Origin of the sequence: Vibrio hepatarius, from assembly GCF_043642085.1 — a bacterium.
In the GTDB taxonomy this organism is placed as follows: domain Bacteria; phylum Pseudomonadota; class Gammaproteobacteria; order Enterobacterales; family Vibrionaceae; genus Vibrio; species Vibrio hepatarius_C.
In genome coordinates this window covers 1-57671 of sequence record NZ_JBHZSA010000005.1, presented here as the reverse complement: position 1 = coordinate 57671, position 57671 = coordinate 1, and the positions used below count along the sequence as shown (strand labels likewise).

General features: G+C 46.9%; 53 protein-coding genes and 1 riboswitch (1 of these 54 running past the window's edge). Of the genes, 25 read left to right on the top strand and 28 right to left on the bottom strand.

Features of this window, described 5'->3' with window-relative positions:
• Window positions 1-561 carry the 3' portion of a nucleoid occlusion factor SlmA gene (gene slmA / locus ACHUFZ_RS12105; protein ID WP_004410873.1) on the top strand. 30 nt of this gene lie to the left of the window's left edge, so 561 of the gene's 591 nt are visible here — the last part of the coding sequence; its start codon lies beyond the left edge, outside the window; its stop codon occupies window positions 559-561.
• A 5-nt stretch (window positions 562-566) separates the two neighbouring features.
• Window positions 567-1520 carry a Kdo(2)-lipid IV(A) acyltransferase gene (locus tag ACHUFZ_RS12100; RefSeq protein ID WP_394127376.1) on the top strand — a complete coding sequence of 318 codons (954 nt, stop codon included), beginning with the start codon at window positions 567-569 and terminating at the stop codon, window positions 1518-1520.
• Window positions 1521-1632: 112 nt separating this feature from the next.
• Here ACHUFZ_RS12100 and pyrE read toward each other — a convergent pair whose 3' ends face one another.
• Both pyrE and rph read right to left on the bottom strand, forming a co-directional pair.
• Window positions 1633-2274, bottom strand: a complete 642-nt coding sequence (pyrE, locus tag ACHUFZ_RS12095) for an orotate phosphoribosyltransferase (protein ID WP_005472617.1) — start codon at window positions 2272-2274, stop codon at window positions 1633-1635.
• Window positions 2275-2390: 116 nt separating this feature from the next.
• A complete protein-coding gene (gene rph, locus ACHUFZ_RS12090) occupies window positions 2391-3107 on the bottom strand; it encodes a ribonuclease PH (protein WP_004410877.1) in 717 nt (238 codons plus the stop codon).
• Window positions 3108-3249: 142 nt separating this feature from the next.
• Here rph and ACHUFZ_RS12085 point away from each other — a divergent pair, with 142 nt between their 5' ends.
• Window positions 3250-4116, top strand: coding sequence for a YicC/YloC family endoribonuclease (locus ACHUFZ_RS12085; RefSeq protein WP_126575171.1), 867 nt, complete (start codon window positions 3250-3252; stop codon window positions 4114-4116).
• A gap of 63 nt (window positions 4117-4179) precedes the next feature.
• On the opposite strand, the gene ACHUFZ_RS12080 is transcribed toward ACHUFZ_RS12085, so the two are convergent.
• The 4 genes from ACHUFZ_RS12080 to ACHUFZ_RS12065 all read right to left on the bottom strand — a co-directional run bounded on the left by ACHUFZ_RS12080 (window position 4180) and on the right by ACHUFZ_RS12065 (window position 7750).
• Window positions 4180-5133 carry a DMT family transporter gene (locus ACHUFZ_RS12080; protein WP_394127375.1) on the bottom strand — a complete coding sequence of 318 codons (954 nt, stop codon included), beginning with the start codon at window positions 5131-5133 and terminating at the stop codon, window positions 4180-4182.
• Window positions 5134-5343: 210 nt separating this feature from the next.
• The gene (locus ACHUFZ_RS12075) at window positions 5344-5727 is read right to left on the bottom strand and encodes a hypothetical protein (RefSeq protein WP_394127374.1); all 384 of its coding nucleotides are present in this window, start codon (window positions 5725-5727) and stop codon (window positions 5344-5346) included.
• A gap of 115 nt (window positions 5728-5842) precedes the next feature.
• Window positions 5843-6268: a phosphate-starvation-inducible protein PsiE gene (locus tag ACHUFZ_RS12070; protein WP_134834190.1), complete on the bottom strand. Its 426-nt coding sequence runs from the start codon at window positions 6266-6268 to the stop codon at window positions 5843-5845.
• 111 nt (window positions 6269-6379) lie between these two features.
• Window positions 6380-7750, bottom strand: coding sequence for an NCS2 family permease (locus ACHUFZ_RS12065; RefSeq protein ID WP_394127373.1), 1371 nt, complete (start codon window positions 7748-7750; stop codon window positions 6380-6382).
• Between the two features lie 66 nt (window positions 7751-7816).
• Window positions 7817-7916: riboswitch (purine riboswitch) on the bottom strand.
• Window positions 7917-8203: 287 nt separating this feature from the next.
• On the opposite strand from ACHUFZ_RS12065, the gene gmk reads away from it, so the two are divergent.
• The 5 genes from gmk to recG all read left to right on the top strand — a co-directional run bounded on the left by gmk (window position 8204) and on the right by recG (window position 14450).
• A complete protein-coding gene (gmk, locus tag ACHUFZ_RS12060) occupies window positions 8204-8827 on the top strand; it encodes a guanylate kinase (protein ID WP_053438716.1) in 624 nt (207 codons plus the stop codon).
• Window positions 8828-8923: 96 nt separating this feature from the next.
• On the top strand, window positions 8924-9196 hold the full coding sequence (rpoZ, locus tag ACHUFZ_RS12055) for a DNA-directed RNA polymerase subunit omega (protein WP_004410883.1): 273 nt from the start codon (window positions 8924-8926) through the stop codon (window positions 9194-9196).
• Between the two features lie 39 nt (window positions 9197-9235).
• A complete protein-coding gene (gene spoT, locus ACHUFZ_RS12050) occupies window positions 9236-11362 on the top strand; it encodes a bifunctional GTP diphosphokinase/guanosine-3',5'-bis pyrophosphate 3'-pyrophosphohydrolase (protein WP_394127372.1) in 2127 nt (708 codons plus the stop codon).
• Window positions 11363-11436: 74 nt separating this feature from the next.
• Window positions 11437-12120 (top strand): tRNA (guanosine(18)-2'-O)-methyltransferase TrmH, encoded by a 684-nt coding sequence (trmH, locus tag ACHUFZ_RS12045; protein WP_394127371.1) that lies wholly within the window; start codon window positions 11437-11439, stop codon window positions 12118-12120.
• Window positions 12121-12371: 251 nt separating this feature from the next.
• Window positions 12372-14450, top strand: coding sequence for an ATP-dependent DNA helicase RecG (recG, locus tag ACHUFZ_RS12040; protein WP_394127370.1), 2079 nt, complete (start codon window positions 12372-12374; stop codon window positions 14448-14450).
• Between the two features lie 113 nt (window positions 14451-14563).
• On the opposite strand, the gene cysQ is transcribed toward recG, so the two are convergent.
• From cysQ to ACHUFZ_RS12020, 4 genes are all read right to left on the bottom strand, one after another.
• On the bottom strand, window positions 14564-15391 hold the full coding sequence (gene cysQ, locus ACHUFZ_RS12035) for a 3'(2'),5'-bisphosphate nucleotidase CysQ (protein ID WP_394127369.1): 828 nt from the start codon (window positions 15389-15391) through the stop codon (window positions 14564-14566).
• 57 nt (window positions 15392-15448) lie between these two features.
• Window positions 15449-15994: an ADP compounds hydrolase NudE gene (nudE, locus tag ACHUFZ_RS12030; RefSeq protein ID WP_004410889.1), complete on the bottom strand. Its 546-nt coding sequence runs from the start codon at window positions 15992-15994 to the stop codon at window positions 15449-15451.
• Between the two features lie 121 nt (window positions 15995-16115).
• A complete protein-coding gene (gene nfuA / locus ACHUFZ_RS12025; protein WP_004410891.1) occupies window positions 16116-16703 on the bottom strand; it encodes a Fe-S biogenesis protein NfuA in 588 nt (195 codons plus the stop codon).
• Window positions 16704-16789: 86 nt separating this feature from the next.
• Entirely contained in the window at window positions 16790-17488 is a 699-nt protein-coding gene (locus ACHUFZ_RS12020; RefSeq protein ID WP_394127368.1) for a phosphoribosyltransferase family protein, read from the bottom strand.
• A 57-nt stretch (window positions 17489-17545) separates the two neighbouring features.
• Here ACHUFZ_RS12020 and bioH point away from each other — a divergent pair, with 57 nt between their 5' ends.
• Both bioH and ACHUFZ_RS12010 read left to right on the top strand, forming a co-directional pair.
• Window positions 17546-18337 (top strand): pimeloyl-ACP methyl ester esterase BioH, encoded by a 792-nt coding sequence (gene bioH, locus ACHUFZ_RS12015; protein WP_394127367.1) that lies wholly within the window; start codon window positions 17546-17548, stop codon window positions 18335-18337.
• 125 nt (window positions 18338-18462) lie between these two features.
• Window positions 18463-18933, top strand: a complete 471-nt coding sequence (locus ACHUFZ_RS12010; RefSeq protein WP_004410896.1) for a hypothetical protein — start codon at window positions 18463-18465, stop codon at window positions 18931-18933.
• Window positions 18934-19030: 97 nt separating this feature from the next.
• Here ACHUFZ_RS12010 and ACHUFZ_RS12005 read toward each other — a convergent pair whose 3' ends face one another.
• A complete protein-coding gene (locus ACHUFZ_RS12005) occupies window positions 19031-21352 on the bottom strand; it encodes a Tex family protein (RefSeq protein ID WP_394127366.1) in 2322 nt (773 codons plus the stop codon).
• A gap of 271 nt (window positions 21353-21623) precedes the next feature.
• Between ACHUFZ_RS12005 and ACHUFZ_RS12000 the strand changes: the two genes are divergently transcribed.
• Window positions 21624-23495 carry a putative ATP-dependent zinc protease gene (locus ACHUFZ_RS12000; RefSeq protein ID WP_394127365.1) on the top strand — a complete coding sequence of 624 codons (1872 nt, stop codon included), beginning with the start codon at window positions 21624-21626 and terminating at the stop codon, window positions 23493-23495.
• A 63-nt stretch (window positions 23496-23558) separates the two neighbouring features.
• Here the strand turns inward: ACHUFZ_RS12000 and greB are convergent, their stop codons facing one another.
• On the bottom strand, window positions 23559-24035 hold the full coding sequence (gene greB / locus ACHUFZ_RS11995; protein ID WP_004410900.1) for a transcription elongation factor GreB: 477 nt from the start codon (window positions 24033-24035) through the stop codon (window positions 23559-23561).
• Window positions 24036-24210: 175 nt separating this feature from the next.
• On the opposite strand from greB, the gene ompR reads away from it, so the two are divergent.
• Together ompR and envZ are read left to right on the top strand one after the other, a co-directional pair.
• Window positions 24211-24930 carry an osmolarity response regulator transcription factor OmpR gene (gene ompR / locus ACHUFZ_RS11990; protein WP_004410902.1) on the top strand — a complete coding sequence of 240 codons (720 nt, stop codon included), beginning with the start codon at window positions 24211-24213 and terminating at the stop codon, window positions 24928-24930.
• Between the two features lie 81 nt (window positions 24931-25011).
• Window positions 25012-26319 carry a two-component system sensor histidine kinase EnvZ gene (gene envZ, locus ACHUFZ_RS11985; RefSeq protein WP_394127364.1) on the top strand — a complete coding sequence of 436 codons (1308 nt, stop codon included), beginning with the start codon at window positions 25012-25014 and terminating at the stop codon, window positions 26317-26319.
• Window positions 26320-26380: 61 nt separating this feature from the next.
• Here the strand turns inward: envZ and ACHUFZ_RS11980 are convergent, their stop codons facing one another.
• The 12 genes from ACHUFZ_RS11980 to gspC are packed head-to-tail and all read right to left on the bottom strand — an operon-like array spanning window position 26381 to window position 37583.
• Window positions 26381-27145 carry a type II secretion system protein N gene (locus tag ACHUFZ_RS11980; RefSeq protein ID WP_394127363.1) on the bottom strand — a complete coding sequence of 255 codons (765 nt, stop codon included), beginning with the start codon at window positions 27143-27145 and terminating at the stop codon, window positions 26381-26383.
• A gap of 4 nt (window positions 27146-27149) precedes the next feature.
• Window positions 27150-27641 (bottom strand): type II secretion system protein M, encoded by a 492-nt coding sequence (locus ACHUFZ_RS11975; protein ID WP_394127362.1) that lies wholly within the window; start codon window positions 27639-27641, stop codon window positions 27150-27152.
• Between the two features lie 9 nt (window positions 27642-27650).
• The gene (gspL, locus tag ACHUFZ_RS11970; protein ID WP_394127361.1) at window positions 27651-28862 is read right to left on the bottom strand and encodes a type II secretion system protein GspL; all 1212 of its coding nucleotides are present in this window, start codon (window positions 28860-28862) and stop codon (window positions 27651-27653) included.
• Window positions 28828-29841, bottom strand: a complete 1014-nt coding sequence (gene gspK, locus ACHUFZ_RS11965) for a type II secretion system minor pseudopilin GspK (protein ID WP_394127500.1) — start codon at window positions 29839-29841, stop codon at window positions 28828-28830. Before gspK ends, gspL begins: the two co-directional genes overlap by 35 nt.
• Window positions 29834-30484 carry a type II secretion system minor pseudopilin GspJ gene (gene gspJ / locus ACHUFZ_RS11960; protein WP_394127360.1) on the bottom strand — a complete coding sequence of 217 codons (651 nt, stop codon included), beginning with the start codon at window positions 30482-30484 and terminating at the stop codon, window positions 29834-29836. Before gspJ ends, gspK begins: the two co-directional genes overlap by 8 nt.
• Window positions 30471-30827: a type II secretion system minor pseudopilin GspI gene (gene gspI / locus ACHUFZ_RS11955; protein WP_394127359.1), complete on the bottom strand. Its 357-nt coding sequence runs from the start codon at window positions 30825-30827 to the stop codon at window positions 30471-30473. Before gspI ends, gspJ begins: the two co-directional genes overlap by 14 nt.
• Complete coding sequence (gspH, locus tag ACHUFZ_RS11950) at window positions 30814-31398, bottom strand: type II secretion system minor pseudopilin GspH (RefSeq protein ID WP_394127358.1); 585 nt, start codon at window positions 31396-31398, stop codon at window positions 30814-30816. Before gspH ends, gspI begins: the two co-directional genes overlap by 14 nt.
• A gap of 24 nt (window positions 31399-31422) precedes the next feature.
• A complete protein-coding gene (gene gspG, locus ACHUFZ_RS11945) occupies window positions 31423-31866 on the bottom strand; it encodes a type II secretion system major pseudopilin GspG (protein ID WP_004416815.1) in 444 nt (147 codons plus the stop codon).
• Between the two features lie 37 nt (window positions 31867-31903).
• Entirely contained in the window at window positions 31904-33130 is a 1227-nt protein-coding gene (gspF, locus tag ACHUFZ_RS11940; RefSeq protein ID WP_134834172.1) for a type II secretion system inner membrane protein GspF, read from the bottom strand.
• Window positions 33130-34620 (bottom strand): type II secretion system ATPase GspE, encoded by a 1491-nt coding sequence (gene gspE, locus ACHUFZ_RS11935; RefSeq protein ID WP_394127357.1) that lies wholly within the window; start codon window positions 34618-34620, stop codon window positions 33130-33132. The genes gspF and gspE overlap by 1 nt, the downstream gene beginning before the upstream one ends.
• Window positions 34620-36647: a type II secretion system secretin GspD gene (gene gspD / locus ACHUFZ_RS11930; RefSeq protein WP_394127356.1), complete on the bottom strand. Its 2028-nt coding sequence runs from the start codon at window positions 36645-36647 to the stop codon at window positions 34620-34622. The genes gspE and gspD overlap by 1 nt, the downstream gene beginning before the upstream one ends.
• 39 nt (window positions 36648-36686) lie before the next feature.
• Entirely contained in the window at window positions 36687-37583 is an 897-nt protein-coding gene (gspC, locus tag ACHUFZ_RS11925; protein WP_394127355.1) for a type II secretion system protein GspC, read from the bottom strand.
• 270 nt (window positions 37584-37853) lie between these two features.
• On the opposite strand from gspC, the gene hslR reads away from it, so the two are divergent.
• The 4 genes from hslR to ACHUFZ_RS11905 all read left to right on the top strand — a co-directional run bounded on the left by hslR (window position 37854) and on the right by ACHUFZ_RS11905 (window position 43187).
• Window positions 37854-38240, top strand: coding sequence for a ribosome-associated heat shock protein Hsp15 (gene hslR / locus ACHUFZ_RS11920; RefSeq protein WP_134834168.1), 387 nt, complete (start codon window positions 37854-37856; stop codon window positions 38238-38240).
• Between the two features lie 29 nt (window positions 38241-38269).
• Window positions 38270-39145, top strand: coding sequence for an Hsp33 family molecular chaperone HslO (gene hslO, locus ACHUFZ_RS11915; protein ID WP_394127354.1), 876 nt, complete (start codon window positions 38270-38272; stop codon window positions 39143-39145).
• A gap of 337 nt (window positions 39146-39482) precedes the next feature.
• Window positions 39483-41114 (top strand): phosphoenolpyruvate carboxykinase (ATP), encoded by a 1632-nt coding sequence (pckA, locus tag ACHUFZ_RS11910; RefSeq protein WP_394127353.1) that lies wholly within the window; start codon window positions 39483-39485, stop codon window positions 41112-41114.
• A 114-nt stretch (window positions 41115-41228) separates the two neighbouring features.
• The gene (locus ACHUFZ_RS11905) at window positions 41229-43187 is read left to right on the top strand and encodes an AsmA family protein (protein ID WP_394127352.1); all 1959 of its coding nucleotides are present in this window, start codon (window positions 41229-41231) and stop codon (window positions 43185-43187) included.
• Here ACHUFZ_RS11905 and ACHUFZ_RS11900 read toward each other — a convergent pair.
• From ACHUFZ_RS11900 to ACHUFZ_RS11890, 3 genes are read right to left on the bottom strand one after another with little or no spacing between them, the layout of a single operon-like run.
• Window positions 43145-44080 (bottom strand): bifunctional GNAT family N-acetyltransferase/hotdog fold thioesterase, encoded by a 936-nt coding sequence (locus ACHUFZ_RS11900; RefSeq protein WP_134834164.1) that lies wholly within the window; start codon window positions 44078-44080, stop codon window positions 43145-43147. The genes ACHUFZ_RS11905 and ACHUFZ_RS11900 overlap by 43 nt on opposite strands.
• Before the next feature lie 46 nt (window positions 44081-44126).
• Complete coding sequence (dtd, locus tag ACHUFZ_RS11895; protein ID WP_394127351.1) at window positions 44127-44561, bottom strand: D-aminoacyl-tRNA deacylase; 435 nt, start codon at window positions 44559-44561, stop codon at window positions 44127-44129.
• Entirely contained in the window at window positions 44533-45450 is a 918-nt protein-coding gene (locus tag ACHUFZ_RS11890) for a virulence factor BrkB family protein (protein ID WP_394127350.1), read from the bottom strand. Before ACHUFZ_RS11890 ends, dtd begins: the two co-directional genes overlap by 29 nt.
• A 62-nt stretch (window positions 45451-45512) precedes the next feature.
• Here ACHUFZ_RS11890 and ACHUFZ_RS11885 point away from each other — a divergent pair, with 62 nt between their 5' ends.
• Together ACHUFZ_RS11885 and ACHUFZ_RS11880 are read left to right on the top strand one after the other, a co-directional pair.
• Window positions 45513-46154, top strand: a complete 642-nt coding sequence (locus tag ACHUFZ_RS11885) for a DUF2959 domain-containing protein (RefSeq protein ID WP_053438688.1) — start codon at window positions 45513-45515, stop codon at window positions 46152-46154.
• A gap of 9 nt (window positions 46155-46163) precedes the next feature.
• Window positions 46164-46697 (top strand): AAA family ATPase, encoded by a 534-nt coding sequence (locus tag ACHUFZ_RS11880; protein WP_394127349.1) that lies wholly within the window; start codon window positions 46164-46166, stop codon window positions 46695-46697.
• A 64-nt stretch (window positions 46698-46761) separates the two neighbouring features.
• Here ACHUFZ_RS11880 and typA read toward each other — a convergent pair whose 3' ends face one another.
• Entirely contained in the window at window positions 46762-48591 is a 1830-nt protein-coding gene (typA, locus tag ACHUFZ_RS11875; protein WP_134834160.1) for a translational GTPase TypA, read from the bottom strand.
• A gap of 475 nt (window positions 48592-49066) precedes the next feature.
• Here typA and glnA point away from each other — a divergent pair, with 475 nt between their 5' ends.
• From glnA to add, 6 genes are all read left to right on the top strand, one after another.
• Window positions 49067-50476 carry a glutamate--ammonia ligase gene (gene glnA, locus ACHUFZ_RS11870; RefSeq protein ID WP_394127348.1) on the top strand — a complete coding sequence of 470 codons (1410 nt, stop codon included), beginning with the start codon at window positions 49067-49069 and terminating at the stop codon, window positions 50474-50476.
• 129 nt (window positions 50477-50605) lie between these two features.
• Window positions 50606-51160: a DUF4124 domain-containing protein gene (locus tag ACHUFZ_RS11865; RefSeq protein ID WP_394127347.1), complete on the top strand. Its 555-nt coding sequence runs from the start codon at window positions 50606-50608 to the stop codon at window positions 51158-51160.
• Window positions 51161-51262: 102 nt separating this feature from the next.
• Window positions 51263-52309, top strand: coding sequence for a nitrogen regulation protein NR(II) (gene glnL / locus ACHUFZ_RS11860; protein WP_394127346.1), 1047 nt, complete (start codon window positions 51263-51265; stop codon window positions 52307-52309).
• 35 nt (window positions 52310-52344) lie between these two features.
• Window positions 52345-53748, top strand: a complete 1404-nt coding sequence (gene glnG, locus ACHUFZ_RS11855; protein ID WP_394127345.1) for a nitrogen regulation protein NR(I) — start codon at window positions 52345-52347, stop codon at window positions 53746-53748.
• A gap of 165 nt (window positions 53749-53913) precedes the next feature.
• Complete coding sequence (gene gepA, locus ACHUFZ_RS11850) at window positions 53914-56454, top strand: phosphodiesterase GepA (RefSeq protein WP_394127344.1); 2541 nt, start codon at window positions 53914-53916, stop codon at window positions 56452-56454.
• 98 nt (window positions 56455-56552) lie between these two features.
• Window positions 56553-57557 carry an adenosine deaminase gene (gene add / locus ACHUFZ_RS11845; protein WP_394127343.1) on the top strand — a complete coding sequence of 335 codons (1005 nt, stop codon included), beginning with the start codon at window positions 56553-56555 and terminating at the stop codon, window positions 57555-57557.
• Window positions 57558-57671 lie beyond the last annotated feature (114 nt).

Below are 57671 nucleotides of genomic sequence, written 5' to 3'. Positions count from 1 at the left end.
GAAGAAATTTTGCAAGCATTAGCGGAAATGCTGGAGTCGAATGAAGGCGCTTCTCGCATCACGACTGCAAAACTGGCGAAACAAGTTGGTGTTTCTGAAGCTGCTCTGTATCGCCATTTCCCGAGCAAAGCTCGAATGTTTGAAGGATTGATCGAGTTCATCGAAGAGTCATTAATGTCTCGCATTAACCGTATCTTAGATGAAGAGAAAGATACCCTGACTCGTATTCGATTGGTACTGCAGCTGATCTTAGCTTTTGCAGAGCGTAACCCAGGCCTTAGCCGAATCCTTTCCGGCCACGCTTTAATGTTTGAAAATGAGCGTTTACGCGAACGTATCAACCAACTGTTTGAGCGTATCGAAACCTCTATTCGTCAAATTTTACGTGAACGTAAACTACGCGAAGGTAAATCTTTCCCTGTTGATGAAAAAATCTTAGCTGCCCAGTTATTAGGACAGGTTGAAGGTAGCCTTAACCGCTTTGTTCGTTCCGACTTTAAATACCAGCCTACTGCTAATTTCGAAGAGTACTGGGCTCTACTAAGCGCACAAATTAAGTAATCGCTATGAAAAAAAAATCGACCGTTGAGAAACCTAAGTTCACGCTAACTTTGATCCATCCTAAATATTGGGGTGTATGGTTTGGTTTCGGCTTGTTGGCCCTTATCGTTAACCTGCTACCTTATGCGGTGCTTTACCGCCTCGGACGTGGCATTGGCAAACTAGGCATGAAGGCAGGTAAATCGCGGGTCAAAGTGGCTCGTCGCAACCTAGAACTCGCCTTTCCTGATATGGAACAGGCTAAACGCGAGCAAATGGTCGAAGAAAACTTCAAAAATACGGGTATGGCGCTGATCGAAACAGGTATTACATGGTTTTGGCCGACATGGCGCTTTAAGCGAATTTTAGTGGCTAAAGATGTTGAAGAGCTCAAGCGTCTCGATCAAGAAGGCAAAGGCGTATTGCTTTGCTGTGTCCACGCGCTAAACCTTGAGATTACTGCTCGAGCTTTTGGTGTTTTAGGCTTGCAAGGCTATGGTGTTTACCGTCCACATAGCAACCCTGCTTATGAATTTATCCAGTATCGTGGACGCTCTCAAAATGGCAATCAACTGGTTTATCGTCGTGATATTAAACAGATGATCCGAGTGATGCGTGATGGTGAACGCTTATTCTATCTCCCTGATCATGACTATGGCCGAAATAAGTCTGTGTTTGTGCCTTTCTTCGCTGTAGAAGACGCTTGTACTACCACAGGAACCAGCATTCTAGCCTACACCAGCAAATGTGCCATTGTCCCTGGTTCTGGATTTAGAAATGCGCAGGGTAAGTACGAAATCATTGCTGATAAATCTATTGAAGCCGATTACCCACATAAAGATGAAAAAGCCGCCGCAGCCTATATGAACAAGTATGTAGAAGAGATCATTCTTCGAGCACCTGAGCAGTGGATGTGGCTACATAAGCGCTATAAGACGATGGAAGATGAAAATGTCGAGAAAGGTATTCGATACAACTAGAGTTTCGAGTTTCGAGTTTCGAGTTTCGAAAGTAAAAGGGTTGACGTGAAAACGTCAACCCTTTTACTTTATCCTGCTTTTAGCAACTAGCGACTCGAAGCTCTCGGCTTAATTAAATGCCGTACTCAGCGCGGTACGCTTTTACTGCTTCTAGGTGCTCTGCGTCAGTGCCTTTCTCTTCAAGGAAAGTTACTAGGTCAGTCAGGCTTACAATTGAGATGATTGCACAGCCAAAGTCACGCTCAACTTCTTGGATAGCAGACAGCTCACCTTTACCTTTCTCTTGGCGATCAATCGCAACTAAAACACCTGCTAGGTCAGCGCCGTTTGCTTGGATGATTTCCATAGACTCACGAATTGCTGTACCTGCTGTGATTACATCATCCACCAGCATGATACGACCTTCCAGTGCGCTACCTACTAGGTTGCCACCTTCACCGTGATCTTTTGCTTCTTTACGATTGAAGCAGTAAGGCGTATCTACATCGTGGTGATCGGCTAGAGCAACCGCTGTAGTCGTCGCGATTGGGATACCTTTGTACGCAGGGCCAAATAATACGTCGAACTCAATGCCAGAATCTGCTAGAGCTGCTGCGTAGAAACGACCTAGACGCGCTAAGTCACGGCCAGTATTGAAAAGACCAGCGTTAAAGAAGTACGGGCTCTTACGGCCAGACTTTAAAGTAAACTCGCCAAATTTTAGGACTTCTTTCTCTAGTGCAAACTCAATAAATTCACGCTGGTATGCTTTCATTACTTTCTCTCTAAATAAAAGGTCTAGTTTTCTAGACGGTTTATAAACAGGTCAAAACTTAGCCTTGGCCAAATTTTGATAAAAAAATAGCCCCCGTAGTGGGAGCTATCTAAAAATTAATTTTCTAACGCCGCCTTCTGCGCCGCTACGATCTCGGTAATACCTTTGGTCGCCGACTCCAGCAACTTCATCAGCTCAGCGTGGGTAAACGGTTCGCCCTCTGCCGTGCCTTGAACTTCGATCATGCGACCATCTTCGGTCATTACCACGTTCATATCGGTATCTGCTGCTGAATCTTCTGTGTACTCAAGGTCACACAGAATATCTTCACCTAGAATGCCCACAGAAACAGCAGCTACGTGGCCTTTCATTGGGTTCGCTTTTAACTTGCCCTTTTCAACTAGGTGTTGGAATGCATCTGCCATCGCAACGCTCGCACCAGAGATAGACGCAGTACGCGTACCACCATCCGCTTGGATTACATCACAGTCTACCGTCACCATGATTTCGCCCATTGCTTCTAGGTCAACCACTGCGCGTAAGCTACGAGCAATCAAACGTTGGATTTCCATCGTACGACCACCTTGCTTACCGCTTGCCGCTTCACGACGCATACGTGAATGTGTTGAACGTGGCAGCATGCCGTATTCAGCCGTTACCCAGCCTTTACCCTGACCTTTTAGCCAGCGTGGAACGTTCTCTTCAACGGTCGCATTACAAAGTACTTTTGTATTGCCGAATTCAACCAATACAGAACCTTCTGCATAAGCTGTGTAGTTACGAGTAATTTTGATTGGGCGAACTTGGTCCGCCTTGCGATCGTTTGGACGCATGGGCATCTACCTTATATGAAGGGGGAGACGTTTTTGGTTGGAGCAGGATTATAGCGAAGTTTGCTCTACAAAGCTATCCATCCGAGATTTGTGCTACTATTGCCTCGCGTTATTTTCAAAGATGATTAAACAGGAAAATTCGATGATCTACAGTATGACAGCCTATGCACGTAAAGAAGTGAAAGGCGATTGGGGCAGTGCCGTATGGGAAATTCGTAGTGTTAACCAACGCTACCTTGAAACCTACTTCCGCCTGCCAGAGCAGTTCCGTGGCCTAGAACCAGTACTGCGTGAGCGTTTCCGTAAGCGCCTAGCGCGCGGTAAAGTTGAATGTGCACTGCGCTTTGAAGCTAACCCAGCCGCGAAAGGCGAGCTAAGCATCAACGAAAGCCTCGCACAGCAAGTGATCAATGCGGCAAACCAAGTAATGCAGATGACTGGCGAAGAAAGCCGCCTAAACCCATTCCAAGTAATGAACTGGCCGGGTGTAATGGAAACATCTGAGCAAGATATGGATGCAGTAAACAAAGACCTGCTAGGTGCATTCGATGAAGCAGTAAGCGAGTTTATTGAAGCACGTGGCCGTGAAGGTGAAAACATGAAAGCGCTGATTGTTCAGCGCTTAGATGCAATCACTGAAGAAGTGGTTAAAGTGCGTGCGCGTATGCCTGAAATTTTAGAGTGGCAACGTGAGCGTCTGTTCTCGAAATTTGAAGAAGCGAAAATTGAGCTAGATTCATCACGCGTAGAACAAGAGCTGATCCTACTCGCGCAAAAATCTGACGTAGCGGAAGAACTCGATCGCCTAGACTCGCACGTAAAAGAAGCGACTAACATCCTGAAGAAAGGGGGCGCTTGTGGCCGCCGTTTAGACTTTATGATGCAAGAGTTTAACCGTGAATCGAACACGCTAGCGTCTAAGTCAATCAGCACAGATATCACGGCGTCTGGCGTTGAGCTTAAAGTTCTGATTGAACAGATGCGTGAGCAGATCCAAAACATTGAATAATCAGTTCAATTGAAATAATAGCCCCGCCATAAAAGGCGGGGCTTTTTTATATCTACAGCCCAACTAGACGCTAAGTCGTTTCGCACATTGAGCGCAAAGCACCGGCTGTGGTTTTGCGCGCCAAAAACCAAGCTTACGCCAGAATGACGGTTCCGCTTTAGTCACCAAAATACCGAGCAGTAGTGGCACCATCAACAACAGAGATGTCATCGAAAAACTGTTTCCCGCCACCCAACTAGACAGACTTAAAGCAATCAGTGGGAAAAAGAGAAAACAGATAGAGGCGGTAAACGGCGTCGACACTTGGCCGAGCTTAAAATACGCCACAATACCGCCGACACTTGCGAACACTCCCAAGTAGACCACGGCCGCCATTGAGTCTACTGAAAATGAACCAATCTGTGGCTGCTCTAACCACAATGAAGCCAACAACAAGCACACTGAAGCAATCAAACTTGGAATGGCGTTATAGGTCAAAACAGGTGTGCTACGGCAGTACTTTTCCACAAACACATACATCACAGAATGAATAGCAACGGCGCCACCAAGAGCCAGTGAACCAAGTAAGTAGTCTTCACCACCTAATGTCATTTCTGTCGCTAAGATCAGTGCCAAGCTCAATACCGCAACCAATAGGCCGGCTATTTGTAACTTACTCAGACGTAAGCCCAAAAACAGACTTGACGTCACCATCACCGCAATCGGCATATTGGCAAAAATAATCGAAGCCAAACCTGATGATATGTACTGCTCACCAAAAATCATCAAGGTAAATGGAATCGCAAAATAGAAGATAGCGACAACAAACATCCAAAATTGCTTTCCTTTCGGGAACAACAACGGTTGTTTCAGCTTTATCGCCAGTAACACTAACAGCGGCGAAGCAATCAAGAACCTCAGACCCGTAGCAAAAATCGGCGGCACAGTCGCTACCGCAACCTCCATAGCTAACCAAGTCGTACCCCAAATAAGGCATACCGAGACAAACAAAAACGTCGTTAGATATTTATGCGGCATAACGACCTCCTTGCACCAAAGAGAACGCGGTTAATGCCGATAAGCAAACAGCAGAAGTTGCACGAATACTCATGCCATAAATCATTTCAAATTTCATATTCTTATTCCCATCACAGGATGGCGTAAATAGCCTAGCTACTTACACCGATATCAAAGGCACACAAGCAAGTTGTGTGCATAGTGGTGCGATAAATCGCAAAGAAATAAGAATTAGGCTATTGGAGGTCGGTATAGAGATTGGATCTCTACACTGGTGTAACTAATAGGAGCGCTTACTGCGAGCGCATAACGGAAAGGGAAACTATAGGAGCGAACATTCGTCTCAACGAGTGCAATGTTTGAGACGTTTATATGAGAGCAGCACTGTTTCTCGAAACAGGTACCACCGGGGTCGCAACAACCCACCTCAGTCGTTGGTGTTGCTGATTCTAAACCACATCCACCAAACTCTATCTTCTGCACGACAGAGTTAGAGGTGTGATGAGGAGAAACATGATGAGATGAGACTTCCGCCTGAGCTGCACTACTCAGCAGCACAACGGATAGCAATGCGCTTAGCAAAAAACAAATTGTGGATGTATAGCGAAGCTGCATCACACACTCTCATCACAAAAAGGGTTGCTGAAAAGATAATCGGCTAAACAGAAAATAACAATATGATTTGAGAAGACTTTACACTTCTTTACCTCATACTGCCCCACAGATAACCCTACTCATCTTTCTCAGCGGTACTGTTATCAATATACGGCCAATAATGATGACCAATTCGAATCACCATGGTCGCTACCGCCAAAATTAACGCCGCCACCGAAAGCCAAACGACCAGCACCGCATCCAACTCTTTCATCCCTAAGGTGATATAACGAGCGATCGCCATCATGGCAATATAGATAGGGTAGCGAACTGGAATTTTACCATTCATCACGAACTGCTTAACCATCGCCAGCACTTCGAGATAGATAAACATCAGCAGGATGTCGGTCAGCAGGACACGCTTTTCAGTAAATACATGAACAAACTCTTCGACCATCGCAAACAGGGTCGCAAGAGTTATCGCAACCAGCAGCACAGCCTCTAATGCGTGGAAGATTTTAAGAAACGGCTTGCTGAAAGATTTAGGCAGATTGGAAGGCATAATCCCTATCCGTGATAAAAACTAATGAGCACCCAGTTTACCACGAGATGTATGACAAGGAAGCGAGCGGTCATCACTCTTTAGTCGATAACCGCTCTCTAGTGTCAATTTCTATAGTAGTAACAGGTAAGCTAGGAATACCGCAGACAATGCATAGATAATTGGGTGAACTTGTTTGCCCTTACCTGCCACAACCATGCTGAATGCATAGCTGATAAAGCCCATCGCCATACCATTAGCTGGAGAGAAGCTAAGCACGGTAAACATGATGGTAAAGAAGGCTGCAATGCGAGACTCTTTCTTATCCCAGTTAATCTGACCTAGACGACCAATCATGTAGATACCCACCACGACCATCGCTGGCGCCACCATTGCCGCCGAGAAGATAGAAAACAGTGGATAAAGGAATAGCGATACAAGGAATAGGCCAGATACTACAACGGCAGCAAGGCCGGTTTTTGCACCTTGAGAAGAGGCAATACCTGATTCCGAGAATGCAGTAATTGAGGTAGTACCTAGCACCGAACCAATCACCGTACCACCCGCATCCGCAACCAGTGCAGAGCGTGCGTTTGGCACTTTACCGTCTTTATCGATGATGCCTGCGTCACGACCTACTCCGACAATGGTGCTCATGCCATCAAAGAAATCGACAATCAGGAAAATCACTACCACAAACAGCAAATCAAACATCTTATCTGCGGTTAAGCTTGAAAAATCAAAAATCGCACCGAAGGTACTTGCCATGCTTGGCGGCGCCGTTACGATTTGCTCAGGAATTGGCGCATGGGATGTACCCATCACCACATCGGCAATCAGCGTTAGGCCAATCGCACTAACAAATGAGATAAAGGTCGCCAGCTTGATATCACGCACCATACAACCAAGCGCGATAAAGATACTGATGTAAGCGATGATCACTTGTGGTTCAGTAATGTTACCCATACCGACAAGGACAAACTTGTTATCGACGATGATGCCAGCATTCTTAAGGCCTAAGAAAGCGATGAACAGACCAAGCGAAACGGTAATGGCATTCTTTAAGTCTTCAGGAATCGATTCAATCAACGATTTGCGGATGTTAGTTAACGAAAGCAACAAATAGACAACGCCGGAAAGGAAGATACCAAACAGCGCTTCATTCCAAAGCAAAGCCACTGAACCGCTCAATAGCATTCCTTTAAAGAAGCCATTCATGCTCATCCCAGGTGCAAGCATCACAGGGTAGTTACCCCACACACCCATAATAAAGGTTGCAATTGCAGCCGCCAGCGCCGTGGCAGTAAACACTGCGCCTTTATCCATTCCAGGGATACCACCCAAGATTGCTGGGTTAACCGCCAGAATGTAGCTCATAGCTAAAAAGGTGATAAAGCCAGCATATAGCTCAGTACCTAGGGTTGTTTTGCGTTCAGTAATTTTAAATACAGAATCTAAAAGACCTGCTTGATTTTGCGCCTTTAGCGTTGAATCGAGACTCACAGTGAAACCTATACAATTAAGATGGAAGGTAAATGAGATGAAATGCTGTAAGCGGTGATATTTGGAGTCTCAGCACTTAAAAACTGTAGTCACTAAGATAGGCTCAGTGGTAGAGACATCTAGACCATCACTCTAGAAATATACAGCATTTAATCGTTTGCGCGGATTGTAAGGAAGTAGAACAAAAACTCAACGATTATTTGATCAAATCCACAAAACAGTACTCGGACGAGGTCAAATTTGAATGCTTGTGTGAACGACACCAAGCGACAATTTGACTAATAATCAGAGTTAATCAATCTTATTGTCCTAAATAGGCGATTTATGCTACTCTTCGCCTCCATTTTTCTGGCCTAAATTTCACCACTTCGGTGAGCCAATCCGGTCAGTGCTATCTTTATATATGTCAGCCTTGCTGCTGGCCGTTATCAAACCAAATGTGAGATCGTCCCTATGGGTAAAGGCACTCTATATATCGTATCTGCACCAAGCGGTGCTGGAAAATCTAGTCTGATTTCTGCAATGCTAGAAACAAATCCAACCTACGCGATGAAAGTGTCGGTATCTCACACTACTCGTGGCATGCGCCCGGGCGAGCAAGATGGTGTCCACTACCACTTCGTACAGAAAGAGCACTTCGAAGAGCTGATTGAAAAAAATGAGTTCCTAGAGTACGCAGAAGTGTTCGGCAACTACTACGGTACCTCTCGCGTTTGGATTGAAAATAACCTAGATAAAGGGATTGATGTGTTCCTAGATATTGACTGGCAAGGCGCTCGTCAAATCCGTGAACAGATGCCGCAAGCACAAAGCCTATTTATCCTACCACCGTCAAACGGTGAGCTAGAGCGTCGCCTTAACGCTCGTGGTCAGGATAGCGACGCTGTTATCGCGAAACGCATGGCAGAAGCGAAGTCTGAAATCTCACACTACAGTGAGTACGACTACGTGATCGTCAATGATGATTTCGATACTGCATTAATGGACTTTAAGGCCATCATCCGCGCAGAAAGATTGAAGCAAGACAAGCAAGCTGCTAAATATAAAGGCATGCTCGACGCGCTTTTAGCTGAGTAAATTAGTCGAATGGCAAACAGATCCTAGACACTAGGAACTGTCAGCCTGTATAATTTCTCGTCATTCAAAATTTTAGTTAACTAATTTGGAGTTCTCATGGCACGCGTAACTGTTCAAGACGCTGTTGAAAAAGTAGGCAACCGTTTCGACCTAGTTCTAATTGCGGCACGCCGCGCTCGTCAAATGCAAACTGGTGGCAAAGATTCACTAGTGCCAGAGGAGAATGATAAGCAAACGGTTATCGCTCTACGCGAGATCGAAGAAGGTCTTATCACTAAAGAGATCCTTGATGCACGTGAGCGTCAAGAGCAGCAAGAGCAAGAAGCCGCTGAACTAGCAGCTGTAAGCAGCATCGCTCACAGCCGTTAATTAGCCCTCTCTTTTACAACTATCTTCCGGGCCTAAAGTTTGTATCTATTCGATAGCCTTAAAGACGTTGCCCAAGAATACCTAACAGAGCCTCAAATTGAGGCTCTGCGTCAATCTTATGTGGTAGCGAAAGACGCCCATGAAGGGCAAACCCGCTCTAGCGGCGAACCTTATATCATCCACCCTGTTGCTGTAGCTCGCATCTTGGCCGAAATGCGCCTAGATATTGAGACTCTACAAGCAGCCCTTCTGCATGATGTCATAGAAGACACTGAAGTGACCAAAGAAGAGCTCGAAGCTCAATTTGGTAATACGGTTGCAGAACTTGTGGATGGCGTTTCTAAGCTTGATAAGCTTAAGTTTCGTGATCGCAAGGAAGCTCAGGCAGAAAACTTCCGTAAGATGGTTCTTGCCATGGTGCAAGACATCCGCGTTATTCTAATCAAACTCGCAGACCGTACTCACAATATGCGCACGCTGGGTGCTTTACGCCCAGATAAAAAGCGCCGTATTGCCCGCGAGACGTTAGAAATCTACTCTCCACTGGCGCACCGCCTTGGTATCCACAACATCAAAACAGAGCTGGAAGAGCTTGGTTTTGAAGCGCTCTACCCGAACCGCTACCGCGTTCTTAAAGAGGTAGTTAGAGCAGCGCGTGGGAACCGTAAAGAGATGATTCAACGCATTCATGATGAGATTGAAGGCCGGCTTGAAGAAGTGGGTCTAAGAGCTCGCGTATTTGGTCGAGAAAAGAACCTGTTCTCCATCTACAACAAGATGAAGACCAAAGAGCAGCGTTTCCATACCATCATGGATATCTACGCTTTCCGCGTGGTGGTTGAAGATGCGGATACCTGTTACCGAGTGCTTGGTCAAGTGCATAGCTTGTACAAGCCGCGTCCAGGTCGCATGAAAGACTACATTGCGGTACCAAAAGCGAACGGCTATCAATCTATTCACACTTCAATGGTCGGCCCTCATGGTGTCCCTGTTGAAGTTCAGATCCGTACTGAAGATATGGATCAAATGGCGGACAAAGGTGTCGCTGCTCACTGGTCGTATAAAGGTACTGGCGAGCGCACTGGCACCACCGCTCAGGTGAAAGCACAGCGCTGGATGCAAAGCCTACTTGAGCTACAGCAAAGCGCAGGCAACTCATTTGAGTTTATCGAGAACGTTAAATCTGATCTGTTCCCAGATGAGATTTACGTCTTCACGCCAAAAGGCCGTATTGTTGAGCTACCAGTAGGGGCAACCGCTGTAGACTTTGCTTATGCAGTACATACCGATGTCGGTAATACCTGTGTCGGTGCGCGCGTTGATCGCAACCCTTACCCGCTAAGTAAATCACTCAAGAACGGCCAAACCATTGAGATCATCAGTGCGCCGGGTGCACGCCCGAATGCAGCATGGCTCAACTATGTCGTGACTTCACGTGCTCGTACTAAGATCCGTCAGGTTCTGAAAACCATGCGCCGCGAAGAGTCAATTACACTAGGTCGCCGCTTGCTCAATCATGCACTGGGTGAATTGTCACTTTCTGACATCAGTGAAGAAAACATCAATCATGTATTAAGCGATCTTAAGATCGACTCGATTGATGACCTGCTGGCTGATATCGGCCTAGGTGAACTGATGAGTATCGTCATTGCTCGCCGCCTATTAGGTGATGCTGATGAGCTAACCGAAGTGGAAGGCTCAAGCGAAACCGACAGCAACAAGAAGAAACTGCCTATCCGTGGTGCGGAAGGTATCTTGCTGACGTTTGCCAACTGTTGTCACCCGATTCCAGACGATCACATTATTGCTCACGTATCACCAGGCCGCGGCTTAGTGGTTCACCGCGAGATGTGTCCGAACGTACGTGGTTACCAAAAAGAACCAGATAAGTACATGGCAGTTGAGTGGTCAGAAGATTACGATAAAGAGTTCATTACTGAAGTGACCGTTGACGTACAAAACCGTCAAGGTGCGCTAGCAGAACTAACCAATGTAATCTCTAAGACAGGCTCAAACATTCACGGCCTTTCAACCGAAGAGCGTGATGGTCGCCTATACACAGTGACAGTACTGCTCACGACCAAAGATCGTGTTCACCTTGCGGGTATTATGCGCAAGATTAAGGCAATGCCACATACGCTCAAAGTACGCCGTCGCAAGAACTAATCGACTGAATCGTTGAATCTAAATGTCCTTGAAGCCTCAGGTTTCAGGGACATTTTTGTAAGTAAGAAAGAGTTATGAATTTAGAACGTTACAACCGAATCCAACAAGTGCTTAAAGCGCGTCAAGCAGACCTGACGCTGTGCCTTGAAGAAGTCCATAAGCCAAACAATGTGTCAGCTGTGATTCGTACCGCTGATGCAACTGGCATCCATAAGATTCATGCGGTATGGCCAAATGAGATGCGTACCCTAAGCCACACTTCGGCAGGCGCGCGTAACTGGGTCGATGTGGATACCCACGACAGCATTGAAGAGGCGATCACTGAGCTAAAAGCGCAAGGTATGCAGGTATTGGTGACTAACCTGTCTGATACTGCAGTCGACTTTCGTGAAATTGACTACACCAAGCCAACCGCAATCATTCTAGGCAGCGAAAAAGTCGGCGCTTCGGAAAAAGCTAAACAGCTAGCCGATCAAGACATAATCGTACCTATGGTTGGTATGGTTCAATCACTCAACGTATCGGTAGCCAGTGCGGTTATTCTGTATGAAGCGCAGCGTCAACGTGAAGCGGCAGGCATGTACGATAACGAAGTCAGCTCAGTACCAGAAGAAACGATTCACCGCCTACTGTTTGAACGTGGCCACCCGGTGCTCGCGAAAGTAGCTAAGCGTAAAGGACTGGCTTACCCACCACTTGATGACCAAGGCCAGATCGTTGCAGACGATGCTTGGTGGGCAGAAATGCAGAAGAAATAGTTTTTTTCTTTTCTATCGTCCGTCATCACTCAAGAGTGAGGGACGAACGAGTTGGGGATCTCTTCTTGTTAGTCAATGACTTGAGAGATTCCCTACTCCTTCCTTCGTCAGTCTATGGAATGACAGATTCTCCCTTCTCCCCATATGAAATATACCTCAACAGCCTAGCTCCCCCTCAATTTGTCCTGTACAAAAACACAGCCCGATGGTTAACTATTACTAACTTATAGAATGACTTATCGAGCTTTTTTATGTCCCAGCTACTCTCTGCTATTCCTTTAACGTCGTTGACCGGCGTCGGCGCCAAAGTGGCCGAGAAACTAGCGAAAGTCGGGCTTATTACCGCTCAAGATTTACTGTTTCACCTACCTCTTCGCTATGAAGACCGCACTCGCATCTATCCAATCGCCAAACTGCACGCCGGACTATGGGCCGCAGTGCAAGGCAAGGTGATGAGTGTTGATACTCTATTTGGCAAGCGCAAAATGCTGGCGGTGAAAATCAGCGATGGTAATGGCACCATCACACTGCGCTTTTTCAACTTCACCGCAGGGATGAAAAACAACTTTGCTGAAGGTAAAACCGTACATGCTTATGGTGAAATTAAACGTGGTGGCTACGGCTTAGAAATCGTCCATCCTGACTATAAATTCTATGCTCCGAACCAAAAAGCCGATGTCGAACAGACATTAACCCCAGTTTATCCAACCACGGATGGGCTGCGCCAAGTGACGCTGCGTAACCTAACCGACCAAGCACTAGAATTACTCGATAAAGCCGCTGTACAAGAGCTGCTGCCAAGTGGGCTTTACGATCAGCAAACGACGCTTGCTCAAGCGCTGCATACCATTCATCGCCCACCACCAAACATCGACTTAGAGCAGTTTGATGAAGGTAAGCACCCTGCGCAAATACGCCTGATTATGGAAGAGTTACTCGCACAAAACTTATCCATGCTCTCGGTTCGTAGTAAAGGCCAGCAAGATGCTGCGCTGCCTTTAGCAAGGCGCGATAACCTCAAACAGCAGCTACTGAGCCAACTGCCGTTTTCACCCACTAACGCGCAAGCGCGGGTGGTACAAGAAATCGAGCAAGACTTAGAGAAACCTCACCCGATGATGCGCTTAGTTCAAGGTGATGTTGGTTCAGGTAAAACCTTAGTTGCTGCACTGGCGGCCTTACGTGCGCTTGAGCATGGCTACCAAGTTGCTTTGATGGCACCAACAGAACTGCTGGCTGAGCAGCATGCTATCAACTTTGCTCACTGGCTAGAACCAATGGGCATCAAAGTCGGTTGGTTAGCGGGCAAGCTCAAAGGCAAAGCCAAAGAAACCGAATTAGCTAAGATCGCCAGTGGTGAAGCACAAATGGTGGTCGGTACCCACGCCCTGTTCCAAGAGCATGTAGAGTTCCACCACTTAGCATTAGTGATTATCGATGAGCAGCACCGCTTTGGTGTCCACCAGCGCTTAGAGCTGCGTGAGAAAGGTGAAAAGCAAGGTGCTTACCCACATCAGCTAATCATGACAGCAACACCGATTCCACGCACTCTAGCGATGACCGCCTATGCTGACCTTGAAACTTCGGTAATTGATGAGCTACCACCGGGAAGAACGCCGATTCAAACCGTGGCTATTCCTGATACTAAGCGCGAGGATATTGTCGAGCGAGTACGCAACGCTTGCCTTAACGAGGGCAAACAAGCTTACTGGGTGTGCACCTTAATTGATGAGTCTGAAGTACTCGAAGCGCAAGCTGCTGCCGATACTGCAGAAGAGCTACAGCGAAAACTACCCGATGTGAAAATTGGTTTAGTTCATGGCCGAATGAAGCCAGCCGAGAAACAAGCAGTCATGCAGGACTTCAAAGACAACAAGCTGCACCTGCTGGTTGCGACAACCGTGATTGAAGTCGGTGTAGATGTGCCAAACTCAAGCTTGATGATCATTGAAAACCCCGAGCGCCTAGGTTTGGCTCAACTGCACCAACTACGTGGCCGCGTTGGCCGAGGCAGTGTTGCTAGTCACTGTGTATTGCTCTATCACTCACCGCTATCTAAAACGGCGCAAAAACGCTTAGGTGTGCTGCGTGAGAGTAATGATGGCTTTGTGATTGCTCAGCGTGATTTAGAGATCCGTGGCCCAGGTGAACTACTGGGAACGAAACAAACGGGCATGGCCGATTTTAAGATTGCCGACTTAGTGCGAGATCAGCGCTTAATTCCGGAAGTTCAGCGCATCGCTCGCCATATTCATGATAATTACCCAGAGAATGCGGTCGCGATTATTGACCGTTGGTTGGGTGATAGGGATGTCTATTCGAAGGCTTAAGCGACGAGCGACGAGCGACGAGCGACGAGCGACGAGCGACGAGCGACGAAAAGTACCGTATCCCGTCACTATGTCAAGCTCTCATCTCGGAGCTCGCAGCTAGAAACTGAAAACTAGTCCTTCACCTGCAGGATCTCATCCCACGGCAAGCTCTCATCACCCAATACAATAAAGTTCGGGTTTTCCAACGTATCACGCTCGTTGTATGAAAGCGGCTCTAGTTGAGTACTCAAGATACGTCCGCCCGCTTCTTCAACAATACATTGCGTCGCAGCGGTATCCCATTCACCCGTCGGTCCTAGACGTAAGTAACAATCGACCGCCCCTTCGGCAACCAGACATGCTTTCAATGCAGCAGAGCCAAGCGGTACTAAGTCGTAGTTCCATGCGCTGCTCATGCGGCCGGTGATACGATTGATATCTTGGCGACGGCTGATGGCCATCGCTATCGGGCTCTTAGGGCCATCATGTTGATGGGTTTTGATACGAACACTTTCGCTTAGGTCTGGAATTTTCCAAGCGCCTTTGCCGTGATACGCATAGTAGGTCACTCCCGAAACAGGACCATAAACCACCCCCATCACCGGCTTGTTATTCTCAATCAGAGCAATGATAGTGGCGAAATCCCCACTGCGGGCAATAAACTCTTGGGTTCCATCAAGCGGATCAACTAACCAGTAGCGATCCCACTGCGAACGTTTGTCTAAACTAATGTCCGCAGCTTCTTCCGACAGTACAGGAATATCCGGCGTCAAATCCGATAGCTTCTCAGTAATCAGTTTATGTGCCGCAATATCAGCGCTGGTGACTGGGGTTTCATCACTTTTGGTAAATTCTTCGTACTCTTTTTTCTCGTAAATATCGAGAATAAGCTGCCCTGCACTGCGAGCAATTTCAATCACGGACGGTAAATGGTGAGACAAGTCTTCTGTTATTGGCATAAAAATTCCTTTGCGCTCTCGCGTAAACCCCTTTGCTCAAGGCAAGGTCGATAATTATTATTTTAAAATGCGTAGAGCGAGTAATAGCGCGGTAATACTGCGCGCTTCACTAAAATCGAGGTGCGTCAGCAGTTCTTCAGCTTGCGCCAACGGCCAACGAACCACATCTAATGGTTCAGGTTCATCACCTTCTAGTTTTTCTGAGTATAGATCTTCGGCGATGAATAGGGTCATTTTACTCGAGAAATAAGAAGGCGCTAAAACCACTTCTTTTAGCGGTGTCAGCTTATTCGAACCTTGACCTATTTCTTCTTTCAACTCTCGCACTGCAGCCTGCTCCGGCGTCTCCCCCGGGTCAATCAACCCTTTAGGAAAACCTAATTCATAGCGCTCCGTGCCCGCCGCATATTCACGGACTAACAGAATATCGCCTTGAGCTGTGATCGGTACCATCATCACCGCATTACGGCCGCTTGGCTTCATGCGCTCATAGGTTCGTTCCTCACCATTGCTAAAACGCAGATCCAGCGCTTCAATCGCGAACAGTCGCGATTGTGCAACTGTTTGTTTATCTAGAATTTCTGGTGGAGTACGTTTAGCCACGAGCCTGCTCCTCTACGAAGATTGAAGTTCCTAATATATGAGAAATTTTATAAGTTTGAAAACAAAAAAGGGCCGGCATCGCTGCCAACCCTCTCGATTTTATTCAATTTAGAGCAATGTCTTAGTAGTAAGAGTGCTCACCGCGATCGTGTTCAGTCGCGTCACGTACCGCAGATAGCTCACCTTCGAACTGTTGTAGAAGTTCTTTCTCGATGCCTTCTTTAAGAGTCACATCAACCATTGAACAACCGTTACAACCACCACCAAAGGCTACGATAGCGACGCCTTGCTCAGTGATTTCAACTAGGTTTACGTGGCCACCATGACCTGCAAGCTGAGGGTTCACCTGAGTTTGAATTACGTACTCTACGCGCTCAACCAAAGGTGCATCATCAGAGACTTTACGCATTTTCGCGTTTGGCGCTTTAAGGGTAAGTTGAGAGCCCATCTTATCCGTCACAAAGTCAATCTCTGCGTCTTCAAGGAAAGGTAAGCTTAGTTCATCAATAAATGCTGAAAAACCTTCAAACTTAAGTTCTGTATCCGTAGATTCTACCGCTTCAGTTGGGCAGTAAGATACACCACACTCTGCATTTTGAGTGCCTGGGTTTACCACGAATACGCGAATGTTAGTGCCTTCTGGTTGCTGACCCAATAGGTTAGCAAAATGAGATTGGGCGTTTTCTGTAATAGTAATAGAATTTGACACGACGAATACCTGAGTAATTTTGTAGGCTATTTGTTGTCCATTTTACTCCTGAAAATTTAGAGGTCTAGCGTTTTGATCAAATTCAGCTAAGTTACTACGTCAGGAGTACGGCAAACGCAGTAAATATCGACACTTTTGACGCCACTATCAAGCAGTAATTTGCATAAATGCTGCACCGTACTGCCTGTTGTCACAACATCATCAACAATTGCGACATGGCGATAAGAATTTTCCTCTTTGAGCAGCTTGAACGCCCCGTTCAAGTTGACCTGCCTTTCGCGTCGACTCAGTCCTTTTTGCTGTTTAGTCGCACGGGTACGGCGAAACAAAGGCCGATATTTACACCCCAACTGCTTCGCCAGCGAGGCGGCCAATAACTCACTCTGATTAAAGCCTCGACGCCACTGGCGACGCCAATGCAACGGCACAGACGTTATCACTTCAGCAGGGATATCTATATTTGGAATCAGCAAATCCACCAGTTTACGGGTGTGCCAGAACTGACCCTCATACTTCAAGTGATGTACATAGGTTGATAAGGGCTGTTGATAATCGCCAACGCAGTAAAGTCGACGCCAAGGTGGAGGCGAAACCAAGCACTCACCGCACACAGGCGTTTCAGTCACACAAGGCAAGCCGCAACGCTGGCAGCGCGGTGTCGGTAAAAAGGTATCGCGACAAGCAAAACAAAATCCATTGTGCTGCTGGTCTAACTCTAAGCCGCATAACTCACAATTGAGTGGCAACAGGTCGGCGATGTATTTGATCACTCTTTGCGGTAACATGAGCAAAATCTCAGCAATGGAAAAGCCCATTGTGACGATCAAAATTGACGCTTAAGGATGGAAAAAGTGGTACATAGCGAGAGCAACTCACAACCTTTATTTTGGCACACAGCAGGCAGCGGTGACGATATCGTCCTACTCCATGGTTGGGGAATGAATGGTGCAGTATGGCAACAGGCTGTCGATGTTCTTAGCCAATACTATTGCGTGCACGTGGTTGATCTCCCTGGTTTTGGTCATAGCCATCAATCTTGTTTCACCAATATGGAACAGTTAGCAAGTCAGGTTTTAGCAGATGCACCACAACAAGCAGTTTGGCTTGGTTGGTCATTGGGCGGCTTACTGGCAACTCATATCGCACTCCATCACCCCGAGCGAGTGCAAAAGCTGATTACGGTAGCGAGCTCACCAAAGTTTGCCGCCGAAAAGCGTTGGCGCGGAATCAAGCCAGAGGTACTCAGCAACTTTACCGAGCAATTGGTTGAAGATTTTCAACTGACGGTCGAGCGTTTTATGGCTCTGCAAGCGATGGGTAGCCCTTCAGCAAGGCAAGATGTTAAACAGCTCAAAAAAGCCGTGCTTTCTCGCCCCGCGCCTAACCCAGATTCATTGTTAGCTGGGCTTAAGCTTCTTGCCGATATCGACTATCGCGCGGAGTTGGAGCGCTTAACCACTCCAACACTGCGACTCTATGGCCGACTTGATGGTTTGGTGCCAGTTAAAGTTGCCAGTGATGTCGACACCCTGCTACCAACGAGTGAAAGTCATACCTTTAGTGCCTCTTCCCACGCGCCGTTTATGACCGAGTTTGACGAGTTTTGTCACAAGGTGCGCCAATTTGTAGCCTAAGCGTTTGTTTCTATTAGGCACATTCAAATAATTGTCGCTGACGCTAAATATTTGTCACTACTGGTCGATAAATATACTAACCGACGGAGTGTTCGCTCCAACGGTTGGGCGTGAGGAGACAAACAATGCTCGTATCACCTACGAACGTAAGCGTTCCACTGATCGCCCCATCGGTTAATGTGCAAACGGAACAAGCGGCACGCGATAATAAAGTCCGTGAGCCAATTGCTCCAACCATTGCATTAGCCAAGAGCAACGCCGAACGAAAAGTGACAGCAGACGATAAGCGGCGCAAACAATCTTCATGGGATCCCTCAGAGCACCCGAGCTATGAGACGGATGATGTGGAGGATGTCGTTGCCGCTTCTCACTATCAGGCCGAAGATACCATCGAACGGCTTTTTAAACTGCTTTCACTCGATAGTTACAGCGAACATCAAGGTAAAGGCTATGCTATGCGCTTTCGCTTGCCGAGGCGCATAATCGATGCGGCGATATCAGAAGGAATGATGGCCAAACGCAGGACGGTGATAAAGTTTCATTACGGACATGCCGTTGTGCCCAACACTCCATCTGATGTAATTGCGGTGTTGTAGTACCTTATCTTGCATTAGCTCGATAAGGTAATACCCAAAAAAATCCCCGCCAGTATCACTACTGCGGGGATTTGTCTTTTCATTGGGCTAAGAACGATTAACGCTTAGCTTTAGCAAATGCGGCGGCAAATGCTCCGCCCATTGCGCTGTTACCATTCGATTCTTCGCGGCGACGCTGATTGCTTTGCGGCTGACGCTGCTGGCCATGTGGTGCACTTGAGCGCTGAGAACGGTTATCTTGTCCCGGTTCATCGTTTAAGCGCATCGACAGGCCGATACGTTTACGCTGCACGTCCACTTCCATCACTTTCACTTTGACGATATCACCCGCTTTAACCACTTCACGCGGGTCAGAAACGTAGCGGTCGGTCAGAGCAGAAATATGCACTAGACCATCTTGGTGAACACCGATATCAACGAACGCACCAAAGTTCGCCACGTTCGATACCACACCTTCCAATACCATGCCCGGTTCAAGATCTGATACAGAATTCACCCCATCAGCAAAGGTTGCTGTCTTAAATTCAGGGCGAGGGTCACGGCCCGGCTTATCCAACTCTTTAATGATGTCGGTTACCGTAGGCACACCGAAACTCTCATCGGTGTAGTCCACAGCATGCAGGCCACGCAAGAATTGAGTATCACCAATCAAGGCTTTGACATCTTTATGGTTCTTCTCTGCGATAGCCTTCACGACTGGGTAAGCTTCCGGGTGAACCGATGACGCATCTAGCGGGTTTTTGCCATCCATAATGCGTAGGAAACCAGCACACTGTTCAAACGCTTTTGGCCCTAAGCGAGCCACTTTTTTCAGCGTGGTACGCGCTTCAAAGCGGCCGTTCTCATCACGATAATCAACAATGTTCTGCGCAATGGTACTTGAAAGACCAGCGACACGAGTCAACAGTGCAGGCGAAGCGGTATTCACATCCACGCCTACCGCGTTTACACAGTCTTCTACCACCGCATCAAGGCGTTTAGCGAGCATAGACTGGCTCACGTCATGCTGATACTGGCCAACACCGATTGATTTCGGGTCAATCTTCACTAGCTCTGCCAATGGGTCTTGTAGACGACGTGCTATCGACACCGCACCGCGCAGCGACACATCGAGATTAGGGAATTCTTTTGCAGCCAGCTCTGACGCCGAGTAAACCGAAGCGCCTGCTTCACTGACCATGATTTTCTGCACCTTAAGGTTGCCACGTTTAATCAGGTCAGCAACAAAACTATCCGTTTCACGTGAAGCCGTACCGTTACCAATCGCAATCAAATCGACATTGTACTTACGCACCAAGGCATCAACGATTTGCGCTGACTTGTCATATTGTTTCTGCGGTGGATGCGGGTAGATGGTTTCTGTCGCCAGCACCTTACCGGTTGAGTCCACCACTGCGATTTTTGAACCCGTACGTAGACCAGGATCGAGGCCAAGTGTGGCACGAGGGCCTGCAGGTGCTGCCATCAACAGGTCTTTTAGGTTAGTGGCAAAAACTTCAATCGCTTCGATTTCAGCGCGCTCTTTCATTGCACCCATTAGCTCGGTTTCCATGTGCATAGAAACCTTGATACGCCATGCCCAGCTAATAACCTGCTTGCGCCATCCATCAGCAGGGGCACTGCTGAGAGAAATGCCGTAGTGATCGCTGATAATCGTCTCACAGTAAGACTGACGTGCGCCCTCTTCCTGCTCAGGATCAGCATTCATCGCTAAGGTTAAGAAGCCTTCGTTACGGCCACGCAGCATTGCCAAAGCGCGGTGAGATGGCACTTTACTGATCGCTTCATTGTGTTCGAAGTAATCTTTAAATTTTTCGCCTTCTTGCTGCTTACCATCGACAACGCGAGCAACTAGCTCAGCGCTACGATTAAGGTGATGGCGAATCTTCTCCAGCAAGTTGGCGTCTTCTGCAATGCGCTCCATCACGATAGCACGTGCGCCATCTAACGCAGCTTTGGTATCCGCAATACCTTTATCAGCATCAAGATAGTTTGCAGCTTCGCTTTCTGGCTCGGTTTGTGGCTCGTTCCACAGCTTGTCAGCCAGCGGCTCTAAGCCCGCTTCAATCGCTATTTGGCCTTTAGTGCGACGCTTTGGTTTGTAAGGTAGGTATAAATCTTCTAGGCGAGTCTTACTGTCAGCCTGATTGATTTCCGCTTCTAGCTCAGAAGTCAGTTTGCCTTGTTCTTGAATGGATTTGAGAATGGTTTGACGACGCTCATTAAGTTCACGTAGGTACGCGAGGCGGCTATCAAGATTACGCAGTTGGGTATCGTCAAGACCACCAGTCACTTCTTTACGGTAACGAGCAATAAATGGCACCGTATTGCCATCATCAATTAGGTTTACAGCAGCAATGACTTGCTCTGAGCGTACATTTAACTCTTGAGCAATCAAATTACAGATAGCTTGGCTCATCCGTGTGTTCTCTTAATTCTATGTGTGGGTTTTCAGCTTTCGCTTCTGTGGGCTTCAAAGCTATTGGGTATGTTCAATATATTGGGGTAACCATCAGATATTGCAATGCTTTCGACGCAGCGCAGAAAATTAGCCTATAAATTACGGCGCTCAGTAGGACATTGGTCAAAATTGTGTCAAAACTAGAGGTAAATCCGAGACTTCTTGATTAGAAACTGCCTACTCTTTCTATACACCCAGATTCTCTCTTAGACTGATGCGGAAAATTTTAATGAATAAAATGTCATTGGCGGTAGCCTTAGCCAGCTCATTATTGGCGAGTTCAATTGCTTGGGCAGAACCTATTGCTGCCACCACCCAAAGCCCAATTTACCAACTCGACGATAAACTGGTCCTTGGCCGCGTTGAAAGTGTCTACCTCAGTGATATTCCCGCATTAGAGGGAATATCGTTCGCGGGAAAAATTGATACCGGCGCTGATACCACCTCAATGCACGCTGAGAATATCCATGTCAGCAGCTTGAATCCTGATTTCCAGAAATTAAAAGATGATGAGTTACTGTGGGCAATCATCGATGACCTAGGGGGCACAAAAGCGGTGTGGGATGCCAATACCTTTGTTCCCTATCAGGTAAAGGTCAGCTTCACTATTTTTCAGCCATATACAGGTGAAAAAATAGAGATTATTGATGATCTTGAAGATGTTAGCGCCATTCGCAGCCGAACCAGTGAGAAGCCAATTCTGCGTCCAACGGTAAAAATGCCCATCACCATTGCCGGAAGAACCGTTGATACTGTCGTCAACCTAACCAATCGTAACCAGTTTTCGGCGCCGATTTTGGTCGGTAAAACCTATCTCGATGATAATGCTTGGGTATTCGCCGGCTATGACTACCTTCAAGAGCAAAAAAATGCTCAGCTGATCGGCAAGAAAGAGAGTGTCGACATAGGTGGGCTAACGCAGAAGGTGAGTTATTCACTGCAAAATAACTACAGCTCATTGCATGCCACCAACATCAAGATCGATGATAAAAATCAGCGCGTTACTTTTACCCTCGAAGATGATAACGGCAAACAAAGCCAACTGACTCAGCCACTGGTAAGAATGCTCAATGTGAGCGGGGACGAAAAGCCGTTGGTCTTTGTCCCGGTTAATACCAACAGTGAGACACCCCAATATTGGATGGTTTACCTAACTGATAGAAGCAAGTTCAGCTCTCAGCTTCGCCTTGGTAAGGGCACTCTAAACAAACGCTTTATGATTGATACCAGTAAGAAGTCGCTACTGAGTAACTCTCCGAAAACATTCAACACTAAATCCAAAGCGATGCAGGTGTCAGGAGAAGAGAATCTCGTTCTCGACGGTATTCCACTCAAAGCTGAACCATCATTAGTAGTAAAAACCCCGCTGCTAAAAGTGGTCAGCTTCGAGATGTTTGAGAAAAAAGGCAAAGATTGGGTGACCTATTACCTCACCAATGCACAAGGTGATGTGCAGCAGTTCTCTAAGCCAATCAATAAGAAACTGCGTGTCGGTGATTCAGTAAGACCAGTGGTGTTTGGCACGTTCAACCTGTATGGCAAGAATATCGAGATGCCATATGCGATTGATGTGCTTGATGAGGACGAAGTGGAAGACTACTTTGTCATTGGCCAGAAAATGTCAAAAGATGGCGTGCTTATCAACACCCGCACCGATCACCTACTGGATGCCTACCCGCTGTTCACCGCCGGTCATATCGAAGTCGCGACCGTTGAAGGGCTCAACTTCCCGGTTAAGCTCGATACGGGCGCCGATGTCAGCTCAATCAATGCGCAAAACATCAAGATGTTCAAAAAAGATGGCCAACAGATGGTCAGCTTTACCTATCAAAACGATGTTGGGATGGAAGAGAAATTCACCCGCAAAGTAGTCGATACGATGACCATTACTGCTAAACAAGGTGAGAAAGCCAATGTGCGTCCAGTGGTTGAAATGCATGTCACGCTTGGCGATTTGGAAAAGAAAATCCGCGTCAATTTGCAAGACCGCAGCCGATTCCATTACAGCATGATCCTTGGCAAGAACTTCCTTAAATATGGTGCGGTAGTCGCCAGTGACACCAACTATATCGTCACTGACAAACCAGACTACGAAAAATAGCCAACAAAAAGTCCCGCTCAGTGCGGGACTTTTTGTTTGGCGATTAAATGAGTGACCTCGCCGCTACTCACTGTAGCGGATACTGTTTACAAACCACTCTTTAAAGCCTTCTGGCGTTTTAACGCTAAACTCATCATCGACTTCTTTTTTCAGTAACGCTCGCGCCATTGGTGAATCAATCGAGATGTAGCCTTTGGCATCGCCATATATTTCGTCCGGCCCAACAATGCGAAACGCTTTGGTATCACCATCTTCATTTTCAATCTCAACCCAAGCACCAAAGAAGACCTTACCCTCTTGTTGCGGAGAGTAATCGACCACTTTGACCTGCTCTAAGCGCTTGCGCAGGTAACGAACGCGGCGATCGATCTCACGCAGACGCTTCTTATTGTACTGATAGTCAGCATTTTCGCTGCGATCGCCAAGGCTCGCCGCCCAAGTCACTTTTTTGGTGACTTCGGGGCGGTCTTCTCTCCACAAAAAATCGAGCTCTTTCTTAAGTCGATCATAACCTTCGCGCGTAATTAGGTTTGTTTTCATATTTCTGACGCTATTAAATTGAAGTTCAGATATACATTAGCTAAAAAGGAAATAAACGTTAACAATTCTTTGCGCCAATAGAACTGGAACAGTGTTACATTTTAAGCTGCGCAATTGAGTTAACATTCCATTACTCAAAGTTTGCGTGAGCTTATTCAATAGGTGGAACCATTACATGCAAGAAAATCACAAAATCTTAGTTGTCGATGATGATGCACGACTTCGTGCACTACTAGAACGTTACTTGTCTGAACAAGGATTCCAAGTTCGCAGTGTCGCTAACAGTGAGCAGATGGACCGCCTGCTAACGCGTGAGACTTTCCACTTGATGGTATTAGACTTAATGCTACCAGGTGAAGATGGCCTATCAATTTGTCGCCGTCTACGTAACGCAAACAGCACTCTTCCTATCCTGATGCTAACCGCAAAAGGTGATGAGATTGACCGTATTGTCGGTCTTGAAGTGGGTGCTGACGACTACCTACCAAAACCGTTTAACCCGCGAGAGCTTTTGGCTCGTATTAAAGCGGTACTGCGCCGCCAGACAACTGAACTGCCTGGCGCACCAAGCAGTGAAGAGTCTGTAGTTGAGTTTGGTGACTTCCGCTTAAACCTAGGCACGCGTGAAATGTTCCGTGACGATGAAGCGATGCCACTGACATCGGGTGAATTTGCCGTTCTTAAAGCGCTCGTCACCAATGCTCGTGAACCTATGTCGCGTGATAAATTAATGAACATGGCTCGTGGCCGTGAATACTCTGCGATGGAGCGTTCCATTGACGTGCAAATCTCTCGCTTACGCCGCATGCTTGAGGTTGACCCAAGCAAACCTCGCTATATTCAAACAGTATGGGGCTTAGGTTACGTCTTTGTCCCAGACGGTAAAGAAGCCTAAAATAAACAACTATTGATAGAGTGCGAGACCTAGTCTCGCACTCTTTGTTTTTACCACCGTAACTCGCTCAAGGTTGGTGTTATGCGCATCCGCAGCTCATTTACTCAATCCATATTTATCTTCCTGACCCTACTGATTGCCAGTCAGGTTTACTCTTACTACGCTGTGTTCAACTATGCTCTGATGCCTAGCTTGCAGCAGTTCAATAAGATCCTTGGCCACGAAATCAACTTGATGCTGGATGACTCAGATATCATGGCTGATGAGCTAGAAATGGATGCGCCACTGCGCCGCCGCGTATTGGAGCAACTTGGGGTGACGATTCATGCCAAAGACAGCCCAATGGCGGATGAGTACTACCATGCTGTGACAATCGATCTCATGAGCGAAGAGATGACCCATGAGCTCGGTTCACCGACTGATGTGCGTATGATGCTTGGCAGTGACAGCTATGTTTTGTGGATGCAGATTGATTCGTTGCCAGATTCACTGCTGCGTATCCCACTATCTGAACTGCAAGAAGAGGACTTCACACCGTTATTTCGCAATAGCTTAATCATGGCGCTATTAATTGTCGCCGGTGGTTGGCTGTTTATCCGTTTGCAAAACCGTCCACTTATCGCGCTAGAAAAGGCAGCAAAAGGCGTTGGCCGAGGCGAGATTCCTCCACCACTGCCAGAAAAAGGGCCTTCGGAGATACGCTCAGTTACTCGCGCATTTAATCAGATGTCGAAAGGCATTCAGGCGCTTGAAGAAGACCGCGCTTTATTGATGGCGGGGATTAGTCATGACTTGCGCACGCCACTGACGCGTATTCGCTTAGCAACAGAGATGATGTCGCCGGAAGACAGTTATCTTGCCGAAGGCATCATTAGTGATACCGAAGAGTGTAATGAAATCATCAGTCAGTTTATGGACTACCTAAAGCCGGTAAACAAAGACTCTTTCATTCCCGTCGATCTGAATGATATTGCCAATGATGTGGCGTCATCTGAGGGCGGCTATGAAGTCCAGATTGAAACCGAACTCCACCAGCCGCTCAAAGAGACGATTGGTAGCCCAATTGCGATTAAGCGCGCAGTCAGCAACCTAGTCACCAATGCGATTCGCTATGGTAATGACTGGATTAAAGTCAGCACTGGCATCACCGCTGACAATAAACTGGTGTGGGTCTGCATCGAAGATAACGGCCCAGGTATTGAGCAGAGCCAGATTGGCAAACTGTTTGAACCCTTTACTCGCGGCGATACTGCTCGAGGCAGTGAAGGGACTGGATTAGGCCTGGCTATCGTTAAGCGTATCGTCAGCCAGCATAATGGCTCAGTGATCGTCAATAACCGCAGTGGCGGTGGATTAAAAGTCCAAATCAGCTTCCCAGCCAGTAAATAATAAAAGGGCAGCTATTCGTAGCTGCCCTTTTCTCTATCTTACAATGCCTAACAGCCGCGATTTATAAACGACCACGGTAAGTAAATGGGAACTTACCTTGCGAGTCCGCTTGATTCGGCAGCCACTTCAGTTGCTGCGTTAACTCACTAGGAAAATCACTTTGTGGCTTAAACCACGCCGTCGCGACATAGCTCCGGTTTGGCTCTAAAGTCACATTCGCGCTACTCACAACCTGATCACTACTCTGCCCGGCAGACACCTCAACCTTGCTGTCTTGGCAATTGAACTGCGCAACGATCGGCCCTGTCGCTAACTCGGCGAGTGGCGAACCAATCACATCGGTATTCCAAACCAGACTGCCTTCCGCGGCCTGACAGAACGGCGCTGCATAAGCGTAAGAACGCAAACTCAGCTCAACTTGACCATTAAGATCTAGCGGTACGGGTAAGCTCGGCGCCACTTCGAGCAATGAAGTCACTGGCATTGATGCAATGACATTCTCGGCATAAGGGCCGCTTGACGCATAGCCGACCACACCGCGCCCTTGGAGTTGAATATCACTGCCGCGCCCAAAGCGAACTTTAGCCTCAAGCTTAGCCGCCAATAACTGGCTAGGGCTCAGCTGCCAGTTCAATTGACCGTAGTTTTGGCCATTCCATGTCACTTGGTGAGCTGAGCCTTGCCATACCGTCCCTTCTACGCCGACTAAACTCAGCTGACTCGGTAACGGAGCGTATTGCACCACAAATTGAGCTGGCAGATGAACCAAGGCACTGGTCGACAAAACGCCACCAAGAAACAGGCCCGATAGAATGATTTTTTTCACGCTTCTACCCTCGGCCAAATTGCAGTCGATTGATTTCTACCATGCCTTCTTGAGCGCCTTTATCAAGGTCAAGGAAGACAACGCCGATACCGTAGTTTTCCTGTAAGAAGGTCACCCAATTCATAAACTGATTAAATGGCATAGGTGCAACCCAAACTTGAAATTCATCACCACGTGGCTGGACGCGAATCAATTCAACCTTAAAACGTTGCACACTTGATGACACCGCTTGGTTGATAGGCAAGCCAGAAGCACTCTTACCGCCTTGCCCTTTAAGCACAGCAATCTCATCGGCTTTATCTGTTACCCAAGCCAGCAACTGCTTTTCACTTTGAATACGCATCTGAGCGTTATCCGCTCGGGTTACAACCGGCTGAACAACACCCCAATACAGACCACCGATTAAAACTAATAGCGTGCAAGCAATCACAAGGCGCTGCTCGCGTTGAGAAATACTCTGCCACCACGTCTGTAGGGAGGCTAATAGATTTTTCATACTCACTCCTTACAGTGGTTTTAAAACAAACGAGCCATTGACGTTACCGCCGGAACGATTGAGCTGCCCTTGCTCAACAGTAAAACGACCACCGAGTAACTCGGCCGCTTTCTCAAAAGTCTGGAAGTCTTTACTTTGTGCTTGCAAACGCACTTCGTTGCGCCCTTCATCATACTTAAAGCTGGTCAAAGTTAGTCCAGGGACCTGTTTCAGTAGTGGAGGCAGCTTAACCATTAGACTCAGCAATGCACTACTATCTGCCCCGCCAGATAAACGCTCGGCTTCTCGGTTCATTTCTCGCTTGAGGTAACTCACCGTAGGGATTTTGCTTTTACCCGGTAGAGACTGGCGGAAAATGCGCTCACTTTCGGCCCGATAAGCTGCCGCTTTCGCTTCATAAGTCTGAATTTTAAGCACGTTATCGACCACCACAACCGCGAGCAGAAATACCGCTGCTATCGCGACTTTTTGCCATGTTTTCCAGTAACGACTAAATGAAGACTTCGGCTTAAATACACCGGTCAAAAGGTTGATTTTGCTAGTCAGCGCCTGCTCTGCGAGCAATTGCATTACCAGCTTAGGCTCGCCATTTTGCCACTGCTGATCTTCAGCCAATTCGAGATTAGGTAACGCCGAATAGGCGGTAAGCGGTAAAAAGGCCTCGTCGCTTTTAACCCACTCCGACTGAGCAATCAGCGTTAACCAATCACTTTCAATCGCCATACCTGAATAAGGTGACTTTTTAAGTAGCCATTGACCGCCAAGTTCTACCGCTGAAATACCCTCAACATCAGGCAGAGCCAACACATCAGGCATCACCTGATGGATCTGACAGCCTTGCTCGCGTAAGTCACTCAGCAATTGCTCAAGGAAAGCCCTGTCAATCGCACACACTTGCGCTCGCCCTTGAGCCTTGTTTAACACTGAGAAATGCAACTGATCGACATCTTGGGCTAAATCATCTTCCAATACATACGGCAACATAGATTCGAACTGACGACTCGCACCGGCAGGAATCTCGACATCCGTCAGCACTAAGCTTTGCGCCGAGATTAAAACCAGTGTGCGACGACCTTGGGCATAGTTAGCCAATTCAGGCAATACTGAGCGATCTGATAACTCACCGCTAGCAATCACCTCTTGTTGCGATTGTGACCAAACTATCCATTGAATAGCTTGCGCCGTATTATTGCTCAGTCGAACGATCAGAAACTCGTTCACCGATACCTCCGAAGCGACGGCGTATTACCGTCGCAGTTTCCTTATTCTCGCTAAACAGCAAGCTACGTACTCTCATGCGAGAGTCGCCGACTAGCAATTCAGCATCCAATTCAAAATAAACACTCGTTACCGCAAGGTAACCTTTTGCGTCTTTCTTTTGCTCTTCATTGACCGAAGAGAACTCTTTTTCAGCTAAGAAATCATCAATACTGCCCCATCCATCAAAGGGGCGATTCTCTAGCACCTGCTTAGCCTGATCTAAGCCGAGCGCAGGGTGAAATAGAGCTACCAATAGCGCCGCTTGATCCGGCTTTAAGGTGTTCACATTAAGACGAAAATCAGACGTTGGCAGCGCACAGATATAAGGGCGCACTTTTTCCATCACCTCGCCGGAGACTTGATTGATCGCTCTAAGCTCCGAACCATCTGCCAATAGGCTATTTGCCGTCATATACGCTGGCGACATCGATTCGTAAAAGCTGTCTTCGACACCACTGGTCGAGTTAACGGAGTTATCACTATCAACATACTCCCACAATGACTGGGCGATGGTTTCGGCTTGGTAGTTTTCAACCTCTAGCTCTTCGAGTAAATGTTGGAAAGCCTCGACCAAGTAAGGGGCCTTATCTGAACCTGCTACCACTTCAACATCCGCCAACGCATTGATATTAAAGCACGCTTGCTTATCAACTAAACGACCGGACAAAGTACCAAAATCAAGTGGATAGGTCTGCTCTTCAAGTGCCCATGGCTGAGACAAATTAATCGTATCTGAGTCTTTATAGCTTTGCTCAATTCCTACCTTGGCCAGCGTTTCAGCACCTAGGCTATACCAATAGGCTTGCTGATAATTAATCTGGTTGGTTGCGCGCTTAAATTGGCCAAATAGGCGGTCTGCCATGGTGGCGGTAATCGTAACCATCACCGCTAGCAGCAACAAAATGATGATCAGCGCAACGCCGCGCTGCTTTTTAACCATCATTATCTGACTCCTCACCACCTTCAAGCGTACCACCGGTAGTCAGATAAATACGTTCGATTTTGCCGTAATCTTGCAGTTCTAGACTCACCGTCACCGCTTGCGGCAGGCGAGAGTTCTTCTGCCAGTTATCACTCCACTGACTGCCATCGTAGAAACGCATCTCAAACGACTCGACACCATCCAGCAGTGGCATCACTACCCCTTCTTGCCCAGCAGGTGTATCGACATAGCGCCACCAGACTCGCTCCAGTTGTTCGTCTTTGATGCGGTAGCCAACCTTACTCACCTCACCACGAGGAAACTGCTGCTGAGGGTTATGCCAACCCAAACGAGTAAACATCACGCCTTTTGCATCCGAGTCGAGTAAGTAATCTTGCCATTGGATAAGTTGCCCAGAGCTCTCTTCGCCATTAGTGCGTGACTGGCGCAGCGCCATTTGACGAAAATCGTTATCCATAAATACCAATGCGCGCTGCAGTGTTTTTAATCGTTCACTACGCTCAAGAGACAACTCGTTACTACGCTGGATTTGATTTAGCACCTGATAAGCACCAACACTTAAACTGGCAAAAATAGCAATCGCTACCAGCACTTCAATCAAAGTGAAGCCTTGTTGGCCAGAGCGCTTATTTCGGTACATAACTTCTTACCGTGACTATCGGCGACGCTTTGGCACTGGTCGCCACCTTCACATCAAACGCTTGCAACATATCACCGCTGGTCGACACTGGCTCGACGCTCCAAAACCATTCTCTTTCCGCTAAGGTTTCTTTACCTTTTTCCTTGCGTAGCTTGCCATTAGATAGCATCACCTTGGCCATTTGATTGTCGGCCACCATAGCGGCGAAGGTTTTCTCTTCAAGAAAGTTGAGCGTATTAATATGCTGACTAACTGAACGAATCGTTGCAATCGCCGCAGTGGCGAAGATCGCCAACGCAACCAAGACTTCCAGCAAGGTAAAACCACGTTTATTGCTGCTCATCTGATTCTCCTGGGGCAAGTAGAAGAATCTGACCATTTTCTTTTGCCACTATCCGCCATGCATCTTTCTCGGCATCCAAATTCTGCGGGTAAATAGCAATAGAAAATGGCGTCACTTCGCCACTGGACATAATAAATACTTGTGGCGGAGGAAGGCGCTTTTCTTGCTCATATTCGGCAAACATCTCTTCATCAAATAGGCCACCAGGCTCAAACAGACGATCTTTATTAGCCCAAACATTACCGCCCAGCACTAGGCTCAGGGCTACGTTATCTTCTAACTCTGTCCGGCTGGTGATATTCGCGTTATCTAAGCGCTGCCAACCTTCTGATGTAAGCTGAAAAAACTCATACACAGACTTTTTATCGTCAACATGCAGGCCATAATCTCGACCACTGAGCATCGCCTCTTCATTCAGAAGCTGAACCCGATGATAGAGTGATTGAGCCTGCTGTTTGGCGCCATCTTCGGCACTAACCGGTAGTGTTGAGATAACGGCTACTGACGCTACCGATACCAGTACTAATACCAGTAAAATCTCAAGTAACGTAAAACCAGAGTGATGGCGCATTTTCAATCGAGGAAGCCCTATTGCTTACTGAAAGTCTTGAATGTTCCAGTTACCAATATCGGTATTGGCACCTTCACCACCTTCTTGGCCATCAGCACCTAAAGTAAAGATGTCCACACTGCCGTTATCACCTGGGCTTAGGTACTGGTAGTCATTGCCCCACGGGTCATTAGGTAGACGTTTGATATAACCGCCGTCACGGTAGTTACGCGGCTCTGGGCTTGAAGGCTTATTCACTAACGCATCTAGACCCTGATCCGTTGATGGGTAAACACTGTTGTCTAGCTTGTACATATCAAGCGCATTTTCTAACGCTACAATATCGGTAATCGCTTTTTGTTGATCAGCTTTCTCTTTGTTACCCAGCAAGTTAGGTACCACAAAGCTTGCTAAAATACCCAAGATAACCACTACGACCATGACTTCTAATAGGGTAAAGCCTGACTGTTTTTTCATTTTTTTGTTCATTTCTCTCTCCACTAAATCTCTAGCTAGGCTAAAACGGTTATGAACTCATTAAGTTATTCATTTCTAAAATTGGCATCAGTGTCGCCATTACAATAAACAGCACCAAACCGGCCATAAGCGCGATCAATGCTGGAGTAAATATCCCCAAGGCAATATTGACCGTTGATTCAAAGTTTGCATCTTGGTTATCTGCTGCGCGCGTCAGCATTCCCTCTAGTTCACCACTCTGCTCACCGCTGGCGATCATATGCAGCATCATAGGAGGAAACAGCTTGGTTTGTTCAAGTGCACGACGCAAGCTTGCCCCTTCACGAACATTGTCGGTCGCCACTAAGACCTGCTGTTTGACGTAATGGTTCGACATAACATCAACAGCAACGCGCATTCCTTCCAAAATTGGAATCGCGCTCGACGTACAAATCGACAAAGTACGGGCAAATCGCGAGGTATTGAGGCCACGGGCTATCTTGCCAATCAGAGGCAATGAGATAACTTTACGATCCCAACTCAGCCGGATATTAGGTTTACTGAGGGCAAATTTGACCAAGTAAATTAGGACAAAGATGGCGATTAACAGCTGTATACCCCAGTTTTGAATAAACTCGCTCGACGCTAACAAGAATTGAGTCGATTGCGGCAGTTCTTGACCCATTTGGACAAACTGACCAACGATTTTTGGTACCACCGCCGCCAATAAGAAGGCAACAATACACACCGCAAACACCACCAGCACGACCGGATAGATCATCGCTTGCTGTAATTTAGAGCGCAGTTTCTGACGATTCTCAGCGTAATCAGCCAAACGCTCTAACACTGAATCAAGGTGACCAGACTTTTCCCCCGCTGAAACCATTGAGCGGAATAGCTCGTCGAAAATATGAGGAAAGTCCGCCAAGCTGTCAGCTAAGGTGTAGCCTTCTGTGACTTTAGAGCGCACTGCTAACAGCATGGTACGAATACGCGGCTTTTCCGATTGCTCTGAGACCGCTTTTAAACACTCTTCCAGCGGCATACCTGATTGAACTAAGGTTGATAGCTGTCGGGTAATTAGCGCTAAATCAGGGGTGCTTAAACCACGTTTAAACTGAAACGTCGCCGGGCTACTGCTTTGCTTTTTCGCTTTCTGGCGAGTTTCGGTCACCTCAACAGGAATCAGTCCCTGTTCTTTAAGTCTGGCGCGAACCTGACGAGCATTATCGCCCTCAATCACGCCTTTCTTATTTTTGCCTTGTGCATCGAGTGCTTTGTATTCAAATGCTGCCATTAGCCTTCCTTGGTCACTCGCATCACTTCTTCAAGTGAAGTCACACCTTGGCGCACTTTATCTAAGCCATCTTGACGGATGCTTGGCGTACGCTCGCGAATGCTTTTCTCGACCGCCTGCTCGCCCGCCTCACTATGAATCAGCTCTTGCACTTCTTCATCGACCACCAGTAATTCATGAATGCCAGTACGACCGCGGTAACCTTTAAAGTTACACGCTTCACAGCCACAAGCACGATACAAAGTCAGCTCATCTTTCTTCTTCAGACCAAACAACTTCTTGGTCTCTTTGTCCGCTTCATGCGGCTCTTTACAGTCTGGACATAGAGTACGAACCAGTCGCTGCGCCAACACACCTAGCAGAGAAGAGGAAATTAGAAATGGCTCAATACCCATATCGCGCAGACGAGTAATCGCACCGACCGCAGTATTGGTATGCAGAGTCGACATCACTAAGTGGCCAGTCAAAGAGGCTTGAACACCGATTTGCGCTGTTTCTAAGTCTCGGATCTCACCCACCATCACCACATCAGGGTCTTGACGCAGTATTGCGCGCAAGCCACGGGCAAAGGTCATATCTACCTTAGGGTTAACCTGAGTTTGGCCGATACCATCAATATCGAATTCAATCGGGTCTTCAACTGTGAGGATATTGCGCTCGTTACTGTTAATTTCAGTTAGGCCAGCATATAGGGTGGTCGATTTACCCGAGCCGGTCGGGCCGGTCACCAAGATAATGCCGTGAGGACGCTGAATCATCTGACGGAACGCGTTATGGTTAACTTCCGTCATACCCAAGCTGTGCAGATCAAGACGAGTCGCGTTCTTGTCGAGAAGGCGCATTACCACACGCTCGCCATGAGAAGAGGGCATAGTCGAAACACGCACATCTACCGCACGGCCACCAATGCGCAATGAGATACGGCCATCCTGTGGTACGCGCTTTTCTGCAATGTCCATCTTAGCCATGACTTTTACGCGCGATACCAGCAGCGGCGCCAACTTGCGACTTGGCGACAGGACATCACGTAGCACACCGTCAACTCGGAAGCGAATCGACAGGCTCTTCTCAAAGGTCTCGATATGGATATCCGACGCACCCTCTTTGATGGCTTCACCAAGCATGGCGTTAATCAATTTGATGATCGGCGCATCATCTTCCGACTCAAGCAGATCCTCATCTTGTGGTAAGTCTTCTGCCAAAGAGAAGAAGTCATCACTATCTGCACCAATGTCTTCCATCAGTTGACGAGCCTCTGAAGAGTCGCGCTGATAGGCTTCGGTCAGTTTGCTATCAAATGCCTCTTTAGTGATATCTTGCAACGTAAAAGCCTGAGCGCAAACTCGGTTCACTTCACGCAAGGCATCGACGCAAATCGGTGCAACGTAGAACAACACTAAGCCATGTTCACCAAGTTCAAGTACTAGCTTGAAGCGATTGGCAAAGCTAAATGGTAAACGCTTAAAGTCTGGCGTAACTGCTACATCCATTACTGGCTATCCATCTGGTCAAGGAAAGCTTGAATCTCTACCGGGTGACGAATTTCCTCACCAAATTTTGGTAGCACCGGAATATGTGCATCATCCATCAACTTAAGACCTTGGTCTGCCTTGTAGAGTTGCTCAGCACGAATGAAGTTGTATTTGCGCTGAGTGATACCATCTGCCGTCATACCATCACGAATAATGGTTGGCTTGATAAATACCATCAGATTCTTTTTCTCTACTTGAGTGCTGGTCGACTTAAATAGATGACCTAAATATGGGATGTCACCCAAAATTGGCACTTTCGATTCACTCTCTAGCGCGCGCTCATCAATCAAACCACCCAAAACAATCATCTGACCATCTTCAACCATCACAGAGGTATTAAGTTGGCGCTTAGCAAAACGGACGTCGACGGCACCATTGGCACCCAGTACGTTAGACACTTCCTGCTCAATGTTAAGCTGAACTGAGTTGCCTTCGTTGATTTGCGGTACCACTTTCAGCTTGATGCCGACCTCTTTACGATCGACAGTCTGGAATGGATTTTCGTTGTTAGAGCCCGAGGTTGAACCCGTTAACACCGGCACTTCTTCACCAACAATGAACGAGGCTTCGCCATTGTCCATGACGGTAATACTTGGTGAAGATAGAATATTGGAGTTTGAATCAGTCGACACAGCACTGATCAATGCTGTCCAGTCGCCCATCGCAATGCTCAGCGCGGCGCCGTTCACACTACCCAATGCTGACGCGAGCGTCGAGTAATCGCCTTTTTCAGTAGTGTTCTCATTACGCAAGAAATTACCATCAGAATCATACACAGCTTTAGTAGTGGTAGTATCTTTGGCCTCTTCTAAACCTACCATGACCTGACCAATCGACGCTCCGGTATTGCTGTACTGAATCATCGCACCAGTTTCTAGGTTGCCCCACTGAACGCCAAGGTTAACGCCATCGCCTTCTGCCATTTCAACAATCAAGGCTTCAATCAACACTTGCGCGCGGCGAATATCTAGCTGAGCAATCACATCTTGCAGCGCATTCATAATATCTGGCGGCGCTGTTAGAACGAGTGCATTGGTACCCGGGTGAGCGGCAATCACAACATCGCCACGTTGAGCCGAGTTAGAGTTTTTGCCACCGGCTGATTTCTCAGCTTGCAGGTTATCCGAAACCCCTTTTAAAACTTCGACTAACTCTTCTGCTTTGGCATATTTAAGGTAAACCACGCGGTTGTTACCTTTCGTTGCCATTTCAACATCCAATTGTTGGATCAATCGACGTAGACGCTGACGAACTTGAGGGTCGCCCGAGATCAAAATTGAGTTAGTTCGATCGTCAGCCACCAATTTAGGCTGAAGAAAAGCCGGAGTATTTTTGGTATCAGTGGTTTTATTTAGCGCTTCTACAATACGCACCATTTCCGCCGCTGAGGCATTATTCAGATCGACCACTTCAATCTCTTTATCACCGGCTTGGTCGACACGTTTAATGATGTCAGCAAGACGGTTTACCACCGCGGCACGACCAGTAATCAAGATAATGTTAGCTGGGTCGTAGTGCACCACGTTACCCGCGCCGGCATTGTCGTTTAGCTGTCGCAGTAGCGGTGAAAGCTCTCGCACCGAGACGTTACGTACGGCCACAACGCGCGTGACAACTTCATCACCACTTATGGAGCCATCACCCACTACAGGTACCGCTGAAGTTTTAGCGTCTTTCGACTTAATAACTTTGAGAATGCCGTTGTCCATTTCAACCACAGCAAAACCATACACTTCTAATACATTGAGGAAGAAGCTGTAGTACTGCTCTTCCGTCAGCATATCGTAGCTACGTACGTCGACTTTACCGCGCACGGATGGGTCAACAATGATGGTCTTTTCTAGGTTACGACCAACGATATTAATGAACTCTTGAATGTCTGTGCCTTTAAAGCTGGCACTAAAGTCATTAGCCGCCACCATAGTCGGGGACGTCAATAAGCTTCCTGCTAAAAGCCATACGCTCTTTTTAAGCCAATGGTTCACACTTTACTCCTCGAACGACTGCCACTGTGTGCGACACTCTTATAATTCAATGTATATCTCATGCGGCTGACCATTACGTTCTACTGTCAGCGTTAATTCAGTTAGTTGAGACAAATTCTTAAAGATTTCACTCATTACCGAGGAATCTTTTAAATCTAAGCCGTTAATTGACACGGCAATATCACCTTGCTGCAAGCCAACTGACTCAAACAGCGCTTTATCTTTGCCCGGTGACAAGCGATATCCCACTACGTCGCCATCTTTCTTTATTTGCGACATACGCACGTACTGGAAAATCTTTGAACTGTCTTGACGAATCTCTTGGCGAATCTTCTCTAAAGCTTCGGCTGGCACTGGGCTGCGAGTCAAGCTTGTTTCTGCTTTACTCTGAGGCGTAGCTTCAGGCTTGCTATACTTCAAGCCTTCCAGCATCACTGTTTCATTGCGTCCAGAGTTATCAATGATCACGCGATCAGACTGAACTTGAACTAGTTTCGCCCGAGTTCCTTCGATCACCTCATTAATGCCATAAGTCGCCTGACGACCACGATTGGCGATCACCGCTAGGCTTTTTTCTGGAGCAGTACTGGTCACAGTACCAACCAAGACTACATTGAGACGGCTCTTAGGCGCATCTTGCAGCTTAGGTTGCTCCACGACAGGCGCGGTCTGATTTAGCTCACCAAACAAATGACTGTTCTGCAGTTCAGAGATATCGATACCTGCGGCGGACTCGCTGCTACTTTGGGTCACGTTGACCGGGCGCCATTGAGATACCGAAGGAGAGCTCCATGGTTGCCAAATCATTTGACCAATAATCCATGCGCTGATCGCCAGTAATGCAATCATAATGGTATAGCTAGCGCGCTGCTGAACGTGCGGTTCCTTTAACGATTCGCTGAGCTTATATAGTGCTTGGGCACTGTTTTGCTTCACTCACTATCCTTACTGTTAGTCTGATCCATTCGTTACACCATTAAGCTGGCCGGTGGCCACTCCAACACACTGGTCGGTATTGGTAACCTATTAATTAACTTAGCTGATCATTGTATCAGACTATGAAACAAGCTAAACGTCAAACACCACTTACTCAATTTCACTATGCCCTTTTTTTTTGATCTCGCTTGAAAAATGCTACATCCATCACCATTGTTACAGCATCTATTTGGAATCAAAGATTCATTACCTTAGAGGGTACAAGGCACAATGGGTTCCCAAACCGAAGCAGTAAGACTCGATAAGTGGCTATGGGCAGCGCGTTTTTACAAGACTCGTTCCATCGCTCGAAACATGGTCGATGGTGGTAAAGTCCATTATAATGGCCAGCGCAGTAAACCTAGCAAAGCGGTCGAACTTGGTGCAGTGATCACTCTAAGACAAGGCCACGAAGAAAAAATCGTGGTGATTGAAACAATCTCTGACCAGCGACGCGGGGCTCCGGAAGCGCAACTGCTCTACTCAGAAACCGCTGAGAGTGTAAGCAAACGCGAAGAAAACGCAGCGCAGCGTAAACTTCATGCACATAACCCGAGCCCAGATCGCCGCCCTGACAAGAAGCAGCGCCGCGACATCATTAAATTTAAACACCAATAAGCTCTACCAGATTTACGAGGAATCGCCACATGGCAAGCAATGTTTTGAATCGCTACTTATTTGAAGACCTTTCAGTACGTGGTGAGTTGGTACAGTTGGATGACGCTTACCAGCAAATTATTTCAAGCAAGGAATACCCTGCAGCACTACAGAAGCTGCTAGGTGAGCTATTGGTATCAACAACTCTACTAACCGCGACATTAAAATTCGAAGGTTCGATCACTATGCAGCTGCAAGGTGATGGCCCGGTATCTCTCGCGGTAATTAATGGCGATCACGATCAGAAGATTCGTGGTGTTGCTCGTTTTGAGGGTGACATCGCCGATGACGCGACAATCCACGACATGATGGGTAAAGGCTACTTAGTAATCACTATCGATCCTAAGAAAGGCGAACGTTACCAAGGTATCGTTGCACTGGAAGGCGATAACTTAGCTGAGGTTCTAGAGGGCTACTTCGCTAACTCTGAACAGCTTAAAACTCGCCTATGGCTACGTACTGGTGAGCACGAAGGCAAAGTTCACGCTGCTGGTATGCTGATTCAAGTGGTTCCTGATGGCACTGGTTCACCAGATGATTTTGAGCACCTAGAACAGCTGACCAATACGGTTAAAAATGAAGAGCTGTTTAGCTTAGAAGCAAGCAAACTACTTTACCGTCTCTACAACCAAGAAAAAGTACGCCTGTTTGATCCTCAACCTGTTGAGTTCTTCTGTGGCTGTTCTCGTGAGCGTAGTGGCGCAGCAATCGTGACTATCGATCGCGCGGAAGTAAATGACATTTTGGCAGAGATTGGTTCAATTTCTTTACATTGTGATTACTGCGGCACGAACTATTCGTTCAACTCGGCGGACGTAGAAGAGCTGTTTTCACACGCAACTTCAGGCGAAAATAAGCTGCATTAATTTTTATGGCATAGCAAGCCTGTAATTTACCTTTCAAAAGGCCAGCACACGCTGGCCTTTTTGTGATCAAAGCCCCGTATTACCTAGCCTCCCCCGTAATAAAACAACCGGTTAATTTTAGACAAATAATAATACTTTTGCCCTAGCGCAAAGCTTTGCGCACACGATAAACTAACCGTACCAATATGTGATGAGTCGCTTAAAACCCCAAGAAAATTACGGATAATTTTTGAGCTATATCCCTGTTTTCTAAGAGGCCCATTGCTAGCATGGTGAGCAGATAAAAATTAAAAAATTATTACAAAATCCCTACAAAATATTCCGATAAGGAGCACCTATGACCGTTATGGAACATACTAAGGCTGCAACAATTGATCTTACCAAACACGGGCTTCATAACGTAAAAGAGGTTATTCGTAACCCTAGCTACGAAATGTTGTTCGAAGAAGAGACTCGCGCTGATCTGGAAGGCTACGAAAAAGGCGTCGTAACTGAGCTAGGTGCTGTCGCAGTTGATACCGGTATTTTTACTGGTCGCTCACCAAAAGATAAATACATCGTTAAAGACGCAACCACTGAAGAACATATGTGGTGGACGTCGGATACAGTGAAAAACGATAACAAACCTATCGACCAAGCTGTATGGAATGATCTGAAGGCGCAAGTAACAGAGCAACTTTCAGGTAAACGTGTATTTGTTATCGACGGTTACTGTGGGGCAAACCCTGATACTCGTCTTAGCATTCGCGTGATCACTGAAGTGGCGTGGCAAGCGCACTTTGTGAAAAACATGTTCATTCGCCCAAGCGAAGAAGAGCTAACCACTTTCGAACCTGACTTCGTGGTAATGAACGGTGCTAAGTGTACTAACCAGAAATGGGAAGAGCACGGCCTAAACTCGGAAAACTTCACTGTATTTAACCTTACTGAACGCATGCAATTGATTGGCGGCACTTGGTACGGCGGTGAAATGAAGAAAGGCATGTTCGCAATGATGAACTACTTCCTTCCTCTAAAAGACATTGCTTCTATGCACTGTAGTGCCAACAAGTGTAAAGAAAACGGTGATGTGGCAATCTTCTTTGGCCTTTCTGGCACAGGTAAGACTACGCTATCGACCGATCCTAAACGCGAGCTTATCGGCGATGATGAGCACGGCTGGGATGACGACGGTGTGTTCAACTTTGAAGGCGGTTGTTACGCGAAAACCATCAAGCTGTCAAAAGAAGCTGAGCCAGACATCTACAACGCAATTCGTCGTGATGCACTACTAGAGAACGTAACGGTTCGCCCTGACGGTTCAATCGACTTCGATGACGGTTCAAAAACTGAAAACACCCGTGTTTCTTACCCAATCGAGCATATTGAAAACATCGTTAAGCCAGTATCAAAGGCTGGGCATGCCAACAAGGTGATCTTCCTTTCTGCTGATGCATTTGGCGTTCTACCACCGGTATCTAAGCTAACGCCTGAGCAAACTAAGTACCACTTCCTATCTGGCTTTACCGCTAAACTAGCAGGTACTGAGCGTGGTATTACAGAGCCAACGCCAACCTTCTCTGCTTGTTTTGGCGCAGCGTTCTTAACGCTACACCCAACGAAGTACGCAGAAGTACTGGTGAAACGTATGGAAGCCGCTGGTGCAGAAGCTTACCTAGTAAACACTGGCTGGAATGGCAGCGGTAAACGTATTTCAATCCAAGATACACGCGGCATCATCGATGCGATCCTAGATGGTTCAATCGAGCAAGCTGAAACCAAGCACATTCCTATCTTCAATCTTGAAGTACCAACGGCGCTGCATGATGTTGACTCTAGCATCTTAGATCCACGTGATACCTACACTGACCCGCTACAGTGGGAAAGCAAGGCGAAAGATCTCGCAAGCCGCTTTATCAACAACTTTGATAAGTACACTGACAATGACGAAGGTAAATCACTGGTTGCAGCAGGTCCTCAGCTAGATTAGTGATATCGACGGTAAATGTTTAGCTAAGCCCCTCTTTCGAGGGGCTTTTTGTTGCTTGTAATGAAAAAGTATTCCAAGCTAGTAACACTGTTCACTATAGGAATGTGGGTTACTGTGAAGAAAGCACTCTTGCTGCTCACGCTGATTATTGTCGGCATTATCGCTCTGGCTACTCTTAGCCTGTATACGGTTATGCAGACGCGCTACGCTACACAAGTCGTCAATACGCTGCTTAATCAGCTCACCCCATACCAAGTGACAGCCAACAAAGCGAGTTATACGCCTCCGCTGCAAATAACCCTTGAAGATATTGTTATCGGCCAAGATGAAGCGAGCACATCGTTGCCTAAACTGACCTTATGGCTAAGCCAACAACCTTGGCAAAACGGTAAGCTCGCCTTTGACTCAATCTTAATTGAGGGCGCAACTCTCAACCTCAAACATAACCAATCGGCACTACTGTCACAGTTGAGCCTCCACCAGCTAGCACTAAAAGAGACCGATATTAGTGGTCCGCGCTGGTCAGCACGCGGCGTCAATCTCCAAATCGAGCAACCAAAGTGGCAAACTGAAGATCAGCAACTGCCTTTCGGAGATATTCAACTCTCCGCGCAGCAGCTCTACAAGCATGGGGAAGCATTAGACAATCTCTTAGTGGATATGCGCTACCAGAATCAAGATAGCACCATCTTTGGCAGCTCCTTCAATTGGCGCGGCGCGAACATCTCAGGCCAAGCAGAGCAATATCCGCAAGGTTGGTCACTGATTAACGTCACGATTGATAAGCTATCGCTCTCCGAGTCGCAGCAAATCAGCCCTTTGCTTACCACATTGTCTAACTTCAATTTGCCTATCTACCACATCAATAGTCTCGACATTCTCAATAGCTCGTTCTCTTACGGTTTGTGGCAGTTCAAACATCTCGATGCCTCGATTGAAGCTATCTCGCTCGATAAGCCGCTATGGCAACAACAGCAAGGTTATGCCTCTTTTAATGCCGACAGTATTCGCCACCCAAGCTTAGCGGTGTTTTCTCCACGCGCCAAAGTGACCTTTACTCCTGATCAAATTAGCATCGATGAGTTCGACAGTGACTTCAAGCAAGGACGAGTGCAGCTACAAGGTAAGCTGACCCCGCAGCAGGTCGCACTCGACCAATTATTGATTACCGGTGTGAAATGGTTAGAAGATACTGAGCAGCTAGCTCCTACTATCCGCGAGATACTCTCTCCACTACAGCGCCTTTCGATAGCCAATCTAGAGGTTAACAACACCCAATTGATTCAAGTGGAACATAAGCCTTATTGGCAAGTCTCTGGGCTGACCATAGAAGGAGGTGACCTTACGCTAATCGAGCAAAATAAATTGGGCTTATTCGAGGGGCGGTTAGAACTTAGCGCCAATTCAGCCAGTATTGATAAACTGTTAACCACTCAAGCGCATGTCAGTGCTTTTGCTAACCAGCATAAGTTTACCTTGGAGCGCGCCTTTATACCCCTAGAGCAGGGCTATATTGAAGCCAATGGAACCTGGGACCGAAGCAGTGTCAGCGCCCCTTGGCAATTTGCCATTCATGCTGATGGTATTCCCCTCGACCAATACCACCTGAAGCAGTATCTACCTTTTGCACTTTCTGGCGCGGCAGAAGTTGAGGTTGAGTTAAATGGTTTGTCGGGCGACTACTCTATGCTGTCACACAGTTTATCTGGACAAATCACCGCCTACCTACGCCAAGCAAATCTTGAAGCGAAAAGTGTCGATGGAGAGCAGAGCTACAAGCAAAAGCTTGACCTTGATGAGATTCAAATTAAAGCAGATCGTGGGCGTATTGCTGTTCACTCTACCAAAGGGGCAACCCAACTCGCTGGGGAAATGGATCTAACCAAGCCTCAATTTGCGACTCTGCTACTCAAATCTGAGCAGCCTTGCTTACAGCTTTGGTCCGATATAATTAATGGGGCAAATGTGATTAAAGCAACCTGTGACACTCCAAAGCGTACTGAGCCTAAAGCGCCACAGGTAGAAGATACTCAGGATTCTGAGCCAGAGTCAGGACCGAGTACGACTTTATAATCTGGGATCAGCATATAGGTACCGATAAACTCGACCGCAGCTTGATCACCACTGTAGATGGTCACATGGATAACAATTCGCGCTTTACGCCCTGACGCTAAGCGATCCAAGTCACCACTGATGCCATCTAGAGAAGTCGACGCGACGGGGTTTTGGGTAACAGGTTGGCGATAACGAATCTGACTGTCCGCCAAGACGATGTCACCACTTAGATTACGCTCTTTCATCAATAGCCAAGTCATCCCCCAACCCGTTAACGTAGCAAGGGTGAAAGCAGAGCCGGCAAACATAGTATTATGTGGATTTAGGTTGGGATTGAGCTGTGCACAGCACTCAAATTGATAACCGGTATACTGGTTAATCTTAATCCCCATCTTGTCACTGATAGGAATTTGATGCTCCCAACGCTCTTGTAGCTCGGTACACCACTCAGGTTTGCGCAGTACATTGGCCATTGGGTCAAGTTGCTTGACCATCTGCTGGTGTCTTACTGGGCCACGTTCATCGGTTAATTCACCGCGACGCTCAAAACCATTCTTCTCATAGAATGAAATCGCGTCCTCACGGGCGTTACACACCAAGCGCTTAGCACCTTCTTGACGAGCTAACGACTCGAGCGCAACAAGCACTAATGATCCCATACCCTTACTGCGTCGGTTGCCTTTTACCGCCATAAAACGGATTTGACCTTCACTGTCAGGGGTAATGTATAAGCGACCTATCGCCATTGGTCGGCCGCGTCCATCAACAATCATCCGATGCAGACCCATCGGATCGTACTCATCACGCTCTGAGCCGATCGGCATGCGCCACGGCTCCCTCAGCATTTGCCAACGGAAGTGATAGTACTTGTTGAGTTGTTTTTCTGTCTTCGGCGTAATCAGCTTAAACATGTAAATCCTTTTTCTAGAGGTGTAAACCTCTCTACTAGCCTTGTAATTATACTTGTAACCAAAAGGTCACGGGGCCATCGTTGACCAAAGAGACTTTCATATCCGCGGCAAAGCGACCACGTTGAGTTGGTAACACTTCAGCACAACGGTCAGCAAAGTACTCATATAAGCGCTCAGCATCCGCCGGATGGGCGCCACGAGAGAACCCTGCGCGCGTACCTTTCTTAGTATCCGCTGGTAGCGTGAATTGAGAGACAACCAACACTTTCCCTTCAACCTGTTTAACGTTGAGGTTCATCTTGTCTTCTTCATCACCGAATACACGATAAGTAGTAACACGTTCCATCAGACGCTTTGCTTTCGCTTCATCATCGTCCTTCTCAACGCCCAACAGTACCAGTAGACCTTGGTCGATCTCGCCAACCACTTCACCATCTACACGAACTGCTGCTTCACTTACTCTCTGAATCAGTGCGATCACTGCCTTTTCCTTCTACTTGCTGTGTTTCTAAACTTTCCGCAGAGTGTACCATTTCTTCGCACTCGCACCACTGTTCCCTTTCCCCCAGCGCAGCCGTGACTTCAGCCCCCACCAGCACAATCAACCAACATAGATAGACCCAGACAAATAAGATCGGAATCGCCGCTAAGGCACCGTAAATCAATTGATAAGATGGGAACTGAGTAATGTAGGCAGCGAAGCCTTTCTTACTCGCTTCGAACAGCAGCGCTGCGACAATCGCACCAATTAAGGCATGCGAAATGCGCACCTTTTTATTTGGCACCAACAGGTATAGCCCGACAAAGGCAAACAGTGACAACAAAAATGGTAGCCAGCGTAACAGCAGGTTATAAACCCCTGACACCGCTTCGCTTTCGAGGATTTTTAGTGACGTAACATACGAGGTGGCCGCAATACTCGCACCAACTAGAATTGGGCCTAGCGTTAACACCATCCAATACATCGAAAAGGAAAATACCGCGCGGCGTTTTTGCTGTACCCGCCAGATATAGTTAAGGTTTTTATCGATGTTGGAGATCAGCATCAGCGCGGCAACAAAAAGAAAACCACCACCAACAGCACTCATTTTGCCAGTATTGGATACAAACTCGAGCAACGCCCCTTTTACCGCATCTCCCGCCGCTGGCACAAAATGAGTAATGACAAAATCTTGAATTGCATCGCCGGCATTTTCAAAAATGGCGAATGAAGACAGCACCGACAGTAAAACCGTCAGCATTGGGACAATCGAGAGCAAAGTGATGTAGGCCAGATAGCCAGCATTGACGTTGACTCTATCATGGCCCATTCGGCTCAATAGATAGCGCCCAAATAGCAGACTCTGTTTGACCAATGACTCGATTTTCAACTTGTATCTCCCTATCAACTCAGTCATCCTAACATTCTAATTCTAAAGGAAAGGAACCCATCATGCCGTACTTACTGGCTATTGTATTGTCTATTTTCACCCTGACAGGATGTCAATCAGCCTATTACTCTGCGATGGAACAAGTAGGCTACCACAAACGCGACATTATGGTGGATCGCGTTGAGGACGCCAAAGAGTCACAACAAGACGCACAGCAAGAATTTACTAGCGCCCTTGAAGCTCTTTCCGCACTGACCAACTTTGACGGCGGTGAACTTGAAACGGTTTATAACCAGATTAACGACAAGTATCAAGATAGTGAAAAAGCAGCCCAAGACGTTAGCGACCGTATTGCCGCGATTGAAGATGTTTCAGATGCACTATTTTCCGAGTGGCAAGATGAGCTGGAACTCTACACCAGTAGCTCACTACGCCGTGCAAGTGAACAAAAGCTAAAAGAGACGCAACGTTCATACAAAACCATGCTATCAGCGATGAAGCGCGCTGAAGACAAGATGACGCCAGTATTAAACACCTTGCGCGATAATACGCTCTACTTGAAGCATAACCTCAATGCTAGCGCAATTGGCGCACTGCAAGGTGAGTTCACTAACCTTGAGCAAGACATTCAATACGCAATTAAGCAGATGAACGCGGCGATTGCAGAATCTGATAAGTTCTTAGATCGCTTAAATCAAAAGTAAGCCAAATCAATGCTACCTATCATCATCACTGGCGGGCCAGGTGCAGGTAAGACCACACTGATCGATGCGCTCAGCGCCAATAGCTATCAGACCTTTGCTGAATCTTCCCGTCAGTTGATTGAAGAGCAAAGCCAATTGACTAACGGCGTCTTACCTTGGCTTGATCTGCCAGGGTTTGCTCGCTTATGCCTTACGGCTATGACTGAGCAGAAACAGCAAGCCAGCCAACATGAGGTGGCGTTTCTCGACCGAGCGATTCCTGATATTTTTGGTTACTTGCAGCAAGCAGGGCTAGAAATAGAACTTTGCTACCAGGCTGAAAGCAAAGGCTATCATCGACAAGCTTTTTTCTGTTGCCCCGAGCGCAGCATCTATGTTCAAGATGAAGTGAGACCTTACCCATTTGAGGGCGCTCTAGCCATTCACAATGCCTTAGTCGATGTTTATCAACAACTCGGCTTTGAGGTGGTTGAAGTACCTTTCATGTCGCTAGAAGAGCGCGTTCGCTTTATCGAGCAGGCTCTAGATATCTTACAAAGATAACTCCCTAAATAACAAAAGCCCCGAGCAGCATTGCTACTCGGGGCTTTTTATCTATTCGCTAAGATTATTTAGCGTTACGCGCTTCACGCTTACGATCGCTTTCCGTTAGGAACTTCTTACGGATACGGATGCTTTCAGGCGTTACTTCTACTAGTTCGTCTTCATCGATGAACTCTAGAGCTTGCTCAAGCGTGTGCTTGATTGGCGGAGTAAGAACCTGTGCGTCATCAGTACCTGATGCACGAACGTTAGTTAGCTGCTTACCTTTCAGTGCGTTTACTGTTAGGTCGTTATCACGGCTGTGAATACCGATGATCATACCTTCGTAAACTTCTACACCGTGACCGATAAATAGACGACCACGTTCTTGAAGGTTAAACAGTGCGTTAGTCAGTGCTTTACCTGCAGCGTTCGCAATTAGAACACCGTTGATACGTTGACCAATCTGGCCACCTTTGTGTGGACCGTAGTGATCAAACGTATGGTATAGAAGACCAGAACCAGACGTTAGCGTCATGAACTCAGTTTGGAAACCGATAAGACCACGAGAAGGCATATCGAAGTCCATGCGAACACGGCCTTTACCATCTGGTGCCATATCTTTCAGCTCACCTTTACGTAGGCCGATGTTTTCCATGATGCCGCCTTGGTGCTCTTCAAGAACGTCAATCGTTACTGTTTCAAACGGTTCCATTAGTTGACCATCTTCTTCTTTGATGATTACTTCTGGACGAGATACAGCAAGCTCGAAGCCTTCACGTCGCATGTTTTCGATCAGGATAGATAAGTGAAGTTCACCACGGCCTGATACGCGGAATTTATCTGGATCGTCTGTTTGCTCAACACGTAGTGCTACGTTGTGAACCAATTCTTTTTCTAGACGCTCAAGGATGTTACGTGACGTTACGAACTTACCTTCTTTACCCGCAAACGGAGAAGTGTTTACTTGGAACGTCATTGTTACTGTTGGCTCATCTACAGACAGTGCAGGTAGCGCTTCTACTGCGTTTTGTGCACAGATAGTGTCAGAGATTTTTAGCTCACCAAGACCTGTGATCGCGATGATGTCACCCGCATTCGCTTCAGCAACTTCGTGACGCTCAAGACCTAGGTAGCCCATTACTGTGCCTACTTTACCGTTACGAGTCTTACCATCAGCACCGATAACCGTTACTTGTTGGTTCGGTTTAACGTTACCACGAGTTACACGTGCAACACCGATAACGCCAACATAAGAGCTGTAATCTAGCTGAGAAACTTGCATCTGCAGTGGACCATCAAGGTCAACATTTGGTGCGTCAACAACGTCAACGATAGTTTGGAATAGTGGTTCCATGTTCTCGCCAGTTTCGCCTTCTTCTAGAGAAGCCCAGCCGTTCAGCGCCGAAGCGTAAACCACTTTAAAGTCTAGCTGTTCGTCAGTTGCACCTAGGTTGTCGAATAGGTCGAATACTTGATCCATAACCCAATCAGGACGAGCGCCAGGGCGGTCAATCTTGTTGATTACAACGATTGGCTTAAGACCGTGAGCAAATGCTTTCTGCGTTACGAAACGCGTTTGTGGCATTGGGCCATCAACTGCGTCAACGATAAGTAGCACAGAGTCAACCATAGACATGATACGCTCAACTTCACCACCGAAGTCCGCGTGTCCCGGAGTATCTACGATGTTGATGCGGTAATCATTCCAGTTAATTGCTGTGTTCTTAGCAAGAATGGTAATACCACGCTCTTTTTCGATGTCGTTTGAGTCCATGACTCGCTCTTCAGCTTCGCCGCGAGACTCTAAAGTACCTGATTGTTGTAGTAGTTTATCAACCAGTGTTGTTTTACCGTGGTCAACGTGCGCGATGATCGCGATATTTCTTAAATTATCAATCTGTGGAGTAGCCATGGATTTGATTCGCTCGATATAAGTAGCTCGCCGAAAATCTCGGCAAACTTATTTGATTAAAAAAACGGCCATAATGTACCAGATTCTAGCGAAAAACCCAGAAATATGTGATCTGATTCGCTAGTTTTGCGAAGATAATTTATTGATGAAACGCAAGCTGCCTCCGAGTAAGGAGAAATCCTCATTGACATCAAGGGCAAAACTCGGCTGAATGGAAGCGATTTTGTTTACTATTGGTGCACAACCACATTAGCGCACCATTGCAGTGCAATCAAAGATCATTTTGGTGCAAAACAGTGCACCACTTTCACACTTAGCCCGCTAATTTATTGAAAATTAATGGAATAATTTTTTGGCACGGTTTTGGCTTTACTAAAATCAGCATCGATTAATACGATTGAAATGAAATTAATCAATGCTGGATTTATTTCAAATCACGCTAATACCGAATTAATAACACTGGAGGTTATCCAAGATGTCAGTAGAAAACGTTCTATCGCTGATCCAAGAAAACGAAGTTAAGTTTGTTGACCTACGCTTTACTGATACTAAAGGTAAAGAGCAGCATATCTCTATACCTTCTCACCAAGTTGACGGAGACTTCTTCGAAGAAGGTAAGATGTTCGATGGTTCTTCTGTTGCTGGCTGGAAAGGCATCAACGAATCAGACATGGTAATGATGCCTGACGCATCATCAGCGGTTCTTGACCCATTCACAGAAGATGCAACGCTAAACATCCGTTGTGACATCCTTGAACCTGCTACTATGCAAGGTTATGACCGTGACCCACGCTCTATCGCTAAGCGCGCTGAAGACTTCATGCGCTCTACTGGTGTTGCTGACACTGTACTTATCGGTCCTGAGCCAGAGTTCTTCCTATTTGACGACGTTAAGTTCGCAACTGACATGTCTGGTTCTTTCTTCAAGATTGACGACGTGGAAGCAGCTTGGAACACAGGTTCTGACTACGAAGAAGGTAACAAAGGTCACCGTCCAGGCGTTAAAGGTGGTTACTTCCCAGTAGCTCCAGTTGACTCTTCACAAGACATCCGCTCTGCAATGTGTCTAATCATGGAAGAGATGGGTCTTGTTGTTGAAGCGCACCACCACGAAGTTGCGACTGCAGGTCAGAACGAAATCGCGACTCGCTTTAACACCCTAACGACTAAAGCGGATGAAATCCAAATCTACAAGTATGTTGTACACAACGTTGCTCACGCGTTTGGTAAGACTGCGACATTCATGCCTAAACCACTAGTTGGTGATAACGGCTCTGGTATGCACGTTCACCAATCTCTAGCAAAAGATGGCGTTAACCTATTTGCTGGTGACAAGTACGGCGGCCTATCTGAAATGGCTCTGTACTACATCGGTGGTATCATCAAGCACGCTCGCGCAATCAACGCATTTGCTAACCCATCAACTAACTCGTACAAGCGTCTTGTACCAGGCTTCGAAGCACCTGTTATGCTTGCTTACTCAGCACGTAACCGTTCTGCTTCTATCCGTATCCCAGTGGTACCAAGCCCGAAAGCACGTCGTATCGAAGTTCGTTTCGGTGACCCAGCGGCTAACCCATACCTATGTTTCGCAGCAATGCTAATGGCTGGTCTTGACGGCATTAAGAACAAGATCCACCCAGGCGAAGCAATGGATAAAGACCTTTACGATCTACCAGCTGAAGAAGCAGCAGAGATCCCAACAGTGGCTTACTCACTAAAAGACGCTCTAGAAGAGCTAGATGCTGACCGTGAGTTCCTAACAGCTGGCGGTGTATTCTCTGACGACTTCATCGATTCATACATCGGTCTGAAATCTGAAGATGTAGAGAAAGTAAACATGACAACTCACCCACTAGAGTTCGAACTTTACTACTCTGTATAATCGACTTTCATTGCTAACATTCGATCGTGTTGCATGAATTTAAGGCTCGCCTCGCAGGCGAGCCTTTTCTATTGCCCCTAGTAAAAGAGCCCCTGCTAGTATGTTGCCATCGCAATATAAGGGTAAACAATGCAAGTCACGAACTTCTTGGGCGTCATCGCGCTACTGTTTAGTACGCTATCAAACAGCCAAACCATCTACACTTGGACCGACCAAGACGGCACCTTGCATTTTGACGATGCACCGAATCATAGCCAAGCTCAAGCTGTCGAGTTACCCAACCTTGATCAGCCCGCTCCTCCTCAATTAGACCCACCTCAGCAAGTAGCAACGCAACAGCCACAACTTCAGACTCAAGCTGCTGAGACTAAACCCTTGTCCGTCACCATCACCGCCCCTAGTAACGGTGAAGCGCTAAGGAGCAATAATGGTGCAATAGCTGTACAAGCAGTGCTAAGCCGTCATCTGATAGCAGGAGAGCAGCTACAATTAACCCTCAATGGCGAAAAATATGGAGCAGCGACAACTAGCCCGAATTGGCAGTTAAAGAATATCGACCGAGGCTCACACTCATTGGTTATTCAAGTAGTTAGAGGCGGCAAGCTTATTGCATCGTCTAAAGCTATTACGGTGCATTTACAACGCTCAACAGTGAAACCCATGCAGATAGCCCCGAAAGCTTGAGGCACCTCACTATTTCACTTCAGTTCTCTTGTTGAATGCGCCATACTTGAAAAATCAATTGCACCAACTTAGTGCAAAGAACTTCAAGGATAGGGAAAGGCAGTGGATAGCGATCTAAACGACATTATTTTAAATCACCAAGTCACATCGATTTTGATCATGAACGAATCGTTGCAGGTGAAATATGCCAATCCAGCGGCAGAGCAGCTTTTTTCACAAAGCGCTAAACGAATTACCGAGCACCCGCTTTCTCATCTGATTCAACACGCCTCTATGGACCTCGCTTTGCTCTCTCAACCGTTACAAAGCGGGCAGAGCATTACAGATAGCGACGTGACCTTTGTCGTCGACGGCAAGCCACTGATGCTTGAGGTCACGGTCAGTCCGATAGCGTGGAATAAAGAGTTAATGCTGTTGGTCGAAATGCGAAAAATCGGTCAGCAGCGTCGCCTTAGCCAAGAGCTTAATCAGCACGCTCAACAACAAGCGGCAAAACTGTTGGTCCGCGGTTTAGCACATGAAATAAAAAACCCGTTAGGTGGTTTAAGAGGTGCCGCTCAGTTGCTGGAAAGAACGCTGCCAGATCCTAGCCTCACTGAATATACCCAAATCATTATCGAGCAAGCTGATCGACTCCGAGCCTTGGTCGACCGACTGCTTGGCCCACAAAAACCTGGGCAGAAGAAGCAGGAAAACTTGCATCTAATCTTAGAGAAGGTCCGCCAGCTGGTCGATTTGGAGGCCAATCAAAGCATTGAAATTGAGCGAGACTACGATCCGAGCTTGCCTGAAATCTTAATGGATGCGGCGCAAATTGAGCAGGCGCTGCTCAATATAGTCAGTAACGCCGGACAAATTTTGCGCGCTCAAGATAATGGCCAAATCACTATTCGCACCAGAACGGTGCATCAAGCCAATATCCACGGCCAGCGTTGCAAGCTCGCCGCACGTATCGAAATCATCGATAACGGGCCAGGCATTCCCGCTGATCTACAAGATACACTTTTCTACCCAATGGTCAGCGGGCGAGAAGGTGGCACAGGGCTAGGTTTATCCATCGCCCAAAACCTTATCGACCAACACCAAGGTAAGATCGATGTCGAGAGCTGGCCTGGTAGAACAACATTCACAATATATTTACCGATTTAATTTGACGTTATTGGCATTGCTGGAAGGAAGAGACTATGAGTAAAGGGTATGTTTGGGTTGTTGATGACGACAGCTCCATTCGCTGGGTGATGGAGAAAACACTCTCTTCGGCCAACATTAAATGCGAGACCTTCTCGGATGCAGAAAGCGTGCTGATGGCGCTCGAACGTGAAACTCCCGATGTACTCGTCTCTGATATTCGCATGCCAGGAATGGATGGCTTGGAGCTGTTAAAACAAGTCAACGATCGCTCTCCTGAACTGCCGGTGATCATCATGACGGCGCACTCCGATCTAGATGCAGCGGTAAACGCCTATCAAAAAGGCGCATTTGAATACCTACCTAAGCCATTTGATGTTGATGAGACACTAACGCTGGTCGAACGCGCAATTGCTCACAGCCAAGAACAAAAGCAAGATCAAGCCTCATTTGCTGAAGAAGACTACACTCCTCCTGAGATTATTGGTGAAGCGCCAGCAATGCAGGAAGTGTTTCGTGCCATTGGTCGACTATCACGTTCTTCTATCTCGGTACTGATTAATGGTGAGTCGGGTACCGGTAAAGAACTGGTCGCCCACGCCTTGCACCGCCATAGCCCAAGAGCCAGCAAACCCTTTATTGCGCTCAATATGGCGGCAATCCCCAAGGACTTAATCGAATCGGAGCTTTTTGGCCATGAGAAAGGGGCATTTACTGGAGCCAACAGTGTCAGACAAGGGCGTTTTGAGCAGGCTAATGGCGGCACACTTTTCTTAGACGAAATAGGCGATATGCCACTGGATATTCAAACTCGTCTGCTAAGGGTACTCGCCGATGGACAGTTTTATCGTGTTGGCGGCCATTCGCCGATCAAAGTCGATGTGCGAATCGTAGCGGCAACTCACCAAAATCTTGAGCAGTTGGTGCACAAAGGTGACTTTCGCGAAGACCTATTTCACCGTCTAAATGTGATTCGTATTCAGATCCCCGCATTACGCGAGCGTAAACAGGACGTTGAAAAGCTAACATTACATTTCTTGGCCCTTGCAGCAGAAGAGTTAGGCGTTGATGTTAAAACACTCCACCCATCAACAGCAGACAAACTGACTCAGCTCAATTGGCCAGGTAACGTTCGCCAACTAGAAAATATCTGCCGTTGGCTAACTGTTATGGCGAGCGGAACGGAGGTATTGCCAAGCGATCTCCCTCCTGAACTTTTCGAAGAAAAGGCCATCGGAGAGCAAGCAGTATCAGGTACATGGCAGCAACAACTGGCAAGCTGGGCGAGAAATTCACTCACTCAGGGCGATACGGAGCTTCTCTCTTACGCACTTCCTGAATTTGAACGTATACTTTTGGAAGCGGCATTAGAACATACCAATGGCCATAAACAGGATGCAGCAAAGGTTTTAGGTTGGGGGCGCAACACGCTAACGCGAAAGCTAAAGGAGCTTTACTAATTAGCAACTCACTCAGCACCAACCAAGTTCGTTAGCACTAATAGGTAATATTTGCTCTATTCTATTTATAGTTAGAGTGAGATTACCTATTTTTTGACCAAAGGCCTCGCTTGCATTTACCATAAAAGATACAATACCAAATACGGTAATAATAGAAAGCTATTTATGTCAGCGACTACACAAATCACGCTAAGAACTGCGGTAGTACTGCCTTTTGTAATGATCTTCATCATTACTATCGGGGTAATAGTGACTGTCCAGAAGCATAGCTATGAAGAAATGGTCGTTGATATTAGTGATAAGCAATTATCCGCTTTAACAGCTAACGTCACCCTTGAGTTAAATCGCTTTCTTAATGAACCCTTTCAAGCAAGCCTAGCACTGAGCCACTCGATTAGTTTCAATCGCCTCTACCAACGGGGAGATACCAGTGACATTGAACGCTACTTCCTGACTTCATTTCGCTCACTCTATCATTCTATCCCTCAATTGGACGTTATTGGCTATGGTGGTGAGGGAGCTGAGTATATTGGCTTTAGGAAAGAGCCCAACAAAGCTTACACCTTAATGGTTCAAGATGACCGGACCGAGCAGCAGTTGGTGATTTATCGTGGCCAGACTATCAGCCAAGATATACGCTCTGTAATCGATGCCTATGACCCTCGTATTCGCCCTTGGTATGCGCCTGTGGCCAAAAGTCTCACGCCTATGTGGTCATCGATCTACGCCAACGCAGATGAAAGACAAGAAATTACCCTATCAGCCCTGACCCCAGTATTTTATGACCAAGACTTTCAAGGCGTGGTTGTCACAGACGTCAAAATTGACACCTTCAATTTATTTCTAAAAGACCAGCAGCAACAGACCAATGCCATCATTTACCTTGTGGACGATAAGAAAAGATTAGTTGCCCACTCTACAAATGGCACGGTTGTTTCTTGGGGGACGCATTTCAGTAAAAAAGGCGATCGGCTCCTAGCAACCGAAAGCGCGAATCCAATAGTGAAAGCCAATGCCAAATACTCCGAAGAAAATGGGCTTTACTCACAAGATGGCTTTCAACGCTTCTCGCTCGAAATTAATAATCAACGCTACTTTAACCATTTCACTCCCTATGCGGATGAACATGGTCTTAAGTGGTACATCGGCGTTGCAATTTCCGAATCGGACTTACTCGGCAAGCTCCCTGAAAGCCAAAGAGACAGCTGGATTATTGGTATCATCGCCAGTCTGATTGGTATTGCACTGGGCTTATTTGCTTTCAACAGAGTCGTAGCGCCGATCACTTCAACCGCTAGTGCAGCAAAGCATCTTGCCAAAGGGGATTGGGAGAGCACCATGCCTCAACCCGGTAATATCTACGAAACAACCATGTTGGTATATGCGTTCAATGAGATGGCCAATAACCTCAAAGCCTCATTTCGCGCGCTGCGTTCCCAGTTGCTCTATGATTCTCTAACTAAGTTGTATAGCCGAGAAGGCCTTATTGATAGCTGTGATAAGCTGCCAACCCTAAAGGGTTCCTTGATGCTCGTCGGCATCAAGAAGTTTCGTGATATCAATGACAGCCTAGGCCACTACAAAGGTGACCAGATACTCATCAACATATCTCAGCGGTTACATTCCATTTATTCCGAAGATCACTATTTAGCAAGAATAGGCGGCGATGAATTCGCCATCTACACTTCGAAAAAGCAAACCGAACAAGATCTGGTTCTAGCGGCCAACCGTATTCATCAGGTGTTTGCTTCCCCTTTTATCATGGGGCAAGACAATGTTGTTATCAGCGTATCTATTGGGGTGGTTGAGAGTGGTCCAGATTTCAATATGACCTTATGGCTGCGCAATGGCAGTATCGCTCTTAGCAATGCGAAAAAAGAGTTGTCAAACATCAGCTTCTATCGCCCTGAAATGGCAGATATTTCGCGCAAACGTACCCTGATGGTGGCGAAAATTAAAGACGCGATAGAACACAAAGAATTTGTCCCCTTTTACCAACCTTTAATTGACCTCAGTAGTGGTGAGGTGATCGGAGCAGAAGCACTTGCACGTTGGTTATCGCCATCTTCCGGGCTCATTTCACCATTGGAATTCATCCCAATAGCAGAAGAGAGTGGCTTAATCGAAGCGGTTGGAGAGCAAATTCTACTGCAAGCGTGTAATGACACAGTGCGAGGTATTAGAGCAGGTAAGTGGAACTCTGATTTTCACATGCACGTCAACGTGTCGGTGAATCAACTTTCACAGCCAGATTTCATCTCAACCTTGCAAAAAACACTCACTCAATCAACGTTAAATCCAACCAATCTAACCTTAGAAATAACCGAATCACGCATTGTTGATAATGATCCTGTAACCTTAAAAAACATGCAAGAAATCAGAAGCTTAGGTGTTCACATTGCCATTGATGACTTTGGTACTGGTTATAGCTCACTGGCGTATTTACATAAGCTGCCATTTGACTGCATCAAGATCGATCGCACCTTTGTTGATAAACTCTCACCTCAAGAATTAGATACTTCGATTGTTGCTGCAATCATTAACATGACACGGGGTATGAAAGTAACCTTAGTCGCAGAAGGTATCGAAACGTCAGAGCAAGCGCAAATGCTGACTCAACTCAACTGCCAGCAAGGACAAGGGTTTCTGTATAGCCGGCCAGTCCCATTCGATGAATGGCCAACAGATTTGGTTAACATGAAATAAAAACCAACATATATGGTTGGTTTTATGCTCTTAATCTACTGACACTTCTGTCTTTGATTCTTATACTTAGCTCAATTCATTTAATTGGAACGACGATAATGATAACCAAAAATCTTCCTCTCACAGATTTGCACCGTCACCTTGATGGTAATATCCGCACAAAAACAATCCTAGAACTAGGTCAGAAGTTTGGTGTTGCTCTACCCGCTTACGATGTCGAGTCTCTTACTCCGCACGTTCAAATCGTTGAAGCGGAGCCATCACTTGTTGCGTTCCTTTCAAAGTTAGACTGGGGTGTTGCTGTCCTTGGTGACCTCGACGCTTGTCGCCGCGTTGCTTACGAAAACGTTGAAGACGCGCTTAACGCTCAAATCGATTATACTGAGCTGCGTTTCTCTCCATACTACATGGCGATGAAACACAAGCTTCCGGTAGCAGGCGTAGTTGAAGCGGTTGTAGATGGCGTTCAAGCTGGTATGCGTGACTTTGGCATCAAGGCTAACCTAATCGGCATCATGAGCCGTACATTTGGCACAGATGCATGTCAGCAAGAGCTAGATGCAATCCTGACTCAGAAAGATCACATTGTTGCTGTTGACCTAGCGGGTGATGAACTGGGTCAACCAGGCGATCGCTTCGTTAAGCACTTCGCACAAGTAAAAGACGCAGGCCTTAATGTAACAGTGCACGCTGGTGAAGCAGCTGGCGCAGAAAGTATGTGGCAAGCTATCCAAGAGCTTGGTGCAACACGTATCGGTCACGGCGTTAAAGCTATCCATGATCCTAAGCTAATGGACTACCTAGCGGCAAACCGCATTGGTATTGAGTCATGTCTGACTTCTAACTTCCAAACTAGCACGGTTGAGTCACTAACCAACCACCCTCTGAAGCAGTTCCTTGAGCACGGTGTTCTAGCCTGTCTAAACACTGATGATCCAGCGGTTGAAGGTATTGAGCTTCCTTACGAATATGAAGTTGCTGCACCTCAAGCAGGCCTATCTCAAGAGCAGATTCGCCAAGCGCAAATCAATGGTCTTGAACTAGCGTTTATCTCAGATGCAGAAAAACAAGTGCTAAAAGACAAGGTTGCAAATCGCGCTTAATTCAACCTTACATACCAAAAGCCGACACATTGTTGTCTAATGCCGATCGGTTTAGAGACTTGAATGATCCTCGGGACGTATGATAATCCCCACTAACAAAGTTAGTGGGGATTT

Coding starts and splice junctions, on each gene's coding strand:
- ACHUFZ_RS12100 (WP_394127376.1), top strand. CDS start 567: ATGAAAAAAAAATCGACCGTTGAGAAACCTAAGTTCACGCTAACTTTG.
- pyrE (WP_005472617.1), bottom strand. CDS start 2,274: ATGAAAGCATACCAGCGTGAATTTATTGAGTTTGCACTAGAGAAAGAA.
- rph (WP_004410877.1), bottom strand. CDS start 3,107: ATGCGTCCAAACGATCGCAAGGCGGACCAAGTTCGCCCAATCAAAATT.
- ACHUFZ_RS12085 (WP_126575171.1), top strand. CDS start 3,250: ATGATCTACAGTATGACAGCCTATGCACGTAAAGAAGTGAAAGGCGAT.
- ACHUFZ_RS12080 (WP_394127375.1), bottom strand. CDS start 5,133: ATGCCGCATAAATATCTAACGACGTTTTTGTTTGTCTCGGTATGCCTT.
- ACHUFZ_RS12075 (WP_394127374.1), bottom strand. CDS start 5,727: ATGCAGCTTCGCTATACATCCACAATTTGTTTTTTGCTAAGCGCATTG.
- ACHUFZ_RS12070 (WP_134834190.1), bottom strand. CDS start 6,268: ATGCCTTCCAATCTGCCTAAATCTTTCAGCAAGCCGTTTCTTAAAATC.
- gmk (WP_053438716.1), top strand. CDS start 8,204: ATGGGTAAAGGCACTCTATATATCGTATCTGCACCAAGCGGTGCTGGA.
- rpoZ (WP_004410883.1), top strand. CDS start 8,924: ATGGCACGCGTAACTGTTCAAGACGCTGTTGAAAAAGTAGGCAACCGT.
- trmH (WP_394127371.1), top strand. CDS start 11,437: ATGAATTTAGAACGTTACAACCGAATCCAACAAGTGCTTAAAGCGCGT.
- recG (WP_394127370.1), top strand. CDS start 12,372: ATGTCCCAGCTACTCTCTGCTATTCCTTTAACGTCGTTGACCGGCGTC.
- cysQ (WP_394127369.1), bottom strand. CDS start 15,391: ATGCCAATAACAGAAGACTTGTCTCACCATTTACCGTCCGTGATTGAA.
- ACHUFZ_RS12020 (WP_394127368.1), bottom strand. CDS start 17,488: ATGTTACCGCAAAGAGTGATCAAATACATCGCCGACCTGTTGCCACTC.
- bioH (WP_394127367.1), top strand. CDS start 17,546: ATGGAAAAAGTGGTACATAGCGAGAGCAACTCACAACCTTTATTTTGG.
- ACHUFZ_RS12010 (WP_004410896.1), top strand. CDS start 18,463: ATGCTCGTATCACCTACGAACGTAAGCGTTCCACTGATCGCCCCATCG.
- ACHUFZ_RS12005 (WP_394127366.1), bottom strand. CDS start 21,352: ATGAGCCAAGCTATCTGTAATTTGATTGCTCAAGAGTTAAATGTACGC.
- ACHUFZ_RS12000 (WP_394127365.1), top strand. CDS start 21,624: ATGAATAAAATGTCATTGGCGGTAGCCTTAGCCAGCTCATTATTGGCG.
- greB (WP_004410900.1), bottom strand. CDS start 24,035: ATGAAAACAAACCTAATTACGCGCGAAGGTTATGATCGACTTAAGAAA.
- ompR (WP_004410902.1), top strand. CDS start 24,211: ATGCAAGAAAATCACAAAATCTTAGTTGTCGATGATGATGCACGACTT.
- envZ (WP_394127364.1), top strand. CDS start 25,012: ATGCGCATCCGCAGCTCATTTACTCAATCCATATTTATCTTCCTGACC.
- ACHUFZ_RS11975 (WP_394127362.1), bottom strand. CDS start 27,641: ATGAAAAATCTATTAGCCTCCCTACAGACGTGGTGGCAGAGTATTTCT.
- gspK (WP_394127500.1), bottom strand. CDS start 29,841: ATGGTTAAAAAGCAGCGCGGCGTTGCGCTGATCATCATTTTGTTGCTG.
- gspJ (WP_394127360.1), bottom strand. CDS start 30,484: ATGTACCGAAATAAGCGCTCTGGCCAACAAGGCTTCACTTTGATTGAA.
- gspI (WP_394127359.1), bottom strand. CDS start 30,827: ATGAGCAGCAATAAACGTGGTTTTACCTTGCTGGAAGTCTTGGTTGCG.
- gspH (WP_394127358.1), bottom strand. CDS start 31,398: ATGCGCCATCACTCTGGTTTTACGTTACTTGAGATTTTACTGGTATTA.
- gspG (WP_004416815.1), bottom strand. CDS start 31,866: ATGAACAAAAAAATGAAAAAACAGTCAGGCTTTACCCTATTAGAAGTC.
- gspF (WP_134834172.1), bottom strand. CDS start 33,130: ATGGCAGCATTTGAATACAAAGCACTCGATGCACAAGGCAAAAATAAG.
- gspE (WP_394127357.1), bottom strand. CDS start 34,620: ATGGATGTAGCAGTTACGCCAGACTTTAAGCGTTTACCATTTAGCTTT.
- hslR (WP_134834168.1), top strand. CDS start 37,854: ATGGGTTCCCAAACCGAAGCAGTAAGACTCGATAAGTGGCTATGGGCA.
- hslO (WP_394127354.1), top strand. CDS start 38,270: ATGGCAAGCAATGTTTTGAATCGCTACTTATTTGAAGACCTTTCAGTA.
- pckA (WP_394127353.1), top strand. CDS start 39,483: ATGACCGTTATGGAACATACTAAGGCTGCAACAATTGATCTTACCAAA.
- ACHUFZ_RS11900 (WP_134834164.1), bottom strand. CDS start 44,080: ATGTTTAAGCTGATTACGCCGAAGACAGAAAAACAACTCAACAAGTAC.
- ACHUFZ_RS11885 (WP_053438688.1), top strand. CDS start 45,513: ATGCCGTACTTACTGGCTATTGTATTGTCTATTTTCACCCTGACAGGA.
- ACHUFZ_RS11880 (WP_394127349.1), top strand. CDS start 46,164: ATGCTACCTATCATCATCACTGGCGGGCCAGGTGCAGGTAAGACCACA.
- typA (WP_134834160.1), bottom strand. CDS start 48,591: ATGGCTACTCCACAGATTGATAATTTAAGAAATATCGCGATCATCGCG.
- glnA (WP_394127348.1), top strand. CDS start 49,067: ATGTCAGTAGAAAACGTTCTATCGCTGATCCAAGAAAACGAAGTTAAG.
- ACHUFZ_RS11865 (WP_394127347.1), top strand. CDS start 50,606: ATGCAAGTCACGAACTTCTTGGGCGTCATCGCGCTACTGTTTAGTACG.
- glnG (WP_394127345.1), top strand. CDS start 52,345: ATGAGTAAAGGGTATGTTTGGGTTGTTGATGACGACAGCTCCATTCGC.
- gepA (WP_394127344.1), top strand. CDS start 53,914: ATGTCAGCGACTACACAAATCACGCTAAGAACTGCGGTAGTACTGCCT.
- add (WP_394127343.1), top strand. CDS start 56,553: ATGATAACCAAAAATCTTCCTCTCACAGATTTGCACCGTCACCTTGAT.